The sequence below is a fragment of the Pseudomonas sp. S04 genome (assembly GCF_009834545.1).
Lineage (GTDB): Bacteria > Pseudomonadota > Gammaproteobacteria > Pseudomonadales > Pseudomonadaceae > Aquipseudomonas.
Map to the genome: position 1 here is coordinate 3134084 of NZ_CP019427.1, position 57671 is coordinate 3191754.

General features: G+C 61.7%; 44 protein-coding genes (2 of these 44 running past the window's edge). 18 read left to right on the forward strand and 26 right to left on the reverse strand.

Annotation, left to right across the window (positions count from 1 at the left end):
- Positions 1-514 carry the 5' portion of a site-specific integrase gene (locus PspS04_RS13875; protein ID WP_159995952.1) on the reverse strand. Its footprint begins 443 nt before the window's first position, so the window shows 514 of its 957 coding nt (coding positions 1-514); its start codon is at positions 512-514; the stop codon falls past the left edge of the window.
- Positions 515-762: 248 nt separating this feature from the next.
- Between PspS04_RS13875 and PspS04_RS13880 the strand changes: the two genes are divergently transcribed.
- The gene (locus tag PspS04_RS13880; protein ID WP_159995954.1) at positions 763-930 is read left to right on the forward strand and encodes a hypothetical protein; all 168 of its coding nucleotides are present in this window, start codon (positions 763-765) and stop codon (positions 928-930) included.
- 19 nt (positions 931-949) lie between these two features.
- Here the strand turns inward: PspS04_RS13880 and PspS04_RS13885 are convergent, their stop codons facing one another.
- From PspS04_RS13885 to pdxR, 3 genes are all read right to left on the reverse strand, one after another.
- Positions 950-2215: an MFS transporter gene (locus tag PspS04_RS13885; protein ID WP_159995956.1), complete on the reverse strand. Its 1266-nt coding sequence runs from the start codon at positions 2213-2215 to the stop codon at positions 950-952.
- A 38-nt stretch (positions 2216-2253) separates the two neighbouring features.
- Complete coding sequence (locus PspS04_RS13890) at positions 2254-3324, reverse strand: sugar phosphate isomerase/epimerase family protein (protein ID WP_159995958.1); 1071 nt, start codon at positions 3322-3324, stop codon at positions 2254-2256.
- A gap of 112 nt (positions 3325-3436) precedes the next feature.
- Positions 3437-4945 (reverse strand): MocR-like pyridoxine biosynthesis transcription factor PdxR, encoded by a 1509-nt coding sequence (gene pdxR, locus PspS04_RS13895; RefSeq protein WP_159995960.1) that lies wholly within the window; start codon positions 4943-4945, stop codon positions 3437-3439.
- Positions 4946-5182: 237 nt separating this feature from the next.
- Between pdxR and PspS04_RS13900 the strand changes: the two genes are divergently transcribed.
- The 7 genes from PspS04_RS13900 (at position 5183) to PspS04_RS13930 (ending at position 11580) form a co-directional block, all read left to right on the forward strand.
- A complete protein-coding gene (locus PspS04_RS13900; protein WP_095170289.1) occupies positions 5183-6163 on the forward strand; it encodes a quinone oxidoreductase family protein in 981 nt (326 codons plus the stop codon).
- Between the two features lie 14 nt (positions 6164-6177).
- A complete protein-coding gene (locus PspS04_RS13905; protein ID WP_095170290.1) occupies positions 6178-7026 on the forward strand; it encodes a TauD/TfdA dioxygenase family protein in 849 nt (282 codons plus the stop codon).
- A gap of 86 nt (positions 7027-7112) precedes the next feature.
- Entirely contained in the window at positions 7113-8165 is a 1053-nt protein-coding gene (locus tag PspS04_RS13910; protein WP_095170291.1) for a 3-keto-5-aminohexanoate cleavage protein, read from the forward strand.
- 91 nt (positions 8166-8256) lie between these two features.
- The gene (locus PspS04_RS13915; RefSeq protein ID WP_095170292.1) at positions 8257-9588 is read left to right on the forward strand and encodes an MFS transporter; all 1332 of its coding nucleotides are present in this window, start codon (positions 8257-8259) and stop codon (positions 9586-9588) included.
- Positions 9585-10250, forward strand: a complete 666-nt coding sequence (locus tag PspS04_RS13920; protein WP_159995962.1) for a DsbA family oxidoreductase — start codon at positions 9585-9587, stop codon at positions 10248-10250. The genes PspS04_RS13915 and PspS04_RS13920 overlap by 4 nt, the downstream gene beginning before the upstream one ends.
- Positions 10247-10573 carry a Rieske (2Fe-2S) protein gene (locus PspS04_RS13925; RefSeq protein WP_095170294.1) on the forward strand — a complete coding sequence of 109 codons (327 nt, stop codon included), beginning with the start codon at positions 10247-10249 and terminating at the stop codon, positions 10571-10573. The genes PspS04_RS13920 and PspS04_RS13925 overlap by 4 nt, the downstream gene beginning before the upstream one ends.
- Positions 10570-11580 (forward strand): YeiH family protein, encoded by a 1011-nt coding sequence (locus PspS04_RS13930; protein WP_159995964.1) that lies wholly within the window; start codon positions 10570-10572, stop codon positions 11578-11580. Before PspS04_RS13925 ends, PspS04_RS13930 begins: the two co-directional genes overlap by 4 nt.
- A gap of 954 nt (positions 11581-12534) precedes the next feature.
- Here the strand turns inward: PspS04_RS13930 and PspS04_RS13935 are convergent.
- Positions 12535-13581: an AraC family transcriptional regulator gene (locus PspS04_RS13935; RefSeq protein WP_159995966.1), complete on the reverse strand. Its 1047-nt coding sequence runs from the start codon at positions 13579-13581 to the stop codon at positions 12535-12537.
- Between the two features lie 354 nt (positions 13582-13935).
- On the opposite strand from PspS04_RS13935, the gene PspS04_RS13940 reads away from it, so the two are divergent.
- The 7 genes from PspS04_RS13940 to PspS04_RS13970 all read left to right on the forward strand — a co-directional run bounded on the left by PspS04_RS13940 (position 13936) and on the right by PspS04_RS13970 (position 25218).
- Positions 13936-14502: an RBBP9/YdeN family alpha/beta hydrolase gene (locus PspS04_RS13940; protein WP_159995968.1), complete on the forward strand. Its 567-nt coding sequence runs from the start codon at positions 13936-13938 to the stop codon at positions 14500-14502.
- 129 nt (positions 14503-14631) lie between these two features.
- Entirely contained in the window at positions 14632-16644 is a 2013-nt protein-coding gene (locus PspS04_RS13945) for a DUF1302 domain-containing protein (RefSeq protein WP_095170091.1), read from the forward strand.
- Between the two features lie 40 nt (positions 16645-16684).
- Positions 16685-18043 carry a DUF1329 domain-containing protein gene (locus PspS04_RS13950; protein WP_095170090.1) on the forward strand — a complete coding sequence of 453 codons (1359 nt, stop codon included), beginning with the start codon at positions 16685-16687 and terminating at the stop codon, positions 18041-18043.
- A gap of 76 nt (positions 18044-18119) precedes the next feature.
- Entirely contained in the window at positions 18120-19193 is a 1074-nt protein-coding gene (locus PspS04_RS13955) for a WD40/YVTN/BNR-like repeat-containing protein (RefSeq protein ID WP_159995970.1), read from the forward strand.
- Between the two features lie 31 nt (positions 19194-19224).
- Entirely contained in the window at positions 19225-21774 is a 2550-nt protein-coding gene (locus PspS04_RS13960) for an efflux RND transporter permease subunit (protein WP_159995972.1), read from the forward strand.
- Complete coding sequence (locus PspS04_RS13965) at positions 21767-23551, forward strand: acyl-CoA dehydrogenase C-terminal domain-containing protein (protein WP_159995974.1); 1785 nt, start codon at positions 21767-21769, stop codon at positions 23549-23551. Before PspS04_RS13960 ends, PspS04_RS13965 begins: the two co-directional genes overlap by 8 nt.
- A 23-nt stretch (positions 23552-23574) precedes the next feature.
- Positions 23575-25218, forward strand: coding sequence for a fatty acid--CoA ligase (locus PspS04_RS13970; RefSeq protein WP_159995976.1), 1644 nt, complete (start codon positions 23575-23577; stop codon positions 25216-25218).
- 24 nt (positions 25219-25242) lie between these two features.
- On the opposite strand, the gene PspS04_RS13975 is transcribed toward PspS04_RS13970, so the two are convergent.
- The 8 genes from PspS04_RS13975 to PspS04_RS14010 all read right to left on the reverse strand — a co-directional run bounded on the left by PspS04_RS13975 (position 25243) and on the right by PspS04_RS14010 (position 35858).
- Positions 25243-27630: a DUF3772 domain-containing protein gene (locus tag PspS04_RS13975; RefSeq protein ID WP_159995978.1), complete on the reverse strand. Its 2388-nt coding sequence runs from the start codon at positions 27628-27630 to the stop codon at positions 25243-25245.
- Between the two features lie 40 nt (positions 27631-27670).
- Complete coding sequence (gene ppk2 / locus PspS04_RS13980; RefSeq protein WP_095170084.1) at positions 27671-28483, reverse strand: polyphosphate kinase 2; 813 nt, start codon at positions 28481-28483, stop codon at positions 27671-27673.
- Positions 28484-29596: 1113 nt separating this feature from the next.
- Complete coding sequence (locus PspS04_RS13985) at positions 29597-30418, reverse strand: HpcH/HpaI aldolase/citrate lyase family protein (RefSeq protein ID WP_159995980.1); 822 nt, start codon at positions 30416-30418, stop codon at positions 29597-29599.
- 13 nt (positions 30419-30431) lie between these two features.
- Positions 30432-31646 (reverse strand): CaiB/BaiF CoA transferase family protein, encoded by a 1215-nt coding sequence (locus tag PspS04_RS13990; protein WP_159995982.1) that lies wholly within the window; start codon positions 31644-31646, stop codon positions 30432-30434.
- Positions 31647-31657: 11 nt separating this feature from the next.
- A complete protein-coding gene (locus PspS04_RS13995; protein WP_159995984.1) occupies positions 31658-32818 on the reverse strand; it encodes an acyl-CoA dehydrogenase family protein in 1161 nt (386 codons plus the stop codon).
- A gap of 48 nt (positions 32819-32866) precedes the next feature.
- Positions 32867-33694, reverse strand: a complete 828-nt coding sequence (locus tag PspS04_RS14000) for an FAS1-like dehydratase domain-containing protein (RefSeq protein WP_159998824.1) — start codon at positions 33692-33694, stop codon at positions 32867-32869.
- Positions 33695-33825: 131 nt separating this feature from the next.
- The gene (locus PspS04_RS14005) at positions 33826-34689 is read right to left on the reverse strand and encodes an MBL fold metallo-hydrolase (RefSeq protein WP_159995986.1); all 864 of its coding nucleotides are present in this window, start codon (positions 34687-34689) and stop codon (positions 33826-33828) included.
- 53 nt (positions 34690-34742) lie between these two features.
- Positions 34743-35858, reverse strand: a complete 1116-nt coding sequence (locus tag PspS04_RS14010; RefSeq protein WP_159995988.1) for a CaiB/BaiF CoA transferase family protein — start codon at positions 35856-35858, stop codon at positions 34743-34745.
- A 192-nt stretch (positions 35859-36050) separates the two neighbouring features.
- On the opposite strand from PspS04_RS14010, the gene PspS04_RS14015 reads away from it, so the two are divergent.
- Positions 36051-37763 (forward strand): hypothetical protein, encoded by a 1713-nt coding sequence (locus PspS04_RS14015; RefSeq protein ID WP_095170078.1) that lies wholly within the window; start codon positions 36051-36053, stop codon positions 37761-37763.
- 1244 nt (positions 37764-39007) lie between these two features.
- Here the strand turns inward: PspS04_RS14015 and PspS04_RS14020 are convergent.
- The 9 genes from PspS04_RS14020 to PspS04_RS14060 all read right to left on the reverse strand — a co-directional run bounded on the left by PspS04_RS14020 (position 39008) and on the right by PspS04_RS14060 (position 49448).
- Positions 39008-40195, reverse strand: a complete 1188-nt coding sequence (locus PspS04_RS14020) for a lipid-transfer protein (protein WP_159995990.1) — start codon at positions 40193-40195, stop codon at positions 39008-39010.
- A gap of 85 nt (positions 40196-40280) precedes the next feature.
- Positions 40281-41648, reverse strand: a complete 1368-nt coding sequence (locus tag PspS04_RS14025) for a DUF1329 domain-containing protein (RefSeq protein WP_159995992.1) — start codon at positions 41646-41648, stop codon at positions 40281-40283.
- Between the two features lie 25 nt (positions 41649-41673).
- The gene (locus tag PspS04_RS14030; protein WP_159995994.1) at positions 41674-43494 is read right to left on the reverse strand and encodes a DUF1302 domain-containing protein; all 1821 of its coding nucleotides are present in this window, start codon (positions 43492-43494) and stop codon (positions 41674-41676) included.
- An 88-nt stretch (positions 43495-43582) separates the two neighbouring features.
- Positions 43583-45145 carry a long-chain-fatty-acid--CoA ligase gene (locus tag PspS04_RS14035; RefSeq protein WP_159995996.1) on the reverse strand — a complete coding sequence of 521 codons (1563 nt, stop codon included), beginning with the start codon at positions 45143-45145 and terminating at the stop codon, positions 43583-43585.
- A gap of 72 nt (positions 45146-45217) precedes the next feature.
- Entirely contained in the window at positions 45218-46360 is a 1143-nt protein-coding gene (locus tag PspS04_RS14040; RefSeq protein ID WP_159995998.1) for an acyl-CoA dehydrogenase family protein, read from the reverse strand.
- Between the two features lie 97 nt (positions 46361-46457).
- On the reverse strand, positions 46458-47291 hold the full coding sequence (locus PspS04_RS14045) for an SDR family NAD(P)-dependent oxidoreductase (protein ID WP_095170072.1): 834 nt from the start codon (positions 47289-47291) through the stop codon (positions 46458-46460).
- 33 nt (positions 47292-47324) lie between these two features.
- A complete protein-coding gene (locus PspS04_RS14050) occupies positions 47325-47759 on the reverse strand; it encodes a MaoC family dehydratase (protein ID WP_095170071.1) in 435 nt (144 codons plus the stop codon).
- A gap of 10 nt (positions 47760-47769) precedes the next feature.
- Positions 47770-48207 (reverse strand): MaoC family dehydratase N-terminal domain-containing protein, encoded by a 438-nt coding sequence (locus PspS04_RS14055; RefSeq protein ID WP_159996000.1) that lies wholly within the window; start codon positions 48205-48207, stop codon positions 47770-47772.
- Between the two features lie 56 nt (positions 48208-48263).
- Entirely contained in the window at positions 48264-49448 is a 1185-nt protein-coding gene (locus tag PspS04_RS14060) for a lipid-transfer protein (RefSeq protein WP_095170069.1), read from the reverse strand.
- Between the two features lie 379 nt (positions 49449-49827).
- Here PspS04_RS14060 and PspS04_RS14065 point away from each other — a divergent pair, with 379 nt between their 5' ends.
- Positions 49828-50976, forward strand: a complete 1149-nt coding sequence (locus tag PspS04_RS14065; RefSeq protein WP_159996002.1) for an acyl-CoA dehydrogenase family protein — start codon at positions 49828-49830, stop codon at positions 50974-50976.
- Between the two features lie 140 nt (positions 50977-51116).
- A complete protein-coding gene (locus PspS04_RS14070) occupies positions 51117-51581 on the forward strand; it encodes a PaaI family thioesterase (protein ID WP_159987321.1) in 465 nt (154 codons plus the stop codon).
- On the opposite strand, the gene PspS04_RS14075 is transcribed toward PspS04_RS14070, so the two are convergent.
- The 4 genes from PspS04_RS14075 to PspS04_RS14090 form a co-directional block, all read right to left on the reverse strand.
- The gene (locus tag PspS04_RS14075) at positions 51582-54332 is read right to left on the reverse strand and encodes a LuxR C-terminal-related transcriptional regulator (RefSeq protein ID WP_159996004.1); all 2751 of its coding nucleotides are present in this window, start codon (positions 54330-54332) and stop codon (positions 51582-51584) included. It lies immediately after the preceding gene.
- A 700-nt stretch (positions 54333-55032) separates the two neighbouring features.
- Complete coding sequence (locus tag PspS04_RS14080; protein ID WP_159996006.1) at positions 55033-55605, reverse strand: DUF2889 domain-containing protein; 573 nt, start codon at positions 55603-55605, stop codon at positions 55033-55035.
- A 72-nt stretch (positions 55606-55677) separates the two neighbouring features.
- Complete coding sequence (locus PspS04_RS14085; RefSeq protein ID WP_095170063.1) at positions 55678-56865, reverse strand: lipid-transfer protein; 1188 nt, start codon at positions 56863-56865, stop codon at positions 55678-55680.
- A 28-nt stretch (positions 56866-56893) separates the two neighbouring features.
- Positions 56894-57671, reverse strand: the 3' portion of a protein-coding gene (locus PspS04_RS14090) for an acyl-CoA dehydrogenase family protein (protein WP_159996008.1). 329 nt of this gene lie beyond the right edge of the window; 778 of the gene's 1107 nt are visible here — the last part of the coding sequence; its start codon lies beyond the right edge, outside the window; it ends in the stop codon at positions 56894-56896.

Here is a 57671-nt window from a genome sequence, read left to right on the forward strand (position 1 = left end):
TGATCCCGACCCCCGCTTGCAGCTCGGTGTGTTCAACTCGCAGGCGAGACAGCTCATCGCCGCGAAAGCCACGCCAGAATCCGATCAGCACCAACGCGGCATCCCGCCGACAGCGCAGCACGGTGGGCCAGTCGTACTGCTGGGCGGCCAGCGTTGCCTGGTGTTCCAGCCAGTCGATGGCCTGCTCCAGGTGTTGCAGCAACAGGGGCGCCGCCTGCTTCTCCTGCGCCGGATGCAAGGTGCGGATGCCCTTGATCATCTGCCGCACCGTCGGCGTCTTGGTCGGGTCGGGAAATCCCTGGGTGATGTGCCATTGGGCGAGGGCGGCCAGGCGTTGCTTCAAGGTGCTGATCGCCAGTTGATCGGCGTAGTCGGCCAGGTAGCGCACGATGCTGTCGCCCGTCGCCGGCAAGAACCCGCCCCAGGTCACTTCGAAGTGCTCCACCGCGGCACGGTAACTGCGCCGGGTGTTCTCCCGGGTACCGGCCTTGAGGTAGCGATCGACCTTGTTCATTCACAGCTCTCCGGACGCAAACGTATTGCTGCGGCATCCAACAACAGGATTTTTGCCTATTAGATTCGATAACGCTCAATTATTCCATCTTATAAACAGCGTTTTCAGCAGTGTGGAATTTCGTATAACCAGTATGTAAATACATGGTACGTACCACACGCACAAAAGCCCGCTGCAAATGCCCTGGCTCCGCAGGAGTTGCAGATTGAGCGCCATCCGAAGTTGATTGGGGATTTGCGGGTGTCGCGTTGCGCATTGCTGGCGCTGAAGCGGTACGCCAAGGCCTGGCCGTACAATTCGGTCAGGCCTTGGGCCGCGAAGGAGGGGAGCACGAATGGCGGATCGTCAGTGCTGACGTTGCCGAAGGCACCCGTGCCATGCTGGAGCGACGGGTGCCGATGTTTGCCGGTGAATGAAGAGCAGTAACCCGCAGGTTCAGGCGGGCGCGACGTCAGCCCCGGCGGTGGCTCGGGCGTTCTTGCGCACGGCCTGGTACAGCAGGCTGGAGACCAGGAAGCCAACAATGGCCAGCAGGCTCATCAGGCTGAACACATAGTTGTAGCCTTGCTCGCCCGGGAAGTGGTCGAGGATCGAGCCGTAGATGACGTAGGCGAACATGCCCGGTGCATAACCGATCAGGCAGCCGATGCCAAAGGCCGAGCCGGTGATGTGCTGGGGAATGCCGACTTCGCCCATGGGCGCCCAGAACACCCCACGCATGGAAAACACGATCAGCGCAAAAGACAGGGTGGCGGCCATGCCGGCGTAGATGTAACTCGGGCTTTTTGGAATCAGCATGATCACGCCCATCAACGGCAACAGCGCCAGGAAAGCCCATTTCAGGTAGCGGCTGGTGCTCTTGAACTGCTTGTCGGCAATGAAGCCACCGGCAGGTCCGCCAAGGATTTTCAGGCAGTACTGGTTGATGATGCCGTAGGCACCGACCAGCGCCACCGGCAGTTGGTACATGTCCTTGAGGTAGGGAATGAAGTAGGTCAGGCCGCAGTACACGATATAGACCATGAACACGTTGAGGCTGACCAGCCAGATCCCCGGGACCTTGATGGCTTCCAACAGGTTCGACAGGCCGTTTTTTGCCTGCACGGTGGTCGACGTGGTGCCGCCCTTGAGCAGGAACCAGGTCAGTGTCCCGGCCAGGATGTCGATCACCGAGTAGAACAGGATCGCCGATTTCAGCCCCGTTTCACCCGAACCCATGGCGACGAAGACCCCCAGCGCAGAAAAAGCCACCAGGGTATCGACCACGCCTCGGCCACCTTCCAGCAGCCCGAACAGGCGTCCTTGTTCCTTGTCGTCGCCCAGGTTGCGGATGGCCTTGAGCAGTGACGGCCAGAACAGGCAGTCGGCGCACACCGCCAGCAGGCTGAAGACAATCAACAGGTTGCTGAAGGGCGGGAAGGTCGCGAGGTACAGGCCCAGGCCGCCGGTACCCAGCAAGCCCAGGGGAATCAGCTTGCGCGTGTCGTAACGGTCGGCGAGCATTCCGCCGACCACAAACAGCGCGGTCGCAATGATCGCGTTGGCGCTGAGCAGCAGGCCGATTTCAGTGTGGGTCAAACCCATGAACTCTTGCATGGGGATGTAGAAGGCGTCCTTGAGGTTCGCCAGTTTATAGATGGTGCCGCCACCGAGGATCAGGATCAGGAATCTGAGCCATTTGGCCTTGTCACGAGTTGTCATTGTTATTCTCCAAGCGTCGTCAGTGTGTCGCGTCGGGTTCAAGCGGGTGTGCAGGAGGCCAGGGTCAATTCGGCCAGGGTGCGCAACTCGGCCAGCAGGCCGCGCACGTAAGCGACCTGGTTGTTGGCCCAGCGGTGTTCATCGGCCAGCATGCGTTCCAGCGAGTAACCCGCTGGCAACGGCGTATCACTCATTTCCCGGTAGGCAATGAACGGGTCGGCGGACTCGTTGGTCTGGCGAAACGCCGGGGCTACGTAGTGGTTTTCCTGCTCGAGGATGAAGGCGATCACCTGGGGGCTGGACTCGCCCAGCATCAGCAACTCGAACAGCATGCGGGCACTGGGCAAGTCGTCTTCGTCACTGCCTTGCAGCACGCCGTAATGGCCAAAACCACTGTGCTCAGGGACGATTTGCACGCCCTTGAGGTGGACCTGGCGAATGTGCGGCGCGAGGTTGTGCAGGGCCTGCAGCGGCTGTTCACAGGCATTGATCATGTTGCCGAAGTCGAACAGGGCATGCAGCCGGGGGTGGTTGAGGCGGCTGAGCAACTGGGCGATCTCGGCGCTCTTGAGTTCCTCGTGTTGCTCGAAGTCGAAGTACAGGTCATGGGCATCGGCCTGTTGCGCGAGGTAGCGCAGGTCGTTTTCGATCAGGTCCATGACCTGTGACAGTGAACCTTCGTAGCGTGAGTACACGCGGATGTTGCGCACGCCCAGGGCGCGGGCGATGGCGACCACTTGATCGACATCGGCTTGGCGAGTGCTGCTGATTTCCAGGTGCACTTCCAGGCCCAGGGCCCGGGCCTTGTCTGCAAACGCCTGCAACTGTGGGGCGCTCATCTGGCTCAGGCTGTTGGCCTCGCCGTCCAGCAGGTGCAGGCTCAAGCCCTGCAGCTCGTGGCGATAGGCAAAGTCCAGGAGGTCGGCGGGGGTGACACGGCCGTGGGTGAGGTTGGTCAACAGGGGATAGGCGTGGGCAAACAGGCGCAGTTGGCCCAGGCGGTCGAGCAACTGGCGCGCCAGTTCCGGGGTCAGTGTTGCGGGCGCTTGGGCGGCGCCGGCCTTGTGACTGAGCAAGGCGCTGAAGCGTTGTTGGATCTTATTGTTCATTCGAGTGGTTCCTGGTTCAGACACCGGGTCTACCGGCGCAACCTTTATCGCGCCAGTCAGGAACTCTCGATAGATCCATTATCGGTTAAATCATAAGACCACTTGCCAGGCCTCAGCTTGCCGCGGGCAGGCACCCCATGTCGCGCAGGGCCTGGGCGAGTGCGGCGACTCGCGGCTGCGCCTGGTCCTCGGGGGTGCTGGCGAAGCCGATCAGCAACGCCGGTGGCTGGCGGTGCTCGATGCAGTAGTCGCTCAGGGCATAGGTGTAGATATGGCGCAACGTCAGCTCCCGGGCGATGAGCTGGTCATCCAGCTGCACGGGCAACCAGGCGATCAGGTGCATGCCGGCATCCACGGGCGTGACCTGGAAAAAGCTCCCCAGCTGTTGCTGCAATTGCTCGACCAGCGCCTGCTGGCGGGCCTGGTACAGCGCGCGCATGCGGCGAATGTGGCCGAGAAAGTGGCCCTCGACCATGAAATCGGCAGTCACTGTCTGCAGCAGGGTCGGCGGGCTGCGATCCATGACCGCGCGCAGGGTGCAAAACGGCTCGATCAAGGCCTGGGGCAAAATCACGTAGCCCAGCCGCAGGGAGGGAAACAACACCTTGCTGAACGTGCCGACATAGATCACCCGTGCCCCCTGGTCCATGGCATAGAGCGCGGGCAGGGGGCGGCCGTGGTAGCGAAACTCACTGTCGCAGTCATCTTCGATGATCCAGCTTTGCTGCTCCTCGGCCCAGTCGATGAGTTCCTGGCGCCGCGCGTAGCTCATGGTCACCCCCAGAGGGTGCTGGCGCGAGGGGGTGGTAAACACCAGGCGAGCGTCGGGACAACTGGCCAGGCCGTACTGCACGTCGATGCCCTGGTCGTCGATGGGCAAGGGCACCACGTGGCCACCCTGGGCCTGCAGGGCGATGCGCGCGGCGATATGCCCCGGATCCTCCATCCACACCCGGTCCTGGGGGTTGAGCAGGAGCATGCCCAGCAGGTTGAACGCTTGCTGGGCCCCGGACACGATCACTACCTGCTCGGCAGAACAGTCGATCCCGCGAGCATCGAACACGTAGTGCGCGATCGCCGTGCGCAGGGCCTGTACGCCTTGCAGTTCGCCATAGCCGAGCATCGCCTTGCTCGGTTTGTGCAGGTGGCGGTTCATCAGGCGCTTCCACACAGCCTGGGGAAATGCATCGTAGGCGCTGTGGCTGGGCAGGAAGGAAGTCGGGCTGCCGGGCGCCCAGTCGGCATAGCTGATGCCCTGGAAATGGCTGCTGCGTAAAGACAATACCGAGTGACTGAGGTCAGACAGGCGCGGCGGCTGGGGCAGGGCGTCAGGGGCGTTGGTGCTGCGGTTTTCCCACTCGGTGCCGACGTAGGTGCCCGCCCCGGTGCGCGAGGCCAGGAAACCCTCGGCCAGCAGTTGGTCAAACGCGTTGAGCAGGGTAATGCGCGACAGCCCCAGCTCCTTGCTCAACGTGCGGGTCGACGGCAGCCGCACACCGCCCTGGATCCGGCCGTTGAGGATCTGCTTGCGAATCTGCAAATACAGCTGGCGGTACAGCGGTATGGAGCTGGTGCGGTCCAGCACGATGCCCGACAGCAGCAAGCCAGAGGGGGATTTCATTGCACACTCGTCTACAGGAGGTTGGGGTTGGGCTGAAGTGGCTTGCGGCCAAGGTTACCCATAGGCCTGGGATAAGTCATCCACGGTACCTTGAAGCCGTTGATCCGGCGCGCTCGATTGTCACGAAATGAAAAGCCATTGTCGTCTGATGAGAAGCGGGGCCGCAGGCTGAGTCCTACAGTCCAATCAGCACAATTCGATGCCGCATGCCTATCTTGCAATGGAGAATAAGAAAACATGGCCAAAGCCGTCCGCTTTTACGAACCCGGTGGTCCCGATGTACTTCGCCTTGAAGACGTCGAAGTCGGCGAACCCGGTCCCGGCCAGGTTCGTCTTCGTCATGTGGCGGTCGGCCTGAACTATGCCGACACCTACTTTCGCAATGGCACCTACCCGATCCCAATGCCCAACGGCATGGGCGTGGAAGCTTCCGGGGTGGTCCAGGCCATTGGCGAAGGGGTCAGCAACGTACAGGTTGGCGACCGTGTCACCTACACCGGCTTTCTCAACACCCTGGGGGCCTATAGCACCGAGCGCCTGATCCCGGCCGCGCCGCTGATCAAGCTGCCGGAAACCATCAGCTTCGAAACCGCCGCCGCCATGACCATGCGTGGCCTGACAGCCTCGTACCTGATGCGCCGCATCTATGACTTCAAACCCGGTGACAGTATTCTGCTGCACGCAGCCGCCGGTGGCGTGGGCCTGATCGTTTCGCAATGGGCCAAGCTGCTGGGCCTGACGGTGATCGGCACCGTGTCGACCGAGGCCAAGGCCGAAGTTGCCCGCGCCCACGGTTGCGACCACGTGATCAACTACAGCCACGAAGACGTTGCCCTGCGGGTGCGTGAATTGACCGATGGGGTAGGGGTCAACGTGGTGTTCGACAGCGTTGGCAAAAACACCTTCATGGGCTCCCTCGATTCCCTCAAGCGTCGTGGCCTGCTGGTATGTGTCGGTACCGCTTCCGGTCCGATCCCGCCATTCGACCCAGTGCTGCTGGCGATGAAGGGCTCGTTGTTCATGACCCGCCCGGCGCTGGCGGACTACATCTCGGACCCGGCAGAGAAGGCCGCCCTGGCCGGTGAACTGTTCGAGCTGGTCGGCAGCGGCCAGATCAAGATCGAGATCAACCAGCACTACGCCTTGCAGGACGCCGTCCAGGCCCATCGGGACCTGGAGTCACGCAAGACCACGGGCTCGTCGATTTTCGTCATCTAAGGGAGCCGCCTGCCATGAGAGTCGAACAATTGACCTGCAGCATCGGCGCGGAACTGATCGGCGTCAGCCTCGCCGATGCAGTCCACGACGACGGTCTTTTTGCCGAGATTCGTGCCCAGTTGCTCAAGCACCGGGTGGTGTTCCTGCGTAACCAGGACATCAGCCGCGCCGAGCATGTGGCCTTCGCCCGACGCTTCGGCGAGCTGGAGGATCACCCGGTGGCCGGCAGCGACCCGGATCACCCGGGCCTGGTGCGCATCTACAAGAATCCCGACCAACCGATGGACCGTTACGAAAACGCCTGGCACACCGACGCCACCTGGCGTGAAGCACCGCCCATGGGTTGCGTGTTGCGCTGCGTGGAGTGCCCGCCAGTGGGTGGCGACACGATGTGGGCGAACATGGTGGAGGCCTACGCGCGGCTGCCGGAAGACGTGAAGCTGAAGATTGCCGAGCTGCGCGCACGCCACAGCATCGAAGCCAGCTTCGGCGCCGCCATGCCGATCGAAAAACGCCTGGCGCTCAAGGCCATGTACCCGGATGCCGAGCACCCGGTCGTACGGACCCACCCGGAAACCGCTGAAAAGGTGTTGTTCGTCAACGCCTTCACCACCCATTTGAGCAACTACCACACCCCCGAGCGGGTGCGTTTCGGCCAGGACGCCAACCCGGGCGCCAGCGAACTGCTGCGCTACCTGATCAGCCAGGCCTATATCCCCGAGTACCAGGTGCGCTGGCGCTGGCAGCCCAACAGCATCGCCATCTGGGACAACCGCAGCACCCAGCATTACGCCGTCATGGACTACCCACCGTGCCATCGCAAGATGGAGCGGGCCGGGATCATCGGCGACAAGACCTACTGAAACACCGCAACGGCATTCGCACTCGTACAAGCGCTGCCCGGGCACGATCCCAGGTGCGCGAACAACCATAATAAAAGGAGTAACTCATGCAATTCTTTGACGATTCCCTGCACCCGGAAAACATGGAGAAGGTGGTCATCACCGTGGCCCCTTACGGCCCGGAGTGGATGCCCGAAGACTTCCCGGAAGACATCCCCCTGACCATGGATGAACAGGTGCAAAAGGCGGTCGATTGTTATGAGGCAGGTGCCACGGTCCTGCACCTGCATGTACGCGAGTTGGACGGCAAGGGCTCCAAGCGCCTGTCCAAGTTCAACGAACTGATTGCCGGCGTACGTGAAGCCGTGCCAGACATGATCATCCAGGTCGGCGGCTCGATTTCCTTTGCCCCGGAAAGTGATGGCGAAGCGGCCAAGTGGCTGTCGGACGACACCCGGCACATGCTGGCTGATCTGCAGCCCACGCCAGACCAGGTCACGGTAGCAATCAACACCACCCAGATGAACATCATGGAGCTGCTGTATCCGGAGTATCTGGAGGGCACTTCCCTGGCCAACCCGGGTATCCAGGCTGCGTATAGCGAAATGACCGTGCCGGCCGGCCCGGCCTGGGTCGCCGAGCACTTGCGCCGCCTGACCGCAGCCGGTGTGCAGCCGCACTTCCAACTGACCGGCATGCACGCCCTGGAAACCCTCGAGCGCCTGGTGCGCAAGGGCATCTACATGGGGCCGTTGAACCTGACCTGGATCGGTATCGGCGGCGGCTTCGACGGCCCGAACCCGTTCAACTTCTTCAACTTCATCCACCGCGCGCCGAACGGTTGCACCCTGACCTCCGAATCGCTGCTCAAGAACGTCATGCCGTTCAACACCATGTCGATGGCCATGGGCATGCACCCGCGCGTGGGCAATGAAGACACTATCATTGATCACAAGGGCGATCGGTTCAGCTCGGTTGCGCAGATCCAGCAAACCGTGCGCATCGCTCATGAACTGGGTCGCGAGATCGCCAGCGGCAAAGAAGCCCGTGAGATCTACCGAATCGGTGTGCAGTACCAGAGTATCGAAGAAACCCTGTTGGCCAATGGTATGGCCCCCAACCGCAAGGTGGGCGAGAAAGGTGTGCCGCAACGCGGCTGATCGCTGACGCGGGGGAAGTTCAAGGCTTCCCCCGCACTGCGTTGCTACAAGCTCGATAACAACAATTACAACAATGTTTCGAGGAGGCTGCATGGCCTTTCACCCCATTGCCGCAGACGATGACGACGCCAGTGGTGTCGGTGTTGCGCGCAAATATGCCTGGATCGTCTTTGCCCTGACGTTCGGCCTGTTGATTTCCGATTACATGTCGCGCCAGGTGCTCAACGCGGTCTTTCCGATGCTCAAGGGCGAGTGGGCCCTGAGTGACGGCCAGTTGGGCCTGCTCAGCGGCATTGTCGCGCTGATGGTTGGCTTGCTGACCTTCCCTTTGTCGTTGCTGGCGGACCGCTTCGGTCGGGTCAAGAGCCTGGCGTTGATGGCGCTGCTGTGGAGCCTGGCCACCCTGGGTTGCGCGCTGGCCCAGGATTACCAGCAGATGTTCATTGCCCGCTTCATGGTGGGCGTGGGCGAGGCGGCCTACGGCAGCGTGGGTATTGCCGTGGTGATCTCGGTGTTTCCCAAGCACCTGCGGGCCACCCTGACCAGTGCGTTCATGGCTGGCGGCATGTTCGGTTCCGTGCTGGGCATGGCCCTGGGCGGCGCGATCGCGGCCAAGCTCGGCTGGCGCTGGTCGTTCGCCGGCATGGCGTTGTTTGGCCTGCTGCTGGCGGTGCTGTACCCGATCATCGTCAAGGAGGCACGCATTGCTCCGCAGCGGGCCAGCCAGGCCGCGAACAAGGTCGCCGCGGCGGTCAAGCGGCCGCTGCGTACCCTGTGTTCCAGCCCTTCGGTGATTGCCGCCTATATCGGCAGTGGCTTGCAGTTGTTCGTGGGCGGCACGGTGATTGTGTGGATGCCCAGCTACCTCAACCGTTACTACGACATGGCCACCGGCAAGGCCGGCGGCGTCGCAGCGATCATTGTGTTGTGCAGCGGCGCCGGGATGATCCTGTGCGGCATCCTCAGCGACCGCCTGTGTCGGCAATCGGCCCAGCGCAAGGTGTCCCTGGCAATCGCCTATTGCCTGGGCAGTTGCCTACTGCTGTCGGCAGCGTTCGCCTTGCCGCCAGGCCCTGCGCAGTTGCTGCTGATTTGCCTGGGGATGCTGATTGCGGCCGGGACGACCGGTCCTGCCGGGGCCATGGTTGCCAACCTGACCCACTACTCGGTGCACGGTACGGCCTTTGCCACATTGACCCTGGCCAACAACTTGCTCGGCCTGGCCCCGGGGCCATTCATCACCGGCAAGGTGTCGGATGTGATCGGCCTGCAGGCGGCGTTTCAACTGGTGCCACTGGTGAGCATCGCGGCGGCCGCGGTGTTCTTTTACGCCAAGTGTCACTACCACAAGGATATTGCCCGGCTTCAGGGCGAACAGGTCAACGATTCGGTTGGCCACGCGGTTGTAGAGGTGAAAGTGTGAGTGCTCGTTTACAGATTGATGTGTTTTTCGATTTCATCTGCCCCTGGTGCCTGATCGGCAAGCGCCAGCTGGAGCGGGCCCAGGCGTTGCTGCTCAGCCAGCAACCCGGGGTGAAAATCATTACCCAGTGGCACGGCGTGCAGTTGTTGCCGCACATGCCGGTCGGCGGGCAGCCCTTCGCCGAGTTCTACAGTCGCCGCCTGGGCAGCGCCGAAGCCGTCGGCCAACGCCAGTCCCAGGTGCAGCAGGCGGCGAACGCGGTGGGGGTGAGCATCGATTTCAGTCGCATCGCGACCATGCCCAATACCGCCGATGCCCACCGTTTGCTGGAGCGGGCCAGTCAAATGGGTTCGCCAGAGCAGCGCGATGCCTTGCTGGAACGTTTGTATGGTGCCTATTTCCAGCAGGGCGAGGACTTGGGATGCCGGCAGACCCTGCTGGCCATCGCTCAGGACTGCGGGTTCGAGGTCGCGGCGCTGGAGGATTGTCTGCGCGGCGATGGCCAGGAGTTTGTCGGTCATGGCGCTGGCGCCGCCAGCGGGGTGCCGTGTTTTCAGTTCGATCGACACCTGACGATGGTCGGCGCGCAACCGGCCGAAGCCCTGTTGGGCGCGATGCGCGAAGCCCTGCTGGAAAGCCAGCGTGAGCGGCAACCGGCATGAACCGGCGGGTCCCTGTGCCTGCCGGAAAACTCCCGCAGGCAGGCGGTCGCGCACTGCTGGATCTGGAAGGTAAAAGCCTGGCGCTGTTCAACGTCGACGGCGAGCTGCTGGTGATCGACGACAGCTGTCCCCATCAGGGCTCGTCGTTGTGTGGCGGGCGCCTGGAGGGGCGAGTGATTCAATGCTGCGCCCACGGCCTGCGCTTCGATCTGCGCACGGGCTACCTGCTCAATTCCACCGCACTCAAGGTTGCCCAGTATCCGGTCGAGGTCATCGACGACCAGGCATTTATCGTTTTCCCTTGCGAGGAGTCCGCGCCATGAGCGCCATCGCTCTTACCCGTATTCATAGCCGCACCCGCGAACTGGCGCCGGGGTTTGTAGTCAGCCTGATCGTCGCGGCAGCGGCGTCGTTTTTGTCCGAGCACTACGGTGCGCCGGTCATGTTGTTCGCCTTGCTGCTGGGCATGGCCCTGAACTTCCTCGCCGGTGAAGGCACCTGCAAGGCCGGCATCGAGTTCACGGCGCGCACCGTATTGCGCATTGGCGTGGCCTTGCTCGGCATGCGGATTACCCTGGAACAGATCGCCGCGCTGGGCTGGAAACCGGTGGCCCTGGTGGTGATCCTGGTAGTGGTGACCATCGGTGTCTCGGTGATCGCCGCCAAGGCCCTGGGGTTCCAGCGCCTGTTCGGCATGCTCACCGGTGGCGCCACTGCGATCTGTGGCGCCTCGGCGGCCCTCGCACTGGCGGCGGCCTTGCCCAACCACCCGCAAAAAGAACGGGCCACGCTGTTCACGGTGATCGGGGTCTCGGCGTTGTCGACCCTGGCGATGATCCTGTACCCGATGATCGCCAATTGGCTGGAGTTGTCGCCGCAAGTGGCCGGGGTGTTCCTTGGCGCGACCATCCACGATGTCGCCCAGGTGGTGGGGGCCGGCTACAGCATGTCGACCGAGACCGGGGATACCGCCACGGTGATCAAGTTGATGCGCGTGGCCATGCTCCTGCCGGTGATCGTCTGTGCGGCCATGGTCACCCGGATGCAAGGCGCCGATACGACGGGCAAGCGCCCGCCGTTGCTGCCCTGGTTTGCCGTGGGTTTCCTGCTGCTGGCCTGCATCAACAGCACCGGCTGGGTCGCCCCGGTGGTGCAGGGCACGGTCAACGAGCTGTCACGTTGGTGCCTGGTGGTGTCCATCAGCGCCCTGGGGATGAAGACCCAGCTCAAGGAGCTGGCTGCGGTGGGGATCAAGCCGATCCTGCTGATGGTCGGGGAGACAGTATTCCTGGTGGTGCTGGTGCTGTTGTTGCTGCACTGGGGGCTGTAACCCCTCCACAAAGCTCTCGGCCGGCGCCACAAGCGCCGGCCTTTTTCACGGTGACTGTGCCAGCGGTCGCCGTTTTTTTTTGCCCAGATATCCAACTATGTTGGCTGTGCTGGCCCCATCGCGGCATCGGTATCTACACAACTGTGGTGCGACCAGGATGTTGGATTAGACCGAGTACATATCCATTTCTTCGGTAACGGCCTCCTATGGTTCCGCCTGACGGCGGCTCACTTTTGAACAGCGCAAAAGTAAGCAAAACGCTCTTGCCCCACCACTTGGCACCTCGCTTGGGCTCGGTGTGCCCTCACTCCGGCTTGAATCCGTGGGCCGCCGCCACGCGCCATCCATGGCGCGGGGCGGCTAACCCGGCGTCCTGCCGGGTTACCCACGGCTTCAAGCCTGCGTTCGGCCAGCGTGGTTAACGGGGCGCCCAGGATCAAAAGCCAGAGCCAGATCAAAAGATTGCTGACTTCGTCAGCGTCTTAGGAAGTAGAAGCCACACCGCGCATGCCCTAGCGATCAGGTCGGCTCTAAGGCCGCCTCGCTTTGTTTTTGATCCTGGGCGCCCCATTAACCACGCTGGCCGTACTTCGATATTGATTTGGGGGGTAAACCGGCAGGACGCCGGTTTAGCCGCACTGGGCCAGGGAGGGCCCATTGCGGCGGCCCCCCAAATCAATGTCGGAGTACGGGCATGCCGAGCCTAAGCGAGGCACCGAGTGGTGGGGAAAGAGCGTTTTGCTTACTTTTGCGCTGTTCAAAAGTGAGCCGCCGTCAGGCGGAACCATAGGAGGCCGTTACCGCAAGAATGGATATGTACTCCGCCTAATCCAACACCCCAGAGGCCCAGAGGCCGCCACACGAGCAAGCTCCCTCGCCACAGGCCGCTACAACCTTGTGTAGATACCTATGCCCGCGATGACGGTCCAGAGCGTACTCAGCCCGTGCCGGCGCCTACAGTTCGCCGGGGAGGGGAGGCAGGTCGATTGGCTGTTTGCTGCCCTGTTTTTGCGCGCTGCGCCAGGCTGCTGGGGGCATGCCGAACTGGGTGATGAACCAGCGGGTAAAGGAGCTGGCCATGGAGTAGCCAAGCATGTCGGCGATGCGTCCCAAGGTGTAGTTGGGGTTGTCCAGGTAGCGCAGCACCAGGTCGCGCCGGACCTCGTTGACCAGGTCGTTGAAGGCGCAGCCATCTTCCTTGAGCCGGCGCTGCAGGGTGCGCACGTTCATGCCCTGGGTCTGGGCGATCTGCTCGATGGTCGCGCGCCCCATGGGCAGCAACAGATAGATGGCCTTGCGCACCTCAAACAACATCGAGGCGCCCTCGTGGCTCAGCAACGAGTCCAGGTAGCTCTGTGCATAGCGGGCCATGGCCGGGTCGGCATGGGGGTTGGTCATGTCCAGGCTGGCATCGGAACAGACAATGCCGTTGAACTCACTGCCGAACTCCAGGGTGCAGCCAAACAGCCGCCGATGCAGTTGCAGGTTATCGGGAGGCTGGTGGGTGAAATGCACGCGGTAAGGATGCCAATGGCTGCCGAGCAAGGCGGCGCACAGGCGGAACATCACCCCGATTGCCAGCTCAGTGGCCTGGCGCGAGGGCATGGGCGTCTCGGTGACCACTTCTTCACGAATGATCACCATCTTGCCGGCTTCTTCGATGAAAATCGCCAGCGAATCGTTCATCAGGTGCCGGTAGTGCACCACCACCTGCAAGGCATCGCGCAAGGTCCGCTGGTGGCTGAGCAACAGGCTGACCACGCCGAAATCCGAGAGTTGGCGCGACTCGGCCATGCTCAGGCCGAAGGTCTGGCAGCCACTGGCCAGGGCCGAGTCTTCCAGCAGGCGCACGGCGGCATCGATCGGGATGCGCTGTTCCGGGGCGAGCAACTGGGCGCGGCTGAGGCCGACCCCGGCCATCACATCGCGTGGGTTGAACCCCAGGTACTGGGTGACTTCCAGGTAGTTGGTCAAGACGGCGGCGCGAACAAGCTTGGTCATGCGGAAGTCTTTCCTGAGCCGATTGCGATGGAAGCGAGCGGGGCGACTATATCCAGCACCTGATCAATTGAACAGTTGTGAAGTCAGCACTAGTCTGCCGCCAATTGTGCTCCGGGGCAGGCGCGCTGACACCCGCCATCGGCGTCCACCCATTGATTACAGTGGGCTGGCGCGCAACCGTCGAGTTTTTTGACCAACGGTCGTGCCAACGCCCCGGCGGCAAATTTGTCATCAAAAGAAAAGTCACTGACGTCTAATGAAAAGCACCGGGGGTAGGCGCTCTTTAATGTCAGCACTACAAAAAGCTTCTGGCGATAGAGCCAGTCGAGTCATCGAGAAAGCGTAGGTGTTGAAGTGGACAAATTGCAGACTGCCGCAACCGTTCTGATCGTACCGGGCTTGCGCGAGCACGTTGCCGAGCATTGGCAAACGTTGCTGGCCGAGCAACTTTGCAAGGTGCGCAGCGTTCCCCCACTGACCACCGATAAACTGGACTGCGCCAAGCGCGTCGAGGCGATCCAGCACGCGCTCGAGCAGATCGACGGGCCGGTGATCCTGGTGGCCCACAGTGCCGGTGTGCTGATGGTCGCGCACTGGGCCGCCCGCCACACACGTGCGATCAAGGGCGCCCTGTTGGCCGCGCCACCCGACCTCGATGCCGCCTGGCCGCAAGGCTACCCATCCCCTGAAACCTTGCGCACCCAAGGTTGGGACCCGCTACCCAATGGCCCTCTGCCGTTCCGCAGCCTGGTCGCCGCCAGCACCAATGATCACCTGGCCAGCCTACAAGCCGTGCAACGCATGGCCCAGGGCTGGGGCGCCGAACTGCGCAACGTCGGCGCGGTCGGTCATCTCAACCCGGCCGCGGGCTTCGGCCCCTGGCCACAGGCCTACACCCTGATCCAGGAACTGGATCGTTAGTCCAGGCACCGCAAGACCCCGAGTCAACCGGCTATTGCCCTCATTGCTGATTAGCGTCAACCCCTGGAACAAGGGGTGACGAGAGGGCGGCTGCGCTTAAAACAACTACAAAAAGGCGGAGACACGTTAATGCACAACAATAAGAGTCACGGTTTCACCCCATCGCGTTACACCTTGCTGGCCTCGGCCATCCTCGCCGCCAGCATGCCGGTGGCCCACGGTTTTGAACTCGACACGGGGAACCCGGACTGGACCGCGCGCCTGGACAACACCGTCAAGTACAACTACGGGGTGCGTACTGAAAGCGCCGACAAACGCATGTTGGCGACACCCAACAACAACGATGGCGACTACAACTTTCGCAAGGCCGGTACCAACATCAGCAACCGTATCGACCTGTTGACCGAGATGGACGTGGTCTACAAGAACAGCATGGGTTTTCGGGTCAGCGCCGCCAGCTGGTACGACAAGGCCTATGAGAACGCTGGCTCGAACTCCAATCCGTTCGTCAACGGCAACGATGCGCGCTCCGGCCTGGTGGCCAATGACCCACGCCTGGCGGGTGTCACGGGCGACAATGTCGGCAACGGCAGCCCGCACCTGAGCAACTACGCCCAGCGTTACTACACCGGGCCGTCCGGGGAAATCCTCGACGCGTTCGTGTTCTACAGCACCGAAGTGGGCGAGGAGTCGTTGCTCAGCGTCAAGGCCGGCCAGCACAACGTGTTCTGGGGCGAAACCCTGCTCAACCCGGTGCACTCGGTCAGCTACGGCCAATCGGGCCTGGACCTGGCCAAGCTGGCGGCGTCGCCGGGCACTGAAGCCAAGGAGCTGTTCGTTCCGCGTAACCAGCTGTCGATGTCGTTCACCGTGAATCCGGAGCTGACCGTCGGCGCCCAGTACTTCCTCGACTGGGACGCCGCGCGCCTGCCGGAAGCCGGCACCTACTATGGCGGCTCCGACCTCGTGGGCTTCGGCGCGCAATCCTTCCTGCTCGGCAACACCAACTCCGTGGTCCCGGGCAGCCCGCTGGGCTGTGGCCTGGCACCGTGCAACGGCTTGACCAACGTGCGTCGTGGGCATGACCTGACGCCGGGCAGCAGCGGTGATTGGGGCGTGATGGCCAAATGGTCTCCGGCCTGGCTGGACGGCACCCTCGGCGTCTACTACCGCAACACCTCGGACATCCTGCCGCAAGCCTGGTTGAACGCCACCGGGCTGAGCTCGGCCAACCCCAGCGGCACCCCGCCGACCGGGCAAGTGCCGGCCGTGATCAACACCCTCAACTCGTTGAGCACCAGCACCTACCAACTGGCCTATGCCGACAACATCCAGGTGTTCGGCCTGAGCCTGTCCAAGGACGTCGGTGGGGTGAGCGTCGGCTCGGACCTGAATATCCGCCACAACATGCCGCTGGCGAGCATTCCGGCGATTGTCAGTTCTTCCGGGCCACTGGGCCTGGGCGCCGGCCTTGGCCTGTTGCCGGCCCGTACTGCCGCCACCGGTGTGGTCTATGACACCCCGAGCCGGGGCGACAGCATGAGCGCCACGGGCGACACCTTGCACTGGACCCTCAACGGTCTGGTGAGCCTGCCAAAAAGCCCGCTGTACGACTCGGCCAACCTGCTCGCCGAGCTGTACTACAGCAACCTGCTCAAGCTCGATGACAAAAACGAGGCGCTGTACAAGGGCAACGGCAGCTATCGCGGGATCGACGCGCCAACCCGCGACAACTGGGGCATTGCCGTCAACTTCACGCCGACCTGGTACCAGGTATTCCCGGGCGTCGACCTCAACATGCCGCTGTCGGTCAACGTCGGTCTGGACGGTGTCTCGCCAGTCTCCGGCGGGGGCGCCAAGGACACCGGCAACTACGCAGTCGGCTTCGGCGCCGTGGCGTACAACAAATACTTTGTCGACCTCAAGTACGTCGATTCCTTCGGCAAGTCCGACAAGTGTGACAACAGCGGTTCGAGCACCGGCGCAGCCAATGCCGGCAGCGGCGACGGCTCGACCCCGAACGCCTTCAGCGGTAACGAAAACTACGCCTGCTATGGCGGGGGCTACTCAGCCTTTTCCGGTGGCGGAGCCACTACCCAAGACCGTGGTGCCCTGTACCTGACGATGAAAACCACGTTTTAACTCACGAATCGCTGACTCGAATCAGCAGGAGAATAACAAGATGAAATTCGTGCACACCGTGTTGGCCGCTTCACTGGCCCTGGTCATAGCCGGCCAGGCCCAAGCCGCCGTCTCCGCCCAGGAAGCCGCCAAGCTGGGCAGCAGCCTGACCCTGGTCGGGGCAGAAAAGGCCGGCAATGCCGATGGCTCGATTCCCGCCTACAGCGGCGGCCTGACCACGCCACCGGCCAGCTTCAAGGCCGGCGACAGCATGCGTCCGGACCCTTTTGCCGATGAGAAGCCGGTGCTGGTGATCGACGGCAAGAATGCCGAGCAGTACAAGGGCGCGCTGACGGCGACCACCCTGGAGCTGGCCAAGCGTTTCCCGACCTTTCACGTCAACGTCTACCCGACCCACCGCACCGTCACCTTGCCCAAGGCCGTGCTGGACAATGGCCTGAAGAACGCCACCGGCGCCAAGTCCCTGGACGGCGGCCTGGCCATCGACAACGTGCTGCCCGGCGTACCGTTCCCGATCCCGCAGTCGGGCAACGAGGCGATGTGGAACTTCCTGCTGCGCTACCAGGGGGTCAACATCAACTCCAAGTACGACTCCTGGAACGTCGACTCCGCCGGCGTGGCGAGCCTGGCGATCACCGGCCAGGCAATGATTTCCTACCCGATCTACGAAAACCTCGCGCAGCCCATCAGCAGTGCCGACGTGTACTACCAGATGAAGCTGTCGTACACCGGTCCTGCACGCCGGGCCGGCGAAGCGATCATGCTCAAGGACGCCGCCAACCCGCTGCAACAACCACGTCGCGCCTGGCAATACCTGCCTGGCCAGCGTCGCGTCAAGCTGGCCCCGAACCTGGCCTACGACACACCGAACCCAGGTACCGCCGGCGCGGGCACCTACGACGATGTATTCGTGTTCAACGGGGCGCTGGACCGCTACGACTGGAAGCTGGTGGGCAAGCAGGAAATGATCGTGCCCTACAACACCTACAAGCTGACCTACGCCCAGGATCCGAAGGCGCTGGCGACCCCCAATCACCTGGCCCCGGACTATGTACGCTGGGAAAAACACCGGGTGTGGGTGGTCGAGGGCAACCTCAAGGCCGGCGCCCGGCACATCTACCAGAAACGCCGCTTCTACCTCGATGAAGACAGCTGGACCGCTCTGGCCTCAGACCAGTACGACGCCCGTGGCCAACTGTATCGCGGCTCCTTCGCGTTTCTCAGCCAGAGCTATGACAAGCAGATCCCGGATTCCACGCCTTTCATGATCTACGACCTGGTCGGTGGCTCCTACAACATCAACGGTGTGGTCGGCCCGTACGGCGGCATCAAGTACATCGAGCCACTCTCCAAGGCGCAGTGGTCGCCGGAGTCCCTGGCAGGTTCGGGCATTCGCTGATCGGCAAGGACGCCAGGTGTCAACGCCAGGCCACACGGTTGTGTGGCCTGGCGCAGTTTTTCGAAGAGGACGCGGTATGGGTTCGTACAAAAAGTACCTGCAATGGGCGCTGGGCGCCGTGCTTGCCGTTGGCCAGGGCCTGACATTGGCCGCTGGCTACGTCGATGTCCTGGACCTGCCAGCCAAAGTCAGCCCGCTGGCGGTGCGCAGCCCGTTGTCAGGCATGGCGCGGGCCGGCGAGCGACTGATCGCGGTCGGCCAGCGTGGCCATATTCTGTATTCCGACGACAGCGGCACCCACTGGCAACAAGCCGTGGTGCCGGTGAGCGCGGATCTCAACGCGGTGAGTTTTCCATCGCCAGCACAAGGCTGGGCGGTGGGTAACGACGGCGTGGTGTTGCACAGCAGCGATGCTGGGGCGAGCTGGACCAGACAACTCGACGGACGCCAGATCGGCGCCTTGCTGGTCAAGCATTACGGCGACCTGGCCAGGGCCGAGCCGGATAACGAGCGCTGGGCGCAACTGGCAGACGAAGGCCAGCGCATGGTGGAGCAGGGCGCCGACAAGCCGTTGCTCGACGTCTGGTTCGCCAACGACCAACTCGGTTATGTGGTCGGCGTGTTCAACCTGATCCTGCGCACCGAGGACGGTGGCTTGACCTGGACGCCGTTCCAGGACCGCACCGACAACCCCCAGGGCTTTCACCTGAACGCCATCGCCTCCACCGGCGATGCGCTGTACATCGCCGGCGAGCAGGGCTTGATGCTGCGCTGGGATGAGGCCGGGCAACGCTTCGTGGCCTTGACTACGCCTTACCAGGGCAGCTTTTTCGGGGTGCTCGGCAAACCCGGCGAGGTGCTTGCCTACGGCTTGCGCGGCAACGTGCTGCGCAGTGTCGATGGCGGCCTGAGCTGGATGCCGCTGGACACGGGCCTGCACACCAGCATCACCGCCGGCCTGCTCGACAGCAAGGGCCAGTACCACTTGTTCACCCAGGGCGGGCAGGTGCTGCTGAGCCAGGGGCCTGGCGCGCAGTTGCACCTGGTGCCGCAAGCCGCGCCCACACCGGTGACCGGTGCCACCCAGGCCGTCAATGGCGCGCTGGTGGTAGTGGGCAGCCGTGGTGCACGGGCGCTGGCCGCCGAATAAGACCTCGAATCCTTAGAGCGAGAACCCAGACATGGGCAATATCAAGCAAGACACCATGCCGGTCATCCGCGACGTGCGTGACTTCGACCAACGCTCCGGCAACCGCCTGGAGCGCCTGGTGTTCAACTACCGGCCGCTGTTCATGCTGCTGATGGCGCTGGCGACCCTGGTGCTGGGCTATATGGCCGCCACGCGCCTGGAATTGCGCCCCAGCTTTGAAAAAATGATTCCGCAAAGCCAGCCCTACATCCAGAACTACCTGGAGAACCGCCAGTCCCTGCGCGGCCTGGGCAACTCGGTGCGGGTGGTGGTCGAGACCACCCAGGGCGATATCTTCGACCCGGCCTACCTGGACGTGCTCAAGCAGGTCAATGATCAGTTGTTCCTCACCGAAGGCGTCGACCGCGCCTGGATGAAGTCGTTGTGGAGCCCGGCCGTACGCTGGACTGAAGTCACCGAGGAAGGCTTCCAGGGTGGTCCGGTGATGCCCGATACCTATGAGGGCAAGCCCGAGCAGATCGAGCAGTTGCGCCAGAACATCGCCCGGGCCGGCATCGTCGGCAGCCTGGTGGCCAGTGACTACAAGTCGAGCATGCTGATCATCCCGCTGCTGGACAAGGCCGCCGCCGGTGGCCAGCCGATCAACTACCATGCGTTCTCGCAGATGCTCGAAGAGCAACTGCGCGACAAGATCGAGTATGCCGGCGACAAGGCCGCCCACGCGTCCGGGGAGGAGGGCAAGGGCCCGTACAAGGTCCGGGTGATCGGTTTCGCCAAACTGATGGGCGACCTGATCGATGGCCTGATCCAGGTGATGATGTTCTTCGGCCTGGCGGTAGTGACCTCGCTGCTGATCATCTACCTCTATACCCGTTGCGTGCGCAGCACCTTGCTGGTGGTTGGCTGCTCGCTGATCGCGGTGGTCTGGCAACTGGGCATCGTCGCCTGGCTGGGTTATGCCATCGACCCCTATTCAGTGCTGGTGCCGTTCCTGATCTTCGCCATTGGCGTGTCCCATGCCGCGCAGAAAATGAACGGGATCATGCAGGACATCGCCCGTGGCACCCACAAGTTGATCGCCGCGCGCTACACCTTTCGCCGCCTGTTCATTGCCGGGGTCACCGCACTGCTGGCGGACGCCGTGGGGTTCGCGGTGCTGATGCTGATCGACATCCCGGTGATCAAGGACCTGGCCATCAGCGCCAGCATTGGCGTTGCGGTGTTGATCTTTACCTCCTTGTTGTTGATGCCGGTGGCGCTGTCCTATGTCGGTGTCGGCCGCAAAGCGGCCGAGCGTGCCCTGAAGATCGACACCCGGGCTGACGGCCACAAGGGCTTTGGCAAGCTGTGGGACTGGCTCGACCGTTTCACCAGCGCCAAGTGGGCCACGGGCGCAGTGCTGGTGGCCTTGGTGATGGGCATCGGCGGCTTCATGATCAGCCTGCAGCTGCAGATCGGCGACCTGGAAAGTGGGGCCCCGGAGCTGCGCGCCGATTCTCGCTACAACCGCGACAACGCCTACATCACCCAGCACTACGCGCTGTCCAGCGACCTGTTCGCGGTGATGATCAAGACCGCCCCCGAAGGCTGCCTGAACTACAAGACCCTGGTACTCGCCGACCGACTGGCCTGGGAGCTGCAGCAGTCACCGGGCGTGCAGGCGACCACCTCGCTGGTCAATGCGGTGCGCCAGATCACTGCGGGCACCTATGAGGGCAACCCCAAGCTCAACAGCATCCAGCGCAACCAGGACGTCTTGAACTATGCGGCCCAGCAGGCCTCGGTCAACTCCCCGGAGTTGTTCAACACCGATTGCTCGCTGATGCCGGTGATTGCCTACCTCAAGGACCACAAGGCCCAGACCCTGGATGAGGTGGTGGCCATCGCCGATAAATTCGCCCGCGACAACAGCAGCGAAGATCGCCAGTTCCTGCTGGCCGCCGGCAGCGCCGGGATCGAGGCAGCCACCAATATCGTGGTACGCGAAGCCAATCGCAGCATGCTGCTGTATGTCTACGCGGCGGTCACGCTGTTCTGCCTGATTACCTTCCGCAGTTGGCGGGCAACCCTGGTGGCGCTGCTGCCTTTGGTGCTGACCTCGATCCTTTGCGAAGCGCTGATGGTGGTCATGGGCATCGGCGTCAAGGTCGCGACCCTGCCGGTGATCGCCCTGGGTGTGGGGATCGGCGTGGACTACGCCTTGTACCTGCTCAGTGTGCAACTGCAGTACCAGCGCCAGGGCCTGCCATTGGCCCAGGCCTACCGCAATGCCGTGTCGTTCACCGGCCGGGTCGTGGGCCTGGTCGGCATCACCCTGGCCGCCGGCGTGGTGTGCTGGGTCTGGTCGCCGATCAAGTTCCAGGCGGACATGGGCATCCTGCTGACCTTCATGTTCCTGTGGAACATGCTGGGTGCGCTGATCCTGATTCCGGCCCTGTCGTACTTCCTGCTGCGAGACCCGGCGCTGGAGCGTCGGCTGGCAGCCGAAAACCCCGTGGCCCCCGCCGGTGCAACCGGTACATCCCAACGTCAGGGCACACCTGATGCACTGACAACTTGTGAGAAAGCCAACTATGTCTGATTACAAAGCCCCTTTGCGTGACATGCAGTTTGTCCTCAATGAGGTGTTCCAGGTCTCCAGGTTATGGGCGCAATTGCCGGGCCTGGCCGAGGTCATCGATCAAGAGACAGCCGCGGCGATCCTCGAGGAGGCCGGCAAGATCAGTGCGCAAGTGATCGCGCCACTCAACCGCAGCAGTGACGAGCAAGGCTGTGGCTGGGACAACGGCAAGGTGACTGCACCCCAGGGGTTCGCCGAGGCGTACCAGGCATTTGCCGAAGGTGGCTGGGTGGGTGTTGGCGGCGATCCGCAGTTTGGTGGCATGGGCATGCCCAAGGCGATTTCGGCCCAGGTCGAGGAGATGGTCAACTCGGCCAGCCTGTCGTTTGGCCTGTACCCGATGCTGACTGCCGGCGCTTGCCTGTCGATCAATGCCCATGCCAGCCAGGCGCTCAAGCAACGCTATCTGCCGAACATGTACGCCGGCACCTGGACCGGTTCGATGTGCCTGACCGAAGCCCATGCGGGCACCGACCTGGGGCTGATTCGCACCCGCGCTGAGCCGGCAGCCGATGGCAGCTACCGGATCAGCGGCAGCAAGATCTTCATCACCGGCGGTGAACACGACCTGACCGAGAACATCATCCACCTGGTGCTGGCGCGACTGCCGGATGCACCCGCCGGGCCCAAGGGCATTTCCCTGTTCCTGGTGCCCAAGGTGCTGGTCAACGACGATGGCTCACTGGGCGCCAGCAACGCGCTGTCGTGCGGTTCCATCGAGCACAAGATGGGCATCAAGGCTTCCGCCACCTGCGTGATGAACTTCGACGGCGCCACCGGTTGGATCGTCGATGCGCCAAACAAGGGCCTGGCCGCGATGTTCACCATGATGAACTACGAGCGCTTGGGCGTGGGGATCCAGGGCCTGGCGTTGGGTGAACGCTCCTACCAGAACGCGGTCGAGTATGCCCGCGATCGCTTGCAGAGCCGTGCACCAACGGGCCCGCAAGCCACCGAAAAGGCCGCCGACCCGATCATCGTGCACCCGGATGTGCGACGCATGTTGCTGACCATGAAAGCCCTCAACGAGGGTGGCCGGGCCTTTTCCAGCTACGTCGCGCTGCAACTGGACACTGCCAAGTACAGCGAAGATTCGGCAACCCGCACTCGCGCCCAGGAGCTGGTGTCCTTGCTGACGCCGGTGGCCAAGGCGTTCCTCACCGACATGGGCCTGGAAACCACGGTGCACGGCCAGCAGGTCTTCGGCGGCCACGGCTACATCCGCGAGTGGGGGCAGGAGCAACTGGTGCGTGATGTGCGGATCACCCAGATCTACGAAGGCACCAACGGCATTCAGTCCCTGGACCTGGCTGGACGCAAGATCGTCGGCAGCGGCGGGGCGCTGTACCGCCTGTTTGCTGCAGAAATTCGCCACTTCATCGCCAATGCCGGGACCGGGACCGACATGGGCAAGTTCTGCAAGCCGCTGGGCGCCGCCGTCGACAACCTCGACGAACTGACCGCCTGGCTGCTGGATCGGGCGCAGGACAATCCGAATGAAATCGGCGCGGCCTCGGTGGAATACCTGCAAGTGTTCGGCTACACCGCCTACGCCTATATGTGGGCGCTGATGGCCCAGGCGGCCATGGGCAAGGCCCATGAAGACGAGTTCTATGCCAGCAAGCTTTGCACCGCGCGTTTCTATTTCGCCCGCCTGTTGCCGCGCATCCATTCGTTGAGCGCCTCGGTCAGGGCCGGTAGCGCCTGCCTGTATGAACTGCCAGCCACGCAGTTCTGATTGAACGGACAAGGAACCCCAGCATGATCGCGACAAAAATCATTCCACCGGCCGCCGGCGCCTATGCCTATCCTCTGCTGATCAAGCAGTTGCTGCTGTCCGGGGTGCGCTACGAGCCAGGGCGGGAAATCGTCTACGCCGACAAACTGCGCTACAGCTACCAGACCCTCAATAAGCGGATCCGCCGCCTGGCCAACGCCTTGACCGCCGCCGGCGTCAAGGCCGGGGACACCGTGGCCTTGCTCGACTGGGACAGCCACCGCTACCTGGAGTGTTTCTTTGCCGTGCCGATGATCGGCGCGGTACTGCACACCGTGAACATTCGCCTGTCGGCGGAGCAGGTGCTCTTCACCATGAACCACGCCGAGGATGACCTGGTGCTGGTGCATGATGACTTCCTGCCCCTGGTCGAACAGTTGCAAGGGCAACTGACGACGGTCAAAGGTTACCTGCAACTGACCGACGAGACGGCAGCCGACACCTGCCTGCCGGTGGTGGGGGAGTACGAGCAACTGCTGGCCGAGGCCGCGGACCAGTACGCCTTCCCCGACTTCGATGAAAACTCGGTGGCGACGCTGTTCTACACCACGGGCACCACCGGCGACCCGAAAGGCGTGTATTTCACCCACCGCCAACTGGTGCTGCACACCCTCAATGCGGTGGGCACCCTGGGGGTCTATCAAGGCCTGCCGCTATTGCGCTCCGATGATGTGTACATGCCCATCACCCCGATGTTCCATGTGCATGCCTGGGGCGTGCCCTATGTCGCCACACTCATGGGCCTCAAGCAGGTGTACCCGGGGCGCTATGAGCCCAATCGCCTGGTGCAGTTGTACCGTGAGGAGAAGGTTACGTTTTCCCACTGTGTGCCGACCATTTTGCAGATGATCCTCAACTGCGAGGCTGGCAAGCACAGTCGTTTTGATGGCTGGAAGATGCTCCTCGGCGGCAGTGCGCTGACCCTGGGCATTGCCAGCGAAGCCAGCGCCAGGGGCATCCAGGTGCACAGTGGCTACGGCATGTCGGAAACCTGCCCGGTGCTCTGCACCACCTACCTGCGCACCGAGGATCTGCAGCAACCGATGCAGGACCAACTGGCAACGCGCATCAAGACCGGGGTGCCGGTGCCAATGGTCGACCTGAAAATCATCGATGCCGCAGGCAATGATGTGCCCCACGACGGCGAAGCCCAGGGCGAAATCGTGGTGCGCGCACCCTGGTTGACCCAGGGTTATCTGAAGGAGCCGCAAAAGGGCGCCGAACTGTGGCAGGGCGGTTGGCTGCACACTGGCGATATGGCATCGATCGATGCCATGGGCGGTGTGGAAATCAAGGACCGGATCAAGGATGTGATCAAGACGGGCGGGGAGTGGATCAGTTCCCTGGAACTGGAAAGCCTGATCAGCGAGCACACGGCAGTGATGTCGGTGGCAGTGGTGGGCATTGTCGACGAGCAGTGGGGTGAACGGCCCATGGCCCTGGTGGTGTGCGAGCCCGGGCATTACCTCGACCGCAAGATCCTCGAAGCGCACTTGCAGAGCTTTGTCGACATCGGGCGGATCAACAAGTGGGCGATCCCCAAGCAATTCAAGTTCGTCAGCGAGATCCCCAAGACCAGCGTCGGCAAGATCAACAAGAAGCTGATCCGCGAGCAAGCAACCAGCTGAAACCCGGGTGGCCGCTGCCGGCGGTCACTCCGTTGCCGCCGGTTTGGCCAGGGAGATGCCGGCGGCTCCCAGGCGCTTGAGGATCTCGAACAGCAGGTCGCTCTTGATCTTGCCGACAACTCTCGGGCTACTGACATAGCCGGTGACGGTCAGGGTGATGCCGTCGGGCGTCAACTTGCTGAAGCGCACGAAGGGGGCAGGGTGGTCGAGGATGTTCTCGTGTTCGCAGTAGGTGTTGAACAGCAGGTCGTTGACCTGCTCGGGATCGATATCCAGCGCGAAGGTCAGCTCCAGCGTTGCCACCCCCTGGGCGCTACCGCCCAGGGTCACGTTGCGCAGGTTCTGGGAAATCAGCTGGGAATTGGGGACGATCACTATGGAGCGGTCGCTGAGCTGGATTTCCGTGGCCCTGACATTGATCCGCCGAATGTCGCCTTCGACCCCACTGATACTGATCAGGTCGCCGACCTTGACCGGGCGCTCGGTCAGCAGGATCAAGCCGGAGACGAAATTCTTGACGATCTCCTGCAAACCAAAACCAATGCCCACCGACAATGCACTGACGATCCAGGCCAGGTTGGTCCACTGCACGCCCAGCGATGACAGGGTGAGCAGAATCACCAGGGCGTAACCGATATTGGCAAACAGCGTGCTCAGGGACGCACACATGCCGGGGTCCATCGCGGTCTTGGGCAGGAACTCGTTGTCCAGCCAGCGGCGCAGTGAGCGGATCAGGTAGATGCCAATCAACAACGCCAGCACCGCGTTGAGCAAGTGCCCGGGAATGATGTTCAGTTTGCGCAAGCCCGCACCGCCGAGAATCTCCAGGGCCTGGGCGAACAGTTGGCCGAAGGTGGTGCCAACGCCGCCCACCAGCAGCGCAATCAAGGCGAACAACAGCATGCTCGCGCGGCCAACCCCCGACAGCACAGTCGAAACCTGCTCCAGGCGTGCATCGCCAATCCCCAGCAACTGCTTGAGCGCCTTGCCGCTGGCTTGCCTGGGGGAAAACAGGTACTCGCAAAGGTCCTTGAACAGCTGTATCAGCAGGTAGAAACCGGAGAACACAATGAAGATCCAGACCATTTCATAGGTGATGAACCGGGCCAGCGAGATGTAGCCAATCAACAGCGCCAGCATGGAGACCACGATCGCCAGGCTGGCGAACGCGTACATCAGCCCGGCCAGGGTGGTGCCGGCCTCCGGGGCCTCACCGCTGGCGGCCACGGCCCGGCGGATCTTACTGGTGCGCAACAGCAGGATCGCAAGGATCAGGGTCACGATCAGCGCAGTCACCCCACGCCCGAAAATCACCGCCTGGGGGCTCATGCCGCTGACGTTGGCGATCTGCGACAGCGTCACCAGGACCAGCAGCACGCCCGCCAGGATCTGCGGAAAGTGTTCCATCGCCAGGGCCACAGGGTCGGCAATCGCCGGCAGTCGCCAGGAAGGATGGCGGGTCGAAAGCAAGGCGCGGCTCAGGCCGGTAATCAGCACGCAGGTGTACACCAGCTTTTCGATTTCTTCGGCCAGGCTTTGCAGCATGGGGGTCAATGGCAGTTGCCGCGTCACCGCATAAAACAGCAACTGCAAGGCGCAGGTAGCGGTCAGCAACGTGGCCAGGATCGACGCCAGTGCCAGGGAACTACGGCGCAACCGGCCTTCGGGCATGCGATGAATGCACACCCAGAACAGCCCCCGCTCAGCGACGCTGCGGCCCAGGGTCCAGACCGCCAGTGCCAGCAGCAGCAACAAACTGCTGACCAGGCGCTGGCCCGGCTGCCACACCGAGGCCAGGGTGGCGCCAATTTCCTGCAACACCGCACGGAGCCGTTGCCGGTCTTCAGCTTGCGGGGCAATCAACGGCCGCCAGAAGTTCGGGCTGAGGATACTGTTGATACGCTGCGTCACTTCGCTTTCCAGCAGACTGCGGCGCAGGGCGGCAATCTGGGTGGTCAGCTCGGTGGCACTGGCCTTGAGCCCGGCCAGGGCTTTCAAACTGCTGTCGAGCTTGTCTTTCTGCTCGATGATATGGATGCGCTGGATCGCAATGTCGGTATTTTCCGGCGCCTGTTCGTCAGCGGAGGCGGGGCCCAGTACCCCCAATTGGGCCTGGAGCTGGGCCTGCACCGGCAGCAGCGCCGACTGCTGCCGCTCGACGTCGTTAAGGTAGGTCTGAATCAAATCCTGCAGGCTGACCAGTTCGGACAGGGTGTCGGCCAGCGACACCTGCTGCTTGAGGCCATCGAGCCGGGCCTGCAAGCCCGGCAACTCATTCTGCGCAACGACGAACATCGCCTGATCAGCCTTGGCCACCAGGCTGGCTGGGCTGGAGTCCGCGGCCGAGGCAATGGACCCCGACCCGCACAGGACGAGCACCAGCAACCACATCGATTTCCACGCATTGCCCATAGCTGCGCCCGGTCCTGTGGTGAATCACTTGCCCTGGGGCTCAGAACCGTTCGGCGATGTATTTGAACGGATAGTTGATAGTCTTGTACTCGCCGACCTTGCGCTTGGGCAGCCTGACTCGTGGTTGCTTGATGGCTTCGTAGGGAATGTGCTCCAGCAGGTGAGTGATCACATTCAGCCGCACCGACTTCTTGTTCTCCGAGCGGGCCACATGCCAGGGCGCCCACCCCGAATCGGTAGCCTGGAACATCTCGTCGCGCGCACGGGTGTATTCATCCCAACGGTTGTAGGACTTGATATCCATGGGCGAGAGTTTCCAGGTCTTGCGCCCGTCGGTGATGCGCTCCTTGAGGCGACGGCTTTGTTCCTCCGGACTGACCTCCAGCCAGTACTTGAACAGCAGGATCCCGGAGTTGACCATCAGCCGCTCGTAACCCGGCGTCAGCTCAAGGAACCCGCGCGCCTGATCCTCGGTGCAGAACCCCATGACCCGTTCCACACCCGCGCGGTTGTACCAACTGCGGTCGAAAATCACCACTTCGCCAGCGGACGGCATGTGCGGCATATAGCGCTGCAGGTACATCTGCGATTTTTCCCGCTCCGACGGAGCAGGCAAGGCCACCACCCGAAAGATCCGCGGGCTGACGCGCTCAGTCAGCGCCTTGATCGTGCCGCCTTTGCCCGCACCATCACGGCCTTCAAACACAATGACCACCTTGGCCCCCGTGGCAACCACCCATTGCTGCAACTTCACCAGCTCGACGTGCAGGGCGGCAAGTTGCTTCTCGTAGTCCTTGCGACCGAGCGGCGCGGGAGGCTGCGCTTTCGCAAGCGCCTGTTTCTTCTTGCTCATTAACCAAACTCCGATAGGGATCCGAACTCAAGCGTAGTCAGGATAACCGCACAACGCTAACTGCACCGGACATAGATCAGTAACTGTGGAGTAGGGTGATCGGAAACGACTCAACGCCCACTGATATATAACTCAACTAAATAGACCTTTAGTTGAGTTATAAGTTATAGGAATATCAAGGGCAGGGCACACCCCGCATTTAATGGATGAATGCTTAAGATGCTCCCTATTATGTAGGAGCGAGCTCGCTCGCGAAGAACGTCAACGATAACGCGCAAATCCAGTAAATCCCCATCATCACCAGCACAACGAACCCGGAAATTGTGGAATAGGGAAATAGCCAACATCGTCAAAAAAGCCGAAAAACTGCTATTTCCTACAGCAGCCGAAACCACGAAAGGCCCGAAATACAGGGCTTCCAGCGCCTTCAGGTGCATACCAGCAGAACAAATACGGATAAGCGTTCGTACGAAGAACCGAGGTCCATATCAATCAGGCTCGGCGCCATGACCGCCACAGAACGGCAACACACGCTGGACGTTGCGGATGGCAAAGGCGGATTTACGTCCCAGGATGGTTGAACCCGTAACCACGGCGATCCAGGGCAATCGTAAGACCCCGGGAGTTTTTCATTGCGTACACAACAGAACACCCAGGCCGACGGCTAAGCACGTAAGCGCCATAAACCAATTCATAACCTGGCAGGTAAAGCAGCCACAGCTGGAACTGACGAGCGCCCAACAGCGCGAAACTATCCAACGTGGTGCTGATGAAAGTACTGAGATCGTCGTTGGTCAAGGTAGCGGATCATCACCAGGAACGTGGTGCACAAGAGGCATTGGGATTGCCAGTGACATCGCAAGGCAGCAAGCTGGACCTGGGGGGCTGATTAGAAGGTAGTGCCTGTCTTCAAATCTGACCTCCAGAGCCCCTGGGCTCCCCACACGATACTTCGCATAATGTATATTATGTTAAATGAAGTATATGTTCATCGCACACCACTTCGCAAACCGTCATACAACTCCACAAATCTGCGGACGATTTCCCTCACGCCGATCCTCAACCGACCTAGCCACCCACGCGACCAGATCGGCGTTACTCAACACAACCCCGTTAACCGTGACAAGCCCTCGCCAATAACATTCGCGCTCTACCCAGCACCGGCGCATCGACCATTGCTCCATCAACCTTGAACGCTGCCTCACCAGACTCAGCCGCGCTGACCACGCGTTGCGCCCATGCCATTTCTTCAGCACTGGGTGCCAGCGCTGCATGCACCACCGGTACCTGGCGCGGATGAATGCACAAGGCGCCAGCCATGCCCATGTCGCCGCCACGGCGCATGAACTCGGCCAGTCCGCTGTCGTCCTCGAAGGCTGGATAGACGCTGTCCATTGGCGGTTGCAGGTGGTTCACCCGCGAATGCAGCAACAGCGCAAAACGGGTCTGGTCGAACACGGTTTCAGCGCCTGGGCTGCCAGGTTTCAAACCCAGGTCAAGCGCGAGATCGAGCGCCCCGAACGTCAATCGCTGCACGCCGGCACACGATGCAATGGCGCCTATTGAAAGCACGCCCAGAGCGCTCTCGATGATCGGCCAAACAAGTTTCCCGCTACTTGCAACGTGGTGCACCTGGGCTGCTGATTCGGCCTTTGGCAGCACAATTGCGATCACTCCCGGCTGCTGGCGACAGAGCTCCAGGTCAGCTTCATGTTCAGCGGTTCCCGCCGCATTGATCCGTAGCAGAACGCGGGCATCCGGCTGCTGCTGGAAGAAAGCCGCCAGATGCTCACGGGCCGATGCTTTATCCGCCTGAGCCACCGCATCTTCGAAATCGACAATCACCACGTCGGCACCACTGGCCAACGCCTTGGCAAAACGCTCAGGACGGTTGCCCGGCACAAACAGCGCCGAGCGCACCAACAGACTGGACATATATACGCCTCCCTCAACCGTTCTGGACAATGCCTGCTTCACTCAGGTGTTGAATGTCTACTGCGCTGTAACCCAGCTCGGCGAGGACGGCGCCGCTGTGCTCTCCCAGCCCCGGTACCGCCGCCATGCGCGGTGCAAATGCGTTGCTGTTAGCCGGCGGCAACAGCGTCGGCAGGTTGCCTACCGGGCTGGCGACTTCTGTCCAGCGGCCTCGTGCCTTGAGCTGCGGATGCTCCCAGACACCCGACATATCGTTGACCTGGGCGTTGGCGATTTGCGCGGCATCCAGTCTTTCGATAATGGTCGCGGCGTCCAGCTGTGCGAAGACATCGACGATGATCGCGCGCAAGGCCTGGCGGTTGTCCGAGCGTTTGAAATTGGCGCTGAAGCGTTCGTCGTCGCGCAGCTCGGGACGTTGAAGTACTCGTTCGCAGAATTGCCCCCATTCGCGCTCGTTTTGCAGGCCGATCATCACCGTACCGCCGTCGCCTGACGGGAACGGTCCATAGGGATAAATCGTCGCGTGGGACGCGCCTGTGCGCTGCGGCGGCGTGGCGTCTTCGAAGGCGTAGTACAGCGGGAAGCCCATCCATTCCACCAGGCTTTCCAACATCGAAATCTCGACACGACTGCCCTGCCCGGTCCTGCCCCGCAGCAGCAGTGCCGAGAGAATGCCGCTGTAGGCGTACATGCCGGCAGAAATGTCGGCAATCGAGCAACCCGCCTTGGCCATGCCCTCCTCTGCGGCGTTACCGGTCACGGAGAGAAAGCCGCTTTCGCTCTGGATCAGCAGGTCGTAGGCCTTCTTGTCCTGGTAGGTGCCGCCTTCGCCATAGCCGGAAATGTCGCAGACAATCAGTTGCGGGTAGTCCTTGTGCAGTGCCTCGAACGACAAGCCCATACGCGCGGCGGCGCCCGGTGCAAGGTTCTGTACCAGCACGTCCGCTTGCTGCAAGAGTTGCTCGAGAATGACTTGGGCTTCCTGCTGTTTGAGATCAAGCGCGAGGCTTTCCTTCGAGCGATTGGTCCAGACGAAATGCGAGGCCATGCCGCGCACGCGTTGGTCATAGCCACGGGCGAAGTCGCCGCTGCCAGGACGCTCGACCTTGATCACCCGTGCGCCGAGATCCGCCAGTTGCCGCGTGCAGAATGGCGCGGCGATCGCGTGTTCCAGGCTGACAACGGTAATGCCATCGAGAGGGCGTAGATTCAGGGTCTTATCAGTCATGAATTGGGCCCTCAAAAGCTGCGCGGCAGTTCGAGCAGGTGCTCGGCGACGTAGGACAGGATCAGGTTGGTCGAGATCGGCGCGACCTGGTACAGGCGCGTTTCGCGGAATTTGCGCTCCACGTCGTACTCGCAGGCGAAACCGAAACCGCCGTGGGTTTGCAGGCACGCATTGGCGGCTTCCCATGAAGCCTTCGCGGCCAGGTACTTGGCCATGTTGGCGCTGGCGCCAGCGTTGATCCCGCTGTCGTACTCTTCACAGGCGCGCCAGCGCATCAGGTCGGCCGCTTCGATTTCGATATGGGCCTCGGCAATTGGAAATTGCACGCCCTGGTTCTGCCCGATGGGACGGCCGAACACCACGCGGTCGCGGGCATAAGCGCTGGCCTTCTCGACGAACCAGCGACCGTCGCCGATGCACTCGGCCGCGATCAGGGTGCGCTCGGCGTTCAGGCCGTCGAGGATGTATTTGAAGCCCTTGCCCTCCTCCCCGATCAGGCTGTCGGCAGGAATCTGGAGGTTGTCGAAGAACAACTCGTTGGTCTCGTGGTTGACCATGTTGGCGATCGGCTGCACGGTCAGGCCGTTGCCGATGGCTTCACGCAGGTCGACCAGGAAAATCGACATGCCCTCGGACTTTTTCTTCACCTGCGCCAGCGGCGTAGTGCGCGCCAGCAGGATCATCAGGTCGGAATGCTGGATGCGTGAGATCCACACCTTTTGCCCGTTGATCACATACTTGTCGCCCTTGCGCACGGCGCTGGTCTTGATTTTGGTGGTGTCGGTCCCGGTGGTAGGCTCGGTGACGCCCATCGATTGCAGGCGCAGTTCGCCGCTGGCGAGTTTCGGCAGGTAATAGCTTTTCTGCGCCTCGCTGCCGTTTCGCAACAGGGTGAACATGTTGTACATCTGCCCGTGCACAGTGCCGGAGTTACCACCGCAACGGTTGACTTCCTCGAGGATCACCGAGGCTTCGGCAAGGCCCAGGCCCGAGCCGCCGTATTGCACCGGGATCATCGCCGCCAGCCAACCGGCCTTGGTCAATGCCTCGACGAAGTCTTCCGGGAAGCCTTTTTGCTCGTCGATTCCACGCCAGTAGGCGGCATCGAATTCAGCGCACAACGCACGCACACCTTCTCGGATCGCATTGAGTTCATCACTGTGGGGATTCATCGATTTTCCTCGGTTCTTGTTAGGGGGTTGCCAGGCAAAAGCAACCCATCAGTCGAAAGTCAGTTCGGCGCGTTGGGCGATTCCGGCCTCGTTGCCGGCCCACAGTTCAGCTTTGCCGGGCGCGTAGAGACGCCCGCCAACGATGAAGGGTTGCGGCGAAATCAGCGGTCGGATGCCGCGATATTCAAAGCGACGGATATTTGCCTGCGGATTGGCCCGGCAAAAGGCGCGCAGGTTGAGTGTGGCGATCAGAGGTCCTTGCACCACCAGGCTGGGGTAGCCTTCGGTTTCGGTGACATAAGGCCAGTCGTAGTGGATGCGATGGCCGTTGAACGTCACGGCGCTGTAGCGAAACAACAAGGTCGGCGTGGGCGTGACCGACTCCTGCCAACCCGCCAGGGGCAACGCTTCGCCACTGTCGAGTTTGGGTGGGGTCGGATCGCGGTAGACAATGTCCTGCTCCTCGCGAATCGCCAGCTGCCCGTCCTGCATGTAGTCATGACGCAGGGTTGCGAACAGCAGCGAGCCGCTGCGTCCGGTCTTTTCCTCGACCTTCAATACGGTCGTGATACGGGTGGCTTCAGCGCCGACGCGCAGTGGTTGCACAAACTCCACGCGTCCGCCCGCCCACATCCGGTTGCGATTCTGCGCAGGCGGCAGGATTCCACCCCGGGCCGGATGGCCGTCGTCACCAAGACCAGCCTCATCTACCGCAGGTTGAAAGAATGCCCAATGCCACAGCGCCGGCAATGCTTGGCCCACAGCAGGAGGTTTTTCGCCCAACGTTGCAGCGATGCGCTTGACCAGGCTGGCGCTCAGATGCTCAGTTGTCTGTTCGCTGCGCCCGATCAAGGCGGCATAGGGGGAGTCGGTCATGGAGTTCATGCACAAAAATCCTGTCAGGGCGCGTATGCCCTATGCTCGGATGTTCGTGCGTCGCGCAGAACTCCCCTGCTCGGGGGGGTACGACAAGCCGTCGTTGAAACGGCTACGGGATAGACGGGTACTCAGCTTTCGAATTGGCTGAGCGTGCAATACAGGTCGAAGGCCAGGTAACGCGACTGCCTGTCGCGCATGACCTTGGCCATCGCCACGTCCGGATCGCGACTGAAAAAAATCCGCCCACGCTGGCTGACGAGGTGATCGAGCAAGCGCTCTTTCTCGCCGATCAGGCATTCGGGGTTGCGGTCATAGCCGCTAGTGACCGCCAGTTCCAACCAATGGCTACCGGGGATCAAGTCACCCGCGAACAGCACCGGCCCACCCGGCATAGCGATTTCCGGCAGCAGTTGCCCGGGGGTGAAACCATCACTGAGATGAAACTGCCAGCCACTGCCAAGCAGGTCACTGTCGACGCCATTGAGCAACGTCAGGCGAGCGCTGTCTTCCAGTCGGTGAAGCAGTGGCGAGATGAACAGTGCGCGGTCTCGAGGATGTGGCCGACGGGCACGCTCCCAATGACGCTCACCCACCAGGTAGCGGGCGTTCGGGAACAACAGTCGCGGTATGTCGCCGTCCTCGATGGCGCTCAGCAACTGGGACGATAGCCGGGCGTGCAGGTGAACCAACACCACGACATCGATATCGGCCTCGCCCAAGCCATGCTGGGCCAGCGAATCGAGCAGGCCCTTGGGGTGTTGTTGGCAGCGACACGTTCTGGGTAACGGTGCCAGCAGCGCTTCACTGCCAGCCAGCACCAGAATGTTGTTGCCGTTCTCTTGCACCAGCAAGGCACGTGAGGCGAGGCGGATCTGGTTGTCGTGGTCGGGGCGGACCCAGTCGGCCCAGCGCGAGCGCGGAGTATTGCCGAACATTACCCCGCCATCGAGCCTGCGCCCCGGGCCGTCCAATGCGCAAATGCGACGGTTCATTGAGTGTTGTACCTTGCGTGAGGACGTCGATCGAGACTTCTTTGCACCAATGCTTACGAGCGCCAGACAGCCGCGAGGTCGTCGCCCTCAAGGCCGGCCATGACCTGGGCCGTGTGCGCGCCGCGAGTCGGAATCGCCCCCGGTGTCGCGACCTGGCCATCGAAGCGCGGCGCAGGGCTGGCTTGCAGCATGCCGTCGCGCTCGAAGTACACGCCCCGCTCCACCATGTGTGGATGCTGCGCGGCTTCACGTGGGCTCAACACCGGGGCAAAGCACACATCGCTGCCCTCGAGCAGGTCACACCAGTGGGCGCGTGGCTGGCTGGCAAATGTCTCGGCCAGCAACCCGCGTAGTTCGTCCCAACGTTTCACATCCCACTGCTTGGCGAAGCGCGGATCATCCTGCAGGCCGAGTTTTTGCAGCAACAGCGCGTAGAACTGCGGCTCCATCGAGCCCAGCGCGACATATTGGTCGTCGGCGCAGCGATAAGTGGCATAGAAGTGCGAGCCATCGTGAACGCTCTTGCCGCGCTGCTCCTGGAGCAAGCCACGACGCGACAGCGACATCATCAACTGCATCATGTGCGCCGAGCCATCGACGATGGCGGCATCGACCACCGTGCCCTTGCCGGTCTGCCGGGCGTTGAGGACTCCGGCCAATACACCGACCGCCAGGTACAGCGCGCCGCCGCCGATGTCACCGATCAGGGTGATCGGCGATGAAGGCGCTTCTCCAGCGGTACCGCTGTGGTACAGCGCACCGGACAACGCGATGTAGTTGTTATCGTGACCGGCGGCGCTGGCCATCGGGCCGTTCTGGCCCCAGCCGGTCATGCGCCCATAAACCAGCCGTGGGTTGCGCGCCTGGCACTCTTGCGGACCAAGGCCAAGACGTTCCATGACGCCGGGGCGCATGCCCTCGATCAAAACGTCAGCGCTCTCGATAAGTTTCAGCACCGCTGCGCGCCCTTCAGGGCTTTTCAGGTCAGCCACCACCGAGCGCTTGCCACGGTTCAGCGGGTTGGCCGGCGCGTTGGCTTCGCCAGTGATCGAGACGGATTCCGCACGCTCGACAGCGATCACCTCCGCGCCCAGATCGGCCAGGTGCATGGCACAGAACGGCCCCGGGCCGATGCCACAGATTTCTACGACTTTGATACCTGACAGCATGTTTTTTCCTTATTTGTCGGGACCTGACAACCGGGCATCGAACGCCCGTGATTGGCCAATAACGTCACCAATACGCTAACAGAGCCCCCCTATCGAACATCCCCCCCGGCATGGGTGGCTACAGGTACAAGTAGGCGTCGCTACTCTCGGCCTTCCTCCGCTGGCAATAACAACAAGACAAAGGAAGACGACATGTTTGCTCTACGTTCTCATTGGGCGCTTCTGGCCACCTGCATGACTGTCCCGGTATTGGCAATGGCCGGCCAGAGCGCGCCGGTCAACCCGTATCTGGCACAGTCCTACAACAACCAGACACACTGGAACGACGGCGCCTCGGACAGCACCGATATTGCCGTACCACGCGGCACCTTCAAGATCACGCCGGACGCCTACCGCGTATTGCCCAATGAATCGGCGAGCCTGATGCAGTACACCGACAAGGTTGGCGACACTGACCTGTACTGGTTCTGGGCCGGTTTTTCGCTGCGCAAGGTGAAGATCGAGGACGACTTCAAACTCACTGAAGTGGCCCGCGTCGACCTGCCGGTCAAACTGCCCAACTACCAGCCGATCACCCCGCAACAGCGCTTGCAGCAGGCCGCCGAGACCCGCAAGTTCCTTGAAGCCAAGGACGAAAAGGGCTTGCTCGACTACATGAGCGCGCAACCCAACCGCATGCTGACCGCCACCGCCGATCAACTCCTCGGTGGGGCCATCTACTCATTGCTGACCCGCGAGGACGCGTTTATCGGCGCCAGCGCCCGTCGGGTATTCCGCATCGACCAGAATGACCACAAAGACCCGCAGTCGGGCATGAAGCTCACCCAGGAAGTGCAACTGCCCGACGCCTTGTTCGATAACGAGAAGACCAAGCGCGGGATGAATATCCCGGTGGACACGACTTTCGGCATGGGCATGACGCCGAACGGCTTCCTGGTGGTCAACACCATGGGCGGCACCGTAGCCACCCTTGATCGCACCACCCTGAAACTGATCGACAGCTACCGCGTGGAAGGTAGCGACGAGCTGTTCCTCAACTCCTTCGCCACCGGCCCGGAAGTCGATGGTGGCGCGGTTTACGTGGCGTCCAACCAGAACATGTATCGCCTGGTGGTCGACAAACAGGGCAAGATCCACGCCGACGAAGCCAGCGGTGCGTGGAAAGCGCCTTACGAGCGCGGACCGCGCTTCACTTCGATCAAGATCGCCGACGGCACCGGCGCCACCCCTACCCTGATGGGTTACGGCCCGGATGAAGATAAGCTGGTGGTGTTCACCGACGGCGCGAAAAAGATGAACCTGGTCGCCATGTGGCGCGACCAGATCCCGGCTGGCTGGAAGCAAAAACCCGGCACCTCGTCGCCGCGCGTTGCCGATCAGCGTGAAGTCGACCTGGGGGCAGACATTACTACCGTGCAATCGGAACAATCGGTCGCGGTGTACGACGGCCACGCCTTTGTGGTCAACAACATTCCGGCCGTGGAAAAACCGGTGCTGTCCAAGTCCGGCTACTACGTGACCATGCTCAACGGCATGACCCGTCCGGCGCCAAGTGGCGTGGCCATGTTCAAGTGGGACAACGCCAAGGACCAGTGGAGTACTCTGTGGACGCGTAACGATGTCGGCTCGATTTCGATCGTGCCAATGATCAGCGGTGGCAGCCGCATGGCGTTGATCAACGGCTTCTACTCTGACCGCCTGGGCGAAGGCTTCCACCTCGGCATGGACCTCGATACCGGCAAGACCGTCCTGGAAATCGCCACCGGCAGCGACCCGATCTTCAACGGCATGTACGCGCCACTGAAAGTCGATAAACAAGGCCGGATCATGTACGGCATGGCCTTCGGCATGGTGTTGATGGACACCAACCGCATGCAGAAAGTCGACCAGGTTGCCAAACAGTAGGCGCGAGCCTGCTCGCGAAAAACGCCAACGATGACGCGTATTCCCTGGGTATACGCGCGCATTTGAGAGCATCGTCAAGTACGCCGGCCTTCGTTGAAGGCCGGCGTTTTCTATGACTGCTACATCGATGTTGGCTGTGCCGACCTCATCGCGGGCAAGCGGAGCGCCGCCCGGCCCGCTCCCACAGTGGTTCTGGGTGTTCGCACATTTTGGGTACACCCACTCAACCTGTGGGAGCTGGCTTGCCAGCAATAGCGGTATGTCAGGCACTATCGATGTTGAATTGACCGGCCTCATCGCTAGCAGGCTAGCTGCTCTCACAGTGGTTCTGGGTGTTCACAGATTTTGGGTACACCCACTCAACCTGTGGGAGCTGGCCTGCCAGCGATAGCGGTATGTCAGGCACCATCGAAGTTGGCTTTGCCGGCCCCATCGCGGGCAAGCCCGCTCCCACAGTGGTTCTGGGTGTTCACAGATTCTGGGTACACCCACTCAACCTGTGGGAGCTGGCTTGCCAGCAATAGCGGTATGTCAGGCACTATCGATGTTGAATTGACCGGCCTCATCGCTAGCAGGCTAGCTGCTCTCACAGTGGTTCTGGGTGTTCACAGATTTTGGGTACACCCACTCAACCTGTGGGAGCTGGCCTGCCAGCGATAGCGGTATGTCAGGCACCATCGAAGTTGGCTTTGCCGGCCCCATCGCGGGCAAGCCCGCTCCCACAGTGGTTCTGGGTGTTCACAGATTCTGGGTACACCCACTCAACCTGTGGGAGCTGGCTTGCCAGCAATAGCGGTATGTCAGGCACTATCGATGTTGAATTGACCGGCGCTATCGCTAGCAGGCTAGCTGCTCCCACAGTGGTTCTGGGTGTTCGCGGATGTTGGGTACACCCACTCAACCTGTGGGAGCTGGCTTGCCAGCGATAGCGGTATGTCAGGCACTATCGAAGTTGGCTTTGCCGGCCCCATCGCGGGCAAGCCCGCTCTCACAGTGGTTCTGGGTGTTCGCAGATTTTGGGTACACCCACTCAACCTGTGGGAGCTGGCTTGCCAGCGATAGCGGTATGTCAGGCACTATCGATGTTGAATTGACCGGCCTCATCGCTAGCAGGCTAGCTCCCACCAATGGCAGTACCCGCTGCAAAATGGCCAATAAAAAACCGGGCACTAGGCCTAATGCCCGGCAAAAAGGACAACGCTCAGTCGCCGGCGCACTCCTTCAAGAATGCCCCGGCGGACAAATCAAGCGCGACCGTACAGCGTCACAACACAAGCACCACCCAACCCAAGGTTGTGCGCCAAAGCGACATTCACACCTTCGACCTGGCGTTTGTCCGCATGACCGCGCAACTGCTGGGTCAATTCATAGCATTGCGCCAGGCCAGTCGCACCCAGCGGATGCCCCTTGGACAGCAGCCCTCCAGACGGGTTGGTAACCACCTGGCCGCCGTAAGTGTTGGCGCCAGCGAGCACAAACTTCTCGGCGCCGCCGACATCGCACAGGCCCAGGGATTCGTAGGTCAGCAGCTCGTTGTGGGCGAAGCAGTCATGCATCTCGGCAACACGGATATCCAGCGGATCCACGCCGGACTTCTCGTACACTTCCTTGGCCGCTCGTTGCGCCATGTCGAAACCCACTACCTCGATCATCGATCGCGATTCAAAGCACACCGGCTTGTCGGTGGTCATCGACTGGGCAAGGATCACCACGTCAGTGCGCAGGTTGTGTTTCTTGGCAAAGGCTTCGCTGCAGATGATTGCCGCCGCCGCACCGCAAGTCGGTGGGCAGGCCATCAGGCGGGTCATCACACCCGGCCACATCACCATGTCGTTCATCACGTCTTCAGTGGTCACCACTTTGCGGAACAGCGCCAGCGGGTTGTTGGCGGCATGGCGACTGGCCTTGGCGCGAATTGCCGCAAAGGTGCTCATTTGCGTGCCGTACTTTTGCATGTGCTCGCGCCCGGCGCCGCCGAACATCCGCAGGGCACTGGGGATTTCCACGTCAGCGGTCAGCTCATCGATGACCGACTGGGTCATGTGAGTGGTCGCTCGTGGGCGATCGTCCCAATTGCCTTTCAGGGCGCCGGGTTGCATCTGCTCGAAGCCAAATGCCAGGGCACATTCGACTGCACCGCTTTCCACTGCCTGCCGTGCGAGGAACAAGGCGCTGGAGCCGGTGGCGCAGTTGTTGTTGACGTTGATTACCGGGATGCCACTCATACCTACTTCATAGAGGGCGGCCTGGCCACTGGTGGAATCGCCGTAAACGTAACCCGCATAGGCTTGCTGGACCAATCGGTAATCCACACCGGCATCCTGCAGGGCAAGGCGAATCGCCTGCGAGCCCATTTCAATGTAAGTACCGCTGGTACCGGGTTTGACAAACGGGATCATGCCAACGCCGACAACATAAGGTTTTTGCGACATTACTCTTCTCCAGATTCAGTGAAAGTGACTCAGGGGGCAGTCGTTCGCCCTCTTGCGAGGACGAACAGCGATGGGCCTGAATGGCTTAGCGGATGCCGGCGTTGCGCAGTGCTGCCGGGGTGAAGTCGTTCATGGACGGCTGGTAGGCGTAGTCGGGACCGCGCTTGTTCTCGTTGCCCAGGTTCGACACCAGGTACCGACCGGCCAGCAAGTCATAGACGCCCATCGCGGCGTACACCGCGACGCCCTGCTTGTAATCGTTGACCAGATACCCTTCGCTCACACGCCACAGCGCACCACGACCGTCGTACTGGTCGATTTCCACTGCCGCCCAAGTGTCTTCGTCGAAGTACATGCGACGCTTGGCGTAAATGTGGCGCTGGCCTGGCTTGAGGGTGCCCTCCACTTCCCAAACGCGATGCAGCTCATAGCGGGTCAGGTCCTGGTTGATGTGGCCGGGCTTGACGATGTCCGCATACTTCAACTTTGGCGATTGCAGCAGGTAGTTGTTGTAGGGCACGTAGATTTCTTTCTTGCCAATCAGCTTCCAGTCGTAGCGATCCGGCGCACCGTTGTACATGTCGGCGTTATCGGCCACGCGCATGCCATCCGCCGCAGTCCCCGGACCGTCATAGGCCACTTGCGGCGCACGCCGCACGCGACGTTGGCCGGCGTTGTAGGCCCAGGCCATGCGCGGTTCCTTGATCTGGTCGAGGGTTTCATGGATCAGCAGCACGCCACCGGCCAGACGCGACGGCGCGGTTACGGTTTGCTTGGTGTAGAACAGGATGTTGGCACTGTCCTCGGGCTTGGCGTCGCTCATTTTCCACGGCAGCCCCGTGGCAAACTCAATTTGCACCGGGGTGTAGTCACCGTTGACCTGTGGCGTGGCCTGCATCTGACGACTGATGTAGTTGTTGCCGCGAGAACGGGTCAAGTGGTTCCACACCACCTCAAGGCCAGTCTTGGGAATCGGGAAGGCGTAATAGTGGGACTGCTCGAAGTTCTTCAACGAGTAGCCATCGTTGGTCGACTCGGTGGTCACCGCGCTTTTCTTCGCCGCGTCGTACACCTCTTGCGGCGCCGAGGCGGTGCGCTGGGTTTTGTACACCGGAATCTTGTAGGTGTCGGGATAGCGCTGGAACATCGCCTGTTGCCCGGCCGTCAGCTTGTCCTTGTACTGCGCGGCGTTGGCGGCGGTGATCACGAACTGCGGTTTTTCCCCTTCGAAGGGGTTGCCGAGAAAGTCATTGGTCATCGGCGCGGCGTCGGGCTTCAGGCCACCGGTCCAGGCGGGAATGGTGCCGCTGGCATTGCCGGCTTTCTCGCCGCCAAGGGGAGTCAGTGTGGTGCCCAATTGTGCGGCTTCCTGTGGGGAAACGGCCGCCATGACGCTGGAAGCGATCAGGCTGAGGGTCAAGGTGCAGGCTTTCATCAGAGTGCTGGATTGCATTTTTATTATCTCCGTCTGATCAGTGTCAGAAGTTCACGCCGAAGCTGAGGGCGACATAGTCGCGATCAGTGTTGGTATTCCACTTTCCGCCGAAGTAATCGGTGTAACTGAGGCTTGCGGTGTAGGTGTTCAAGTAGTCGGCATCGAGCCCGAGGCTGATGGCCTTGTTGCCCTCCTCGAAGTTGGGCCCTACGCCGTCGACGTCATGGGACCAGGCCAGGTTGGGCGAGAGGTTGATACCGGCAATCACGTTGGGGTAGTCCAGCTTGCCGCGCAGGCGATAGCCCCACGAGTCGCTGGTGTAGAACCCATGGCTGTTGCATTCCTGCTGCGGGTTGCTTGGGCGGGTGGCGCCGGGCTGACCTGGCACCGGCGTGTTCTGCCCGACGCAGACAGCCTGGTTGACCAGTTGCCCGGCGCCGAACACGGTGCTACGGCCAAAACGCTCTTCAGTACCATCACTGGCGCCCAGGCCATTGATGTGGTTGTAGCCCACCTCGCCTACCAGCGTCAGGCGCGAGGAACCCAGGATCTGGTCGAAGAATTGCGTAGCGCTCATCTGCGCTTGCAACACGGGCATGCGCTTGTAGCCGTCGACGCTGGCCCCGGCGACATTGGAGGACTGGCCACTGATGAACAGCGGCGAAGACGCGTTGCCCACGGCCGCCAGGTTGATGTCGGCGCCGTTGAGGTTCAGCGGCATGTTGGGTCGGAAACTCACCTCGCCCCCCAGCGAAGTTCCCATTACGTTGGTCGCGAAGCTCAGGCCATACAGGCGCACATCCTCGGGATAGACCACGTTGTAGCTAGCGCTGCGAATCGCCGCTACCGCGTTGGCACTGCTGGTGGCGCGGGTGAAACTCAGGCTGGGATTGCGGCTGTGGTAGTTCATGACATAGGCACCGAACTCGGTGTCGTTCAGTTCGGCGGCAAACCAGCGCAGGGCCAGGCCGAACTGGCCGCTGTCGCGGGCATCCTGGGTCTTGGTGCGCGCAATGTAGGCATCGTCGAACAGTCCAGGTGCGCCGGTGTTGTTGGCCACACCGGGCGGCAGATCGAGGCCAGCCAGCACGGCGCGGTCATTACAGCCTTCAGGCGTCACATCATTGCCGAAAAAGGTGCCGCAGTTGTCGATCACCGAGGGCGCCCATTCGATCTGGTAGAAGGCTTCGGCGGTAACGTTCTCAGTCAGTCCCTGGGATACATAGAGCATGTTCACCGGGATCAAGCCTTCCTTGACCTCGGCCCCCGGGCGGCGCAAAGCAGCGACGTCGATCGGGTTGATGCTGTTGATCGAGTTGCCGATGAAGGTACTTTCGCCCCAACTCACCACCTGCTTGCCCAGGCGCACGTTGCCCTGCAAATCGTCGAGGGTGTAGTTGTGATAGACAAAGCTGTCGAGAAACATCGCCCCCGACGACTTGGCGGCACGCTGGCGGCCATGATCGTCGATGTCATAGAACGGACGGCTCTCGTCCATCAGCTCAAAGTCATACCAGTACTTGCCACGCACGAAGGCGCCGCTGTCGCCATATTTCAGTTCCAGGTCATGCACACCCTTGAAGATCTTCGAGAAGGTCTCGCCCTTCTTGAAGTTCAAGCGATTGTCATCGTTGGTGCGCGCTGACGCGTTGCCCCTGGTGCCTTGCGAATTAAAGTTGGAAATGAAATCGGGGTCAGGTCCGCGAACGGCCCAACTGGCGCCAACGGACAGTGACGAGTCGAAGCTGCCCTCGATCTCACCGATACTGAAATCCTTGGCAAAGGCCTCTGGGGCAATGGTTGCAGCGACGGCGACAGCCAGCAGGTGTGGATAGCAAACTCCACGCATTTTCGAAATGCTCATGCGTTTTCTCCGGTGCATTGGCGTAGGGAGATCTAGCCACCTACTAGCGGGCGGCTTTTATTGAGGTGTTGTAGGTAGCGAGAGTCGATCAGGCGATGCCGCGCTGCCGGTTATCCCAGAACGGCTTGCGTAGCTCGGTCTTGAGCACCTTGCCAACACTGGTCAGCGGCAACGTCTCGCGGAACTCGACGCTGCGCGGCACCTTGTAGCCAGCGATCCGCTCGCGGCAGTGGGCGATGATCTGTTCCTGGCTGGCGTGGACACCGGGCTTGAGAATGATCACCGCATGCACCGTCTCGCCCCACTTGGTGCTCGGAATTCCGATTACCGCGCTTTGCGCCACAGCAGGATGACTGCCGATGGCTGCTTCAACTTCACCGCAGTAAACGTTCTCGCCGCCGCTGACCACCATGTCCTTGAGACGGTCGCAGACGTAGATGAAACCGTCCTCGTCCATGTAGCCGCCGTCACCGGTGTGCATCCAGCCGCCACGCAACGCTTCGGCGGTGGCTTCGGGTTTCTTCCAGTAACCGAGCATCACGTTCGGGCCACGCACGATGATTTCGCCGACCGTACCGCGCGGCACTTCGTTGTCGTTGGTATCGACGATGCGGATTTCTACACAGAGCACTGGCAGGCCCGCCGAATACATCTTGCCGCTGGCCTGGTGCTCGGCGCTGTGGTACTCGGTGTCGAGGATCGCGGCGGCCGGTGACAATTCGGTCATGCCGTAGCCCTGGGAGAATTCAGCACCGGTGAACACTTTGCAGGCGCGGTCAAGCAAGGCCGGGGTGATCGTCGACGCCCCATAGACGATGCGTTTCAAGGAACTGACATCAAGTGCCTGGCCGTGCTCCTGGTGCCAGTCCAGCAGCATTTGAATCATCGTCGGTGCCAGCAGGATTTCATCGGCTTTCTCGCGCTCGATGGCTTGCAGAACCCCCTGCGCAGAGAACGTCTGCAGCACCGCGTGGGTGCCTCCAGAGATGAACAGTGCTGACATCGCCGCAAAATCGGCGAGGTGGAACATCGGCATCGCGTGCAGGAAAACTGCGCCTTTTTGGCAGCGTCCCATCGTCAGGGAGTTCAACGCCGAGAATGCGACGTTGTTATGGCTGAGCATCACACCCTTGGGATCGCCCGTGGTGCCGCCGGTGTAGAAAATACCGAGCAAGGCGTCACCGCTGCGGCGGGCATCTTCCACCGGCTCGCTGATCTCGATCAGCGTTTCATAGTTGAGCATTCCTGCCGGGGTCTCGCCGTCACCGGCGTAGATCACCACGCGCACGGTTTTCGCTTGTGCCTGCACCTGGGCGCCCAGGGTTTTGTGGTGATCGTCGACGATCAGCACGCTGGTTTCCGAGTCGTCCAGCGAGTAGATGATCTCCGCTGCACTCCAGCGAAAGTTCACCGGGTTGACCACGGCATCAGCCCACGGCACAGCCTGGTAATACTCGATGAACCGTTGCGAGTTGAACGACAGCATCGCCACGCGATCGCCGCTGGCGACCCCCAGGCCTTTGAGCGCACTGGCCAGGCGCACCACGCGGTCACCAAACTCGGCGTAGGTTATGCTGCGGCCCTGGGAGCGGATCGCCACGGCATTGGGACGTTGCTGCAGATGACGGTGCAGCCCTTGAGTGATGTACATGAAAACTCCAAATTGCTTTTTTATTATTCAATCGATTTGGAAATGTCGACGCCTGGTACGCTGGCTCGCCGGTTACAGCGACCGCGCAACGACTTCGCGCTGAATCTCGTTGGAACCGCCGTAAATGCGCGCCACCCGGGCATCGGCCCACATGCGGCCAATCGGGTATTCGTTCATGTAGCCGTAGCCGCCGAACAGCTGCAGACAGCGGTCGAGCACCTCGCCCTGGCGTTCCGTCAGCCAGAACTTGCCCATCGAGGCCAGCGTGGTATCGAGGGTGCCGTCGATCCAGCGTTGGATGATCAGGTCGACAAAGGTCCGTGACGCGAGCACGGTTGCTTTCACATCGGCCAACACGAAGCGGCTGTTCTGGAATTCGATCACCGGTTTGCCGAACGCCTTGCGCTCCTTGGTGTACTCCACGGTCAGGCGCAGCGCGCGCTCCATCACCGCTACGGCGCCGACACCGATTTGCGCCCGCTCGTACGGCAGCTGGCTCATCAGGGTGTAGAACCCCTGCCCCTCCACTTCACCGAGCAGGCAGTCAGCCGGCACTTGGACGTCGTCGAAGAACATTTCCGAGGTGTCCTGGGCGTGCATGCCGACTTTGCTCAGCAGTTTGCCGCGACGGAAACCCGGGGTATTGGTATCGACCATGAACAGCGAAACGCCTTTGGCGCCCTGGCTGATGTCGGTCTTGGCGATCACCAGCACCATGTCACTGGTCTGGCCGTTACTGATGAAGGTCTTGGCGCCGTTGATCACGTACTTGTCGCCCTGCTTCACCGCACGGGTACGCACCGATTGCAGGTCGGAACCGGCACCGGGTTCGGTCATGGCGATGGCACAGATGATTTCGCCGGAACCGATCTTCGGCAGCCAATGCTTCTTCTGCGCTTCGGTGCCGGACTCAAGGATGTAGTGCGCGACGATATGGCTCAGGCCCAGTCCCAGGCCGCTGCCATTGGCGTTCATGGCGTTGATCACGCACACGTAGTGGCCGATGCTGCCACCGGCGCCGCCGTACTCTTCTGATACATCAGGCAGGATCAAGCCCAGCTCGCCAGCCTTGAGCCAGGCAGAGCGATCGGCATGGTGCTGCTCACGCCATTTCAGCTCATTGGGCTCCATGTATTCCTTGGCGAAGCGCAGGACCATGTCATTGAACGGTTGCAGGTCTTCGGTCATCCAGGGTGAGCGATAGTTTTCCAACATTAAAGATTCCTCGGGTTCTGGGGCCTGTCGACCGACGAGGGTCAACAGGCGCAACAACGCATTGGCCCTGCGTTTCAGGGCAGAAACCGCAACGACCTTAGAAGTTGGAACCTGGACCGCCGCCGCAATAGATGACCTGGCCGGAACAGAAGTTGGATTCCGGCAGGCAGAACATCACCACCGCACCCGCGGCTTCTTCTGGCTTGCCCACACGGCCCAACGGGATGGTGGCAGCGACGCCATCAAGGCGTGCCTGTTGCACGCCGACCTTGATTTCGCGACCTTCGATGTTCACGGTCTTGCTGTCATCACCGGCCAGGGCCTGGGTCAAGCGAGTGTCGATCAGGCCGAAAGCCACGGCGTTGACGTTGACCTTCAGACGGCCCCATTCCTTGGACAGGGTCTTGGTCAGGCCCAGGATCCCCGACTTGCCCGAGGAATAGTTGGACTGGCCGACGTTGCCGCCAGCGGCGCCGGAGGAAATGTTCACCACTTTGCGCAGTACTTCGCGGCCTTCTGCGGCCTCTTTCTTGGCCAGGGCACTGATCACGGGCTGCGCGGCACGCAGGATGCGGAATGGCGCGGTCAGGTGGCAGTCGATGACCGCGTACCATTGCTCGTCGCTCATCTTCTGGATCACGTTGTCCCAGGTGAAACCGGCGTTGTTGATGATGATGTCGATCGCGCCATAGTTCTTGACGGCGGTCTGCACGAAACGATCGGCAAAATCAGCGGCGGTCACGCTACCGACGCAAGCCACGGCTTCACCGCCGGCGGCACGGATCTCGCTAACCACGGCCTCAGCCGGCTCGGCGTCCAGGTCGTTGACCACGATCTTGGCGCCGTAGGCTGCCAGCTGCAGGGCGACTTCACGACCGATGCCACGACCGGAACCGGTCACCAGAGCTACTTTGCCTTCAAGCTTTTTCATTGTTGTTTTTCCTGTGAAATAAAAGTTTTGGGGTTAGGCCAGGGCCACGACGGCTTCGCCAGCCAGCTTTTCTTCGCCGTACTGGTTGGCGCAACGAATCGCCAGGCGCACGCGTTTCTCACCGTGTTCTTCGAACTTTTCGGTGATGGTTCCGGTACAGGTCGGGATATGCCCCAGTTGGGTGATGCCGGTAAAACGGATCGACAGGCTGCGCACTTGTTGCTGCGGCACCCATTGGGTCAACAGGCGACCGAGGTAGGCGGCGGACAACATGCCGTGGGCAAACACGTCGGGCATGCGTGACTTGCGGGCGAAATCGATGTCGATGTGGATCGGGTTGTGGTCGCCCGAAGCACCGCAGTACAGCGCCAGGGTGGTGCGGTTGACCGGTTGCAGCTTCAACAACGGGATCTCATCGCCGACCTGGATATCGGAGAACTGCGCGTGGGTGGTGTTGGAGAGCGTCATCGAGATTTCCTCAGCGCTGTACGAGGGACGAGCGGACATCGGCGATATGCACGTCGTCCTGGTTGGTCACACGCGATTCCATGACCACGAATTGCAGGGCCCCGCCCTTTTTCTCGTAGACATCGGTGATGGCGGCATCGAACGTCAGCACGTCACCGGCGTAGGCCATGGCGTGATAGACGAAGGATTGTTCGGCGTGCAGGATCCGGCCGAGGTCGAAATCGACCAGTTTCAGGAACGTGGTCAAGTCACGACCTTCACCTTCCAGGCACTTGAGAAACGTCGGTGGCACCGGCAGGGTTTTGTGGCCAGCGGCAACAGCAGCCGCTTCGTTGGTGTAGACCGGGTCGGTCTCGCCGATTGCCTTGGCGAAGAAGCGCAAACGGCCCTTCTCCACATCGACGCTGAATTTATCGAGCTTGTGCCCGATCAGACTCTTGTCTGCCATTTGCCTCACTCCTCTTGTTGTTATGCGTGCCGGTCCAGGCACGCGCTTGGAAAGACTCAGTTGCGCCCGTACATCGTGACTACGCAGGCGCCGCCCAGGCCGAGGTTGTGTTGCAGGGCGATGTTCAGGCCTTCGACCTGGCGCTTGTCGGCGGTGCCGCGCAGTTGCTGGGTCAGCTCGTAGCACTGGGCCAGACCGGTGGCGCCCAATGGGTGGCCCTTGGAAAGCAGGCCGCCGGACGGATTGGTCACCACCTGACCGCCGTAGGTGTTGTCACCATCGAGTACGAACTGCTCGCCACCGCCGACACCGCACAAGCCCAGGCCTTCGTAGGTGAGCAATTCGTTGTGGGCGAAGCAGTCGTGCAGTTCTACCGCGCGAACGTCCTGCGGACCGACGCCCGCCTGCTCGTAGACCAATTGCGCGGCGCGCTGGGTCATGTGGAAACCGGCGTAGGCAATCATCGACGGCGGATCGAACGACTCGACCGGGTCGGTGACCATCGATTGGGCAAGAATCACCACGTCACTGCGCAGGCCATGCTTCTTGGCGAAGGCTGGCGAACAGATAATTGCAGCCGCCGCACCGCAAGTCGGCGGGCAAGCCATCAGGCGAGTCATCACACCCGGCCACAGCACCTGGTCGTTCATCACGTCCTCGGTGGTCAGGACGTTCTTGAACAGTGCCAGTGGGTTGTTCGCAGCGTGGCGGCTGGCCTTGGCGCGGATGGCGGCGAAGGTTTCCATGCGGGTGCCGTACTTCTGCATGTGTTCGCGACCAGCACCGCCGAAGGTTTTCAGCGCGCGCGGCAGGTCGACGTCGCGGGTCAGGCCTTCCATCACGTGAACCACACTGGCGCGGGTCTGCGGACGGTCATCCCAATGCGACTTGAGGGCGCCGGCCTGCATCTGCTCGAAACCCAGCGCCAGCACACACTCGGCCTGGCCGCTCTGCACTGCGGCGCGGGCCAGGTACAAGGCGGTGGAACCAGTGGAGCAGTTGTTGTTGACGTTGACGATCGGGATGCCCGTGCGGCCGACTTCGTAGAGGGCGGTCTGCCCGCAAGTGGAGTCGCCGTAGACATAGCCGGTGAACGCCATTTGCACCTTGTCGTAGCCGATGCCGGCGTCCTTCAGCGCGAGGCGTACAGCTTCGGCGCCCATGTCGGTGTAACTGGGGCTTTTGCCCGGCTTGGAGAAGGGAATCATCCCGACCCCGGCGACGACGACTTTTTCACTCATGGATGAATTTCCTTAGGCATACACGTTCGGTTGTCGTACCTGCCGGCCGGCGGGTTCTTGTGGGATTCATCCTAGGTTTGCCCATCGGCACGCTTCGACCGTCGAAGGGATGAAGTTGCGGAGGTAGTGGGAGGCGTTCCAAGGAACGATTGGAGGGAGTAATGCCGAGGTAGTCAGGCGGGGTCAGCCACAAATCCTTGTGGGAGCGAGCAAGCTCGCCCCCACAGAAAAGCAAAGGCAAACAGGTGTACTCCCCCACGGCATCCTTTCGAACGATCCCGCACCTACTCCGCAGCATCATCCCTTCGGCTCTCGCTGAAAATCTTCACCACGCCCAGCATTGCAAGAGTCCCTGTCCCCTGACCTACCGAGGATTGAAATGAGCGAATACAGACCCGCGTGGCTAACTGAAGACCTGGCGATCTTCCAGGAATCGGTTCGCCGTTTTGCCGCCGAAGAATTGGTACCCCACGAGGATCGCTGGGCGCAGCAGAAGCATGTCGACCGAGAGACGTGGCTGAAGGCTGGCGCAATGGGCTTGCTGTGCCCCGCCATTCCTGAAGAGTACGGCGGCAGCGGCGGCAGCCACGCCCATAACGCAATCATTGGCTATGAGCTGGCCCGCGCGATCGCGACCAGCCTGGGCACCAATGTGCACAGCGCGATCTGTGCTCACTACATCCTGCGTTATGCCTCTGAAGAGCAGAAACTGCGTTGGCTGCCTAAGATGGCCACAGGCGAAATGGTTGCCGCCATCGCCATGACCGAACCGGGCGCAGGCACCGACTTGCAGAGCGTCAAGACCAAGGCCATCCGTGACGGTGATCAATACGTGATCAACGGTTCCAAGACCTTCATCACCAACGGATCCCAAGCCGACCTGGTACTGCTGGTGTGCAAGACCGATCCGAGCCTGGGTGCCAAGGGCATGTCGATCATCGTGCTGGAGGTCAACGATCTTCCGGGCTTCCGGCGTGGTCGGATCCTCGACAAGATCGGCCAGAAAGGCCAGGACACCTCGGAGTTGTTCTTTGATGACGTGCGCGTGCCGGTGGCCAATTTGCTTGGCCCGGAGGAAGGCAAGGGCTTCGTCCAGCTGATGCAGCAATTGCCCGAAGAGCGCATGTTCATCACCATGAACGCCCTGGGGTCCATGGAGCGCGCGGTCGAGGAGACCATCAAGTACACCAATGACCGCAAGCTGTTCGGCAAGCCATTGCTGGACATGCAGAACACTCGTTTCAAACTGGCGGAAATGCAAACCACCGTGACCATTGCGCGCACATTTGTCTTCGATTGCCTGGACAAAATGGTCAAGCACGAACTCGACCCAACCACTGCCGCCATGGCCAAGTGGTGGTCCTCGACTCAAGCCTGCCAGATCATCGATGAATGCCTGCAGCTGCACGGCGGGTACGGCTACATGATGGAGTATCCGATCGCCCGCCTGTACGTCAACACCCGACCCATGCGCATCTATGGCGGCTCCAACGAAGTCATGAAAGAGCTGATTGCCCGCACCCTGTAACTATCCCCAATCCCTGTGGGAGCGGGCTTGCCCGCGATGACGGAATCGCATTCGACATTACTGTTGACTGACACACCGCTATCGCGAGCAAGCTCGCTCCCACAGGTTTTTTTTGCGCCTGTGAAAACGAGCACATGTCCATGAACTCAATCCCCGAACCCTTTGCAGCGGCCACCCACGAGGACCGGCCACCCGCCGGCTTCCTGCCAATGGGCCGCGTCGGTTTCGTCGTACATTGCACCGGCCTGTATGTCCACGAAGAACGCTCGGTGCTGGCCGCACGCATCCGCCCCGAGCACCTCAACCCGCTGGGCATTGCCCACGGTGGTTTTCTCGCGACGCTGGCTGACACGGCTTTCGGCCGGGCGCTGAGACTGGCCTCAGCCAGCGAACTGCCGCCAGCGACCATCAACCTGAGCATGGACTACCTGAGCCCGGCCAATCTCGGTGCCTGGGTCGAGGCCCACGTTCAGGTGCATCGGGTCGGACGCTCGCTGTCTCACGCTAGCCTGGACCTGCTCGATGGCGAGCGTCTGGTCGCCCGGGGCAAGGCGACGTTTATCGCCAACACCCCAAGCCTGCACGGCAAGCGCCGCCAGGACTGATCAAGGCTGCGGGTTGCCAGGGAGTTTCAGTTCCAGGTCGCGGACTTTGGCGATGGCCTCGTCACGCCCGGTGACGCCCAGCTTGTAGAAGATGTTCTTCATGTGCCATTTCACCGTTTCCGGTGACAGGTTCAGTACCCGGGCGATCTTTTTATTCGGCAGTGCCTGGGCTACCAGGCTGAGCACATCCAGTTCGCGAACGCTGAGTACGTTTGCGGTGCCTGCTGCAGGGGCCTGCTGCTCGTTGCCGTCGCTGGCGCAGGCAATGTCGAGCAGGCGTTGTGCGTAAAACGTCAGCACCGGATCCAGGACCTTTTCGGCCATCAACGCTTCAAGCATCGATGGCACTCCTGGCCATGCATCCAGCAAGCTGCGAACCAGTCCAAGTCGATGTCCCTGGCGCAACGCCTCGATAAGCTGCTCGCGGGCCTCGGTTGGCCGTCCCCTGCCCTGTTGGATCACGGCCATCTGCACGCGCATGGCCACGACCCGACGCCAACGGCGGTTGCTCTGTGAGACATCGATAAGGTCCGGCAAGCGCTCAGCCGCCGACGAGAAGTCTGCGCGGTGCAGGTGCCGCTCAATCTCGGCCCGACGGGCGATGATCCGCACTTCCAGTGGTGTGCCTGATTGCAGCTCACTCTGATGCTGCGCCGTTTGCAGGATCCGCTGCAGTGCACTTTCAGCGCCGGGCTCATCCGCCGTCAATTGCAACCAACGCATGCGCACCAGCAACGCACAGACCAGCAAGCGGTCCAGGTCATAACGGCTGGCGTATTGTTCCAGGCGATCGAGCCAGCTCAGTGCTTCGGTCTGTCGCCCGGCCAGCCAGTGCGCCATGGCCAGCGTCTGCATGCACTGCAACACCGTGTCCGGGATCGCCACCTGTTCCAGCAGCTTCATCCGCCGCTCAAGTAACAGGCAGGCAGCATCGAAATCGCCTTGTTCATACAATGCGGTGCCGAGCAAACCTGCGGCCATGGTGCTGACCACGAGGTAAGCCACCCCGTGCTTCTCAGCTTCTTCCAGCACTTCACGGTAAAGATGCTCGGCCTGGGTCGCGCGGCCTTCGAGGGCCAGGCTCATGCCGCTCATGCATCGCCCCAGCAGGCTGCGGCGCGGCGACCCAAGGCGCTCGCCACCCTCGAGAATCTCGCGGGCCTTCTCGAACTCGCCCTGGTACATGTACAGCCAGGCCAGGGTGTTACTGCGTCCGGACCAGGCAAAATCGTCGGCATTGGCAGGGATTGCCAACAGTTCGGGCAAGATCGCCAGCATCGCGCTCGTGTCGTCCTGATGGATCGCTTGACTGCCCTTGAGCACGGTCAGTGCGTGACGCTGCCTGTGGTCGAGTTTTGCGTGATGGTCTTGCAGATGCTCCAGGGTCTGGTCCAGTGCCTGGAAGTTGCGCGAGTACAGTTGCAGGTGAGCCATGACGATCTGCAGCCCGAAACGTTCGGCGGTCTGCTCCGGCGGCAAGCCCTTGAGCAATCCGGAGATCTGGCTGAGGTTGCCTTTGGCGAGCAGGTCATAGGCGCAGGCTTCAACGATATCCGCTGCGGCCTCGGAGTCACCCGCGCGCACCGCGTGACGTACCGCTTCATCAAGGTGTTCATGCTCGGTGAACCAGCCTCGTGCGACGGCATGCAGGACCTGTTCCTGCTGCGGTCGCGCCGCCAGTCGCGCACGCAATACGCTGCCCAGCAGCGGGTGCAGGCGATACCAGGTTTCGCGGTCGTGGCTCTTGACCTGGGTGATGAACAGATTGTCGGCATCGAGACGTGCCAGCTGGATCATCATGCCGGCGATGGCGTGCGGCTGGCCGAGCAAGGTTGCGCACAACGAGGCGCAGAAACGTTCACAGATCGAGACGCAGGTGAGCAGGCGCAAATCTTCAGGCTCAAGGCGCACCAGCACTTCACGTTCGAAATAGTCGGCAAACCCGACCGCATCGCGAATCTGTACCCGGTCAAAGCGCGTCATCTGTTTGGCTTTGAGATCAACCGCAAACAGCTGTAGACCAGCGACCCAGCCATCGGTCAGTTCATGCAGCGTCGCGGCGTCACGGGCGTCGATAGCGCCCAGGTGCTCCTGGAGGAAGCGTTCTGATTCGGCGCGTGTGAAGCGCAGGTCGCGCAGATCGAATTCACTGACCTGGTCTTTTGCCCGCAAGCGTGCCAGCGGAAACGGCAAGGCGATCCGCGTGCCGAACACCAGGTGCAGGTTGGGGGGGGCGTAGTCGATCAACCATTGCAACGCCTGGATAATTCGCGGCGCCTGCAAGTGCTGCATGTCATCGAGCATCAGCAGCACTTCACGCGAGTGCTGGGCGATGCCTTGAACCAGGGTGATGACCCAGTGTTCCACGGCCATTTGCTGATTGTCGCGACCGAGCAGCACACCTGCGTCGCGAACCTGCTCGGGCACCACTTCAGCCAGGCTGGCTTGCAGGCAATGGCAGAAGCGCCCGATTTCGTCGTCCTCGGCCGCCAGTGACAGCCAGGCGACCTCGAAATTCATCGCCAGCAGTTCCCGGCGCCAGGCCAGCAAGGTGCTGGTTTTGCCACTGCCGGCCGGCCCCTGGATCACCACGCAGCGCTGTCGCCGAACGTCCTGCAGTCGCGCCATCAACCCCTCGCGAGGCATCAGCCGACGAGCCCCGCGTGGCGGGACGAGCTTGGTGTCGGCAATCGACTGATCGGCGTCGATCGAGGAACGAAGATCGGTGTCTTGGGTAGGAGGTAACGACATTGGAGAACGCTTCCGGAATGGCGAGCCAGGCGACAAACGATGCGGGACAGACGGTGTCACGACTGCATGATATTTCGCAGTGCATTGTAGGGCTTCAGCGCGTTGGCTGCGATCTTTTGATCTTGGGTTTGGGGGCTTATCCGTTGGTGGGGTTGTGGCGGGTAATGGTTCCGCCCTTACGGCGGGTCACTTGGAAAAGCCCCAAGTAACCAAGGGCTCTTTCCCCAGGCGTACGGCCCCTCGCTTAGGCTCGGGGTACCTTCGCTACGGTATCCATCCGGGGGCATCGCCTCCGGTTTGCTGCGCTGCACCTCCTCTCGATGTGTGCGGCTTCGCCGCACGGCGCTACGCGCCTCCCCCCAGATGGATACCTTCGCTCAGCCTGCCGATGGGCGTGTGGATCAAGATCAAAAGCAAGAGCACGGCGACCTGACAGTCGGCCTGAGTGGTAAAAGCGGGCGAGGCGGCCTGACAGTCGGCCTGGCTTTTCCTGGTGTACGAGTTTCCCCTGTGGGAGCGAGCTTGCTCGCGATGGGGGCGGCACAGCCAACATTTATGGTCCCTGACACACCGCCATCCAGAGCAAGCCCAGTTCACAGGGGTGCTGGCCGTACGCAAAATTTACGGGCAGCCAGATTCACTGTGTAGCGAACCTGCTAGCAATAAAGTCAGGCGCGCCGCAGTTATCCAGGATCGCAGATCAGGCCTCGGGCAAGCCCTGCGGCCACAGCAGCCGAACGGCATCGCCATCTTCGCGATAGGCATGGCAAGTGCCAATGACCCACGAGCGCACGGCGACGACCTGTTCGGTGCTTGTGGCCCTGCGGCGGGCTGCATCGGCCCGGTAGGTTGAAAACATCGTCTGCATGGCGGTGGAAGCCATGCGTTCGAGTAGTTCGGTCATGTGCGTGCAACCGTTCACGCCACCGACGATGGCTTTCATTTTCTGTTTGAAACCCGCGGCGATTTTCAACCCGGTCAGCCGCGAATACGCCGCTGCGGCTTCGCCACAAAACTGGCTGGCACCGGTGGCCGTTATCGCTGCGATGTGCTGGATCACTAGATCGGCATCAAGGGTCATCACCAGGCGCATGTCATGGATCACGCCACCGCTGGGAACCCGGTGAAACGGCAGGTCGGTGGGTTCGTTGGTCAAGTCCTGCAAGCGCCCTTCGATGTCGAACAGGCCATCGCTGCGTTGGTAGCCCTTACAGGTGATTTCACGGGTATGCAGCAAAGTCCGGGTAGGCGAATCAGGGGGCGTGGTGGTCATCGATGAAATCCTTCTTTGAACTACTCGATACGCTCAAGAGAACGCCGCGCCAGGCGCGGCGCTGCAGATCACTCAGTTTTTGCCATAAAGCGTGACGACGCAGGCCCCACCGAGCCCGAGGTTGTGCTGCAACGCGTGTTGCAGGCCGTCGACCTGACGCGCACCGGCCGTGCCGCGCAGTTGGTGGGTCAGCTCGTAGCACTGCGCCAATCCCGTGGCACCCAGCGGATGGCCTTTGCACAACAGGCCGCCGGACGGGTTGGTCACGACCCGGCCGCCGTAGGTGTTGTCGCCATCGAGGACGAATTTTTCCGCTTCACCGACCGGGCACAGGCCAAGGGCTTCATAGGTCAACAATTCGTTGTGGGCGAAGCAGTCGTGCAGCTCCACCACACGAATGTCCTGCGGGCCGACGCCAGCTTTCTCGTACACCGCACCGGCGGCGCGTTCGGCCATGTGCGCGCCGACGAAACCGATCATGGTTTTCGGTTCGAACGACTCCACGGGATCTGTCACCAGTGACTGGGCGAGGATCGCCACGTCAGTGCGCAGGCCATGTTTTTTGGCAAACGCCGGCGAGCAAATGATCGCCGCTGCTGCGCCGCAAGTCGGCGGGCACGCCATCATGCGGGTCATCACCCCGTCCCACATCAACTGGTCGTTCATCACCTCTTCAGTGCTGACGATTTTCTTGAACAAGGCCAGCGGGTTGTTGGCCGCGTGACGGCTGGCCTTGGCGCGGATCGCGGCGAAAGTGCTCATTTGCGTGCCGTACTTGCGCATGTGCTCGCGTCCGGCACCGCCGAAGGTGATCAGGTTGCGCGGGATGTCGCCGGCGTCGCCACACAGCTCATCCTGAATCGGCAAGTAATCGCCACGGGGCAATGGTCGGTCATCGAAATTGGAACGGGTCGGGCCTGGGCGCATCTGTTCAAAACCGACGGCCAGGGCGCATTCGACCTGCCCGCTTTCCACTGCAGCACGCGCCAGAAACAAAGCGCTGGAGCCGGTGGCGCAGGCGTTGTTGACGTTGAACACCGGAATCCCGGTGCGCCCGACCCGATACAGCACGGCCTGGCCGCAGGTGGTGTCGCCGTAGACGTAACCGGCGAATGCCATCTGCACCTTGTCATAGCTCAGGCCGGCGTCGGCCAGCGCCTGGCGCACCGCTTGGGCGCCCATGTCGATGTAGCTTGGGCTCGCGCCTGGCTTGGTGAAAGGGATCATGCCGACCCCGGCTACTAATGCGTTCTGACTCATGGCTAGGTCCTTACTGGTTTGAGGAGTGTCACAGCGCTTGCGCGATGATTTCGTGCATGGCCTTGCCGGTTACCCCGTGATCAAGCGTGGCGTGGGCAATGGAATGAGTGCGTAAACGGCCTTGGGCGGCGCGCAATCGCGAGAGTTCGTCAGCGCATTTGCGCAGGGCTTTACTGGCGTACAGATTGGCGATTGCCGCGTGTTCGGCGCTCAACGGGTGGCGCATGCGCCGGTCCAGGTAGTGATCGACCAGTACGCGCAACGCGACGGCGCGAGCCTTGATGTCGGCGATTTTGTTGCGGGTGTGCGCCAGCTCCCACGAACAATGGCCGCTTACATCGGGTTGCCGCAGATGAATCAAGGTCAGGTCCAGCAGGTGTTCGAGGCGACTCGCGGCAGAAATCGCTGCCAACAGGCGCTCCTCGTCGCCTGCCCGGTTCAGATAGTCCAGGCCCCTGCCCGCTTCACCCAGCAGATTGCTCACCGGCACACGTACATTGTCGAAGCACAATTGAGCGGCACTCGGTTGCAGACTACTTTGCGGGCTGCGGCTGCGTTGCACGCCAGGGCGGTCGGTTTCGACGATGATCAGGCTGATGCCCGTCTCGCCGTCAGTGTCTTCGGTGCGGCAAGCGAGCAGGACCAGGTTGCCGGTCATGCCATTGCCGACCGCGCTTTTACTGCCGTTGATCAGGTAACCGTCGCCGTCGCGCACGGCCTGGGTTTGGATTCTTTTGAGCCCGCCGCCAGGTTCGTCGACCGCCAGGGCCAGGACCACCCCGCCGCTGCAGATGCCCGGTAGCCAG

Excerpts from the sequence above, each read along its gene's own strand:
- PspS04_RS13970 (WP_159995976.1), top strand. The coding sequence starts at position 23,575 with ATGATCGCGACAAAAATCATTCCACCGGCCGCCGGCGCCTATGCCTAT.
- PspS04_RS14020 (WP_159995990.1), bottom strand. The coding sequence starts at position 40,195 with ATGTCGCAAAAACCTTATGTTGTCGGCGTTGGCATGATCCCGTTTGTC.
- PspS04_RS13915 (WP_095170292.1), top strand. The coding sequence starts at position 8,257 with ATGGCCTTTCACCCCATTGCCGCAGACGATGACGACGCCAGTGGTGTC.
- pdxR (WP_159995960.1), bottom strand. The coding sequence starts at position 4,945 with ATGAAATCCCCCTCTGGCTTGCTGCTGTCGGGCATCGTGCTGGACCGC.
- ppk2 (WP_095170084.1), bottom strand. The coding sequence starts at position 28,483 with ATGAGCAAGAAGAAACAGGCGCTTGCGAAAGCGCAGCCTCCCGCGCCG.
- PspS04_RS14055 (WP_159996000.1), bottom strand. The coding sequence starts at position 48,207 with ATGGCAGACAAGAGTCTGATCGGGCACAAGCTCGATAAATTCAGCGTC.
- PspS04_RS13950 (WP_095170090.1), top strand. The coding sequence starts at position 16,685 with ATGAAATTCGTGCACACCGTGTTGGCCGCTTCACTGGCCCTGGTCATA.
- PspS04_RS13960 (WP_159995972.1), top strand. The coding sequence starts at position 19,225 with ATGGGCAATATCAAGCAAGACACCATGCCGGTCATCCGCGACGTGCGT.
- PspS04_RS13900 (WP_095170289.1), top strand. The coding sequence starts at position 5,183 with ATGGCCAAAGCCGTCCGCTTTTACGAACCCGGTGGTCCCGATGTACTT.
- PspS04_RS14035 (WP_159995996.1), bottom strand. The coding sequence starts at position 45,145 with ATGTACATCACTCAAGGGCTGCACCGTCATCTGCAGCAACGTCCCAAT.
- PspS04_RS13975 (WP_159995978.1), bottom strand. The coding sequence starts at position 27,630 with ATGGGCAATGCGTGGAAATCGATGTGGTTGCTGGTGCTCGTCCTGTGC.
- PspS04_RS13910 (WP_095170291.1), top strand. The coding sequence starts at position 7,113 with ATGCAATTCTTTGACGATTCCCTGCACCCGGAAAACATGGAGAAGGTG.
- PspS04_RS14005 (WP_159995986.1), bottom strand. The coding sequence starts at position 34,689 with ATGAACCGTCGCATTTGCGCATTGGACGGCCCGGGGCGCAGGCTCGAT.
- PspS04_RS13995 (WP_159995984.1), bottom strand. The coding sequence starts at position 32,818 with ATGAATCCCCACAGTGATGAACTCAATGCGATCCGAGAAGGTGTGCGT.
- PspS04_RS14070 (WP_159987321.1), top strand. The coding sequence starts at position 51,117 with ATGAACTCAATCCCCGAACCCTTTGCAGCGGCCACCCACGAGGACCGG.
- PspS04_RS13965 (WP_159995974.1), top strand. The coding sequence starts at position 21,767 with ATGTCTGATTACAAAGCCCCTTTGCGTGACATGCAGTTTGTCCTCAAT.
- PspS04_RS13935 (WP_159995966.1), bottom strand. The coding sequence starts at position 13,581 with ATGACCAAGCTTGTTCGCGCCGCCGTCTTGACCAACTACCTGGAAGTC.
- PspS04_RS13905 (WP_095170290.1), top strand. The coding sequence starts at position 6,178 with ATGAGAGTCGAACAATTGACCTGCAGCATCGGCGCGGAACTGATCGGC.
- PspS04_RS13925 (WP_095170294.1), top strand. The coding sequence starts at position 10,247 with ATGAACCGGCGGGTCCCTGTGCCTGCCGGAAAACTCCCGCAGGCAGGC.
- PspS04_RS14030 (WP_159995994.1), bottom strand. The coding sequence starts at position 43,494 with ATGAGCATTTCGAAAATGCGTGGAGTTTGCTATCCACACCTGCTGGCT.
- PspS04_RS14040 (WP_159995998.1), bottom strand. The coding sequence starts at position 46,360 with ATGTTGGAAAACTATCGCTCACCCTGGATGACCGAAGACCTGCAACCG.
- PspS04_RS13890 (WP_159995958.1), bottom strand. The coding sequence starts at position 3,324 with ATGAACAATAAGATCCAACAACGCTTCAGCGCCTTGCTCAGTCACAAG.
- PspS04_RS13985 (WP_159995980.1), bottom strand. The coding sequence starts at position 30,418 with ATGTCCAGTCTGTTGGTGCGCTCGGCGCTGTTTGTGCCGGGCAACCGT.
- PspS04_RS13930 (WP_159995964.1), top strand. The coding sequence starts at position 10,570 with ATGAGCGCCATCGCTCTTACCCGTATTCATAGCCGCACCCGCGAACTG.
- PspS04_RS13990 (WP_159995982.1), bottom strand. The coding sequence starts at position 31,646 with ATGACTGATAAGACCCTGAATCTACGCCCTCTCGATGGCATTACCGTT.
- PspS04_RS14000 (WP_159998824.1), bottom strand. The coding sequence starts at position 33,694 with ATGACCGACTCCCCCTATGCCGCCTTGATCGGGCGCAGCGAACAGACA.
- PspS04_RS14045 (WP_095170072.1), bottom strand. The coding sequence starts at position 47,291 with ATGAAAAAGCTTGAAGGCAAAGTAGCTCTGGTGACCGGTTCCGGTCGT.
- PspS04_RS14075 (WP_159996004.1), bottom strand. The coding sequence starts at position 54,332 with ATGTCGTTACCTCCTACCCAAGACACCGATCTTCGTTCCTCGATCGAC.
- PspS04_RS14010 (WP_159995988.1), bottom strand. The coding sequence starts at position 35,858 with ATGCTGTCAGGTATCAAAGTCGTAGAAATCTGTGGCATCGGCCCGGGG.
- PspS04_RS14050 (WP_095170071.1), bottom strand. The coding sequence starts at position 47,759 with ATGACGCTCTCCAACACCACCCACGCGCAGTTCTCCGATATCCAGGTC.
- PspS04_RS13885 (WP_159995956.1), bottom strand. The coding sequence starts at position 2,215 with ATGACAACTCGTGACAAGGCCAAATGGCTCAGATTCCTGATCCTGATC.
- PspS04_RS14025 (WP_159995992.1), bottom strand. The coding sequence starts at position 41,648 with ATGCAATCCAGCACTCTGATGAAAGCCTGCACCTTGACCCTCAGCCTG.
- PspS04_RS14085 (WP_095170063.1), bottom strand. The coding sequence starts at position 56,865 with ATGAGTCAGAACGCATTAGTAGCCGGGGTCGGCATGATCCCTTTCACC.
- PspS04_RS14080 (WP_159996006.1), bottom strand. The coding sequence starts at position 55,605 with ATGACCACCACGCCCCCTGATTCGCCTACCCGGACTTTGCTGCATACC.
- PspS04_RS13945 (WP_095170091.1), top strand. The coding sequence starts at position 14,632 with ATGCACAACAATAAGAGTCACGGTTTCACCCCATCGCGTTACACCTTG.
- PspS04_RS13955 (WP_159995970.1), top strand. The coding sequence starts at position 18,120 with ATGGGTTCGTACAAAAAGTACCTGCAATGGGCGCTGGGCGCCGTGCTT.
- PspS04_RS14060 (WP_095170069.1), bottom strand. The coding sequence starts at position 49,448 with ATGAGTGAAAAAGTCGTCGTCGCCGGGGTCGGGATGATTCCCTTCTCC.
- PspS04_RS14065 (WP_159996002.1), top strand. The coding sequence starts at position 49,828 with ATGAGCGAATACAGACCCGCGTGGCTAACTGAAGACCTGGCGATCTTC.
- PspS04_RS14015 (WP_095170078.1), top strand. The coding sequence starts at position 36,051 with ATGTTTGCTCTACGTTCTCATTGGGCGCTTCTGGCCACCTGCATGACT.